Raw genomic sequence first — 56,070 nt, 5'->3', positions numbered from 1 at the left:
CACGTTCAAGCGGTGGTTCGGCCGCACGGGGTGGCGGCACGCGATCGGCATCGTCATGGTCGTCTTCTCCGGCTTTCCGCTGCTGTACGTACTCTCGGCTTCCCTCAACCCACAGGGAACCCTCACCGGGTCGAACGAGCTGTTCTCGCAGGTGGGTTTCGAAGCCTACGCGCGCATTCTCAACTCCCCCGATGCCCCGTTCGCCCAGTGGTTCGGCAACACCATCGTCATCGCCGGCACCACCTCGATTCTCACCGTCTTCCTCGGCGCTCTTGCGGCATATTCCTTTTCGCGCATGCGCTTCACCGGTCGTCGGGTTGGACTGCTGACCCTCGTGCTCGTGCAGATGTTCCCCCAGCTGCTCGCCGTCGTCGCGATCTTCCTCGTGATGAGCACGATCGGTGACCTGTTCCCCGCGATCGGCCTGAACACCCAGGTCGGGCTGATCATGGTCTACCTCGGAGGCGCCCTCGGCGTGAACACCTACCTCATGTACGGCTTCTTCAACACGATCCCGTCGTCAATCGACGAGGCGGCCAAGATCGACGGGGCGAGCCACGCCCGCATCTTCTTCACGATCATTCTGCGGCTGGTCGCCCCGATCCTCGCGGTCGTCGGGCTGCTGTCTTTTATCGCGACGACCAATGATTTCGTAGTCGCCAGCGTGCTGCTGATCGACCCGGAGAAGCAGACCCTCGCCGTGGGCCTGTACAAGCTCGTGTCCAACCCGAACTATGCAGACTGGAGCGCGTTCTCGGCCGGCGCTGTGCTCGCCGCCCTGCCGGTGATGGCGCTGTTCCTCTACCTGCAGAAGTACATCGTGGGCGGGCTGACAGCTGGCTCCGACAAGTAGGTTTTTCAGCCCTCCGACCGGGTGACCGGGGTCGGCTCGACCGGACCCTGGTCTAGCCGGAACGGCGGGTACTCGTCGCGGCGGGGTGATCGGGCCGGTCGCATCCACTCGACCAAATGCGGGCGGCTGCGGCTCCGTGCCCGCGCCCCCGGGCTCACGCGGCTTCGGTGTGAGCTGTCGACCGAGGCCGATGGCGCCGGCCACAACGAGGAGCACACCGATCAGAAAGAGGATGCCGCCCCCGACCAGGAGTCCCACAGCGATCGGTCCGAGCAGATCGGTGTGCACACCAGCGGAGAGGTTGACCGCGACCCCGGGGCTGCCGTCAGCGTTCATCACGACGACGGACCAGTCGCCGGCGGCGGGCTTCCAGATGATTTCCTGGGTGCCGGTGCCCGTGGCCGATTCGGTCCAGAAGCTCTGGTCCGTGGGAGCGGCCGCTGATTGGGTGCCGGGAACGTCGAGGTAGTCGACCCGGAACGGAGACGTCCGTACCTCGCGCAGCTCGCTGTGGTTCACGTCGGCGAGGTAGGTATCAACGTCGGCGCGCGGCGCGATGCCGATGAAGACGTCCTGGCCGGTCGCCACATTGCTCGCCTTAAGGCGCAGCGTGGCAATGTCGAACCCGACGCCGGTCGGTACTCCGAGGTCCTTGCCAACGTCCAGGTTCGGCGAGGTGATCGCCGAGGAATCAACAGTGAAGGTCTCGGCCTGCGTGGTGAAGTAGCCGTCATCCCCCTGCGCGGCGGTGACGACGGCGAGCGCCGTACCCCCGAGAGCATGCCGGCGCCGACCAGACCCAGCACGGTGCCCAGAATGAGCATGATGATCGGTCCGGGCCTGGCCCCTGACCGCGCCCGCAGTCGGGAGGTCGGCGGGGTTGCCGCTGGTGGGGTCTGCGGGGAGGGCGTGAAACTGCTCATCGTCTGGCAGCCTTTCTCGTGCGGTGCATGCCGATGGACCAAAGTTGCGCTGCTAGCCTCCCGCACCTCTGGCGATCGCACTAGTGACGAAAGACCCGTTTCGTCGAGCGGATGCCTCGGCCGATCGCCTGGCCCGACCGTCTGCGCAGGCCGCTGGCGCGGATGCCTGGGCCGTGCGGCCAAGCCGGCGCCACCTCCTGTGCAGGCAAGCGGCGCGGTGCTACCGTGCTGGCATGCAGAGCGATCCGGTCGTCACCAACCCCCAGTTCTACCGGGTGATTTTCGAGAACGAGCGGGTGCGGGTGCTCGAGTACCTCGACCGGCCCGGCGACGAAACCGTGCCGCATCGGCACCCCGACAGTGTCATGTTCACCCTGACCGCCTTCCAGCGGCGTCTGTCAAGCGGCGGCCGTTCCGTCGACGTCGACCTGCCGGAGGGCGTCGCTCGCTGGCTTCCCGCCCAAGAGCATTCCGGGTCCAACATCGGCGATACGGCCACGCACACCATCTTTGTCGAGCTCAAGGAGCCTGTGCCCGCCACGCTCACCCCAGGCACCCCAGGCCGCCCGGAGCCCCTCGGTCCAGACGCCACCGAGCGCCGTGGTCCCCTGCTCGATTAGTATCGGCGGCCTCGCCCGCTCTACACCAGGGAGTCGCGCCAGGCGGCGTGCATCGTCGCGAAGCGGCCGGTTCCCGAGATGAGGTCGTTCGGGGTGCCGTCCTCCACGATGCGCCCGTGTTCCATCACGAGCACCCGGTCGGCGATCGCAACCGTCGACAGGCGGTGCGCGATGATCACGGCAGTGCGATCGGCCAGCAACGTCTGCAGCGCCTCCTGCACCAGCCGTTCACTCGGAATGTCGAGCGACGACGTCGCCTCATCGAGAATGAGCACCGCCGGGTTGGCAAGGAAAGCGCGCGCAAACGAGATCAGCTGACGCTGTCCGGCCGACACCCTCCCGCCGCGCTTGTTGACGTCGGTGTCATACCCGTTCGGCAGGCTCTCGATAAAGTCGTGAGCACCGACGGCGGCCGCGGCGGCGCGGATGTCGTACGCCGAGGCATCCGGTTTGCCGATCGCGATGTTCTCCGCCACCGACCCACTGAACAGGTAGGCCTCCTGGGTGACCATGACGATCGCGCGCCGCAGGTCCTTGGGGTGCAGGTCGCGCAGGTCGACGTCGTCGAGCCGCACCCGGCCATCCGTCGGGTCGTAGAAGCGGCTCATGAGCTTGGCGAGCGTGGACTTGCCCGCACCGGTCGACCCGACCAGGGCGATGGTCTGCCCGGCCGGAATGTCGAGGTCGAAGTGCGGCAGAATCTCCCGATCGGCCTGGTAGGCGAACTGCACGTTCTCGAAGCGCACCCGTCCGCGGGCCTCCCAGAGGTCGACCGGGGCGACCGGATCGGGTACGCCCGGACGTTCCTCGAGCACACCCGAGATCTTCTCGAGCGCCGCGGCGGCCGACTGGTAGGAGTTGTAGAACATCGCCATCTCCTCCATCGGGTCGAAGAACCGGCGGGTGTAGAGCAGTATCGCGAGCAGCGCGCCGATGGCGAGGTCGCCGTCGGCCACCCGAAAGCCGCCCACCAGCAGCACGGCGGCGACCGTCACGTTGCCGATCAGCACCAGTCCGGGGTCGAAAACTCCGAACAGCTGGATCACCCGCGCGTTGACCTGCCGGTAGCTCTCGACGAGTTGTCCGAACACCGACTCGTTGTGCTTCTCGGTGCGAAACGCCTTCACGGCACGAATGCCGGTCATGGTTTCAACGAAACGCACGATCAGGCTCGCCGACGCGACCCGCGACTGCCGGAACAGGCTCTGCGAGCGCACCTGGAACCAGCGGGTGAGAATGACCAGCGGCAGGAGCGCACACAGCAGCACGAGTCCGCTCGTGCCGTCGAACAGCACCAGGGCGATCGCGGTGAACGACATATAGAGGATGCCCTGCACCAGCTGGTTGATCCCCGAGTCGAGCAGCTCCCGAATGGCGTCGAGGTCACTGGTCTGGCGGGAGATGATGCGGCCCGAGGTGTACGACTCGTGAAATTCGAGGCTCAGCTTCTGCGTGTGCACAAACACGCGCTTGCGCAGGTCGATCAGCACGGCCTGGCTCACTCGGGCGCTCAGAACGGTGTACCAGGCGATGAGCAGCGCGCCGAGCACCCCGGCAACCAGGTAGATCCCGCCGGTCGCGGCCAACGGCATCCAGTCCTGCTTCAGTAGCGCCGGTAATCCGCGGTCGATGCCGAACGCGATCAGGGCCGGGCCGGCCACCTGCGCGGCGGTCGAGACGACCACCACGAGCATGGCGAGCACGACCTTGCCGCGCACCGGCAGCAGCAGCGAACCGAGCAGCCGCAGCGAACGAGCCCGAATCTGCTTGCTTTCAGCCTTGGTGAAGTCGTGGCGTTCCTCACCCTGTACTCCGGTGACGCTCACAGTACTTCCTCCGCTCGGATCGATTCTCGGCGTTCTTCGTCTTCCAGACTGGAGATGACGAAGGTGTAGTGCGGGCTGGTGCGCAGCAGTTCGGAGTGCGTACCGACCGCCGTGATGCGGCCGTCTTCGAGCAGCGCCACCCGGTCGGCGAGCATGACCGTCGACGGGCGGTGCGCCACGATGAGCGCCGTCGTGTCGACGAGCACCTCGCGGAGCGCGTTCTCCACGAGCGATTCGGTGTTCACATCGAGCGCCGAGAGGGGGTCATCCAAAATCAAAACGGATGGCCGCGCCGCGACCGCGCGCGCCAGGGCGAGGCGCTGCCGTTGCCCGCCGGACAGACTCATGCCCTCCTCGCCGACGAGGGTGTCGACGCCGAGCGGCAGGTCGTGCACAAAGCCGGCCTGGGCGATCTGCAGGGCCTGCGCGAGCGCGGCATCCGCTTCGGGACTGTTTTCGGCCAGGTCAGCGCGCCCGAGCAGCACGTTGTCGCGAACGGAGGCGGAGAACAGCGTGGCGTCCTCGAAGGCCATCGCCAAGTGGCGGCGCAGCTCCTCACGGCTGAGCGCGCGCACGTCGACACCGTCGAGCGTCACTGAACCGGCCGTCACGTCGTACAGCCGGGTGGTCAGGGCCGTCAGCGTGCTCTTGCCCGAGCCGGTGAGTCCGACCAGCGCCATGGTTTCCCCCGGTTCGAGCACGAGGTCGATGCCGTCGAGCAGGTCGGGAAAACGCTCCGGCGAGTCGGGGTAGCGAAAGTGCACGTTGTCGAACGCGAGCCGGCCGAGCGGCGCGTTCAGGATGACCGGAGCGGCCGGGTCGGTGATGTCGTTCGGGGTGTCGAGAATGTCGAAGAACCGGTCGGTCGCGGTGCGCGCGTCGAAGGTCATCGACAGCAGAAAACCGATCGATTCCACCGGAAACCGCAGCACCGTCGCCGTGGCGAAGAATGCGAGCAGCTCGCCACCGCTCAGGTCGCCCTGACTGGTGAGCCAGACGCCGGCGACGAGGCAGAGCGCGAACGCCACATCGGGAACCAGCAGCAGCCAGAGCCAGATGCCGGCAATGGCGCGGGCTTTCTCGATCTCGGTGCCGCGCAGGCTTTCGGCCTGTGAGGCGAAGTTCTTGAGCGCGAACGAGCCACGACCGAAGGCCTTGAGCACGCGAATGCCGTGCACCGATTCCTCGACCGCGGTGGCGAGGTCGCCGGACTGGTCCTGGCTGCGCCTGGCGATCACCGAGTATTTCTCCTCGAAGACGTAACCGTAGATCCAGATCGGAATCGAGCAGACCACGAAGATCACGCCGAGCAACCAGTGCATCCACAGCAAAATGACGACGCCGACGACGATGGTGAGAAAGTTGACGACGAGCAGCACGAGCCCGAACGACACCCAGCGGCGGATGAGGTTCAAATCGCTCACGGCGCGCGAGAGCAGTTGGCCGCTCGGCCAGCGGTCGTGGAAGCTCACCGGAAGGTCCTGCAGGCGGGCGTAGAGGTGGTTGCGCATGCGCGCCTCGATGTGGGTGCCGGGTGTGAGCACGAACCAGCGGCGCAGGGCGATCATGATCGCCTCGACCACGCCGAGGGCGAGCACGATCCACACGGCCGGCCAGATCTGTGAGGCGCTGTCGCCGGAGCCGACGCTGCTGAGCGGGCCGTCGACCAGCCAGGCCAGCACCTGCGGGATGGCCAGGGCCACGAGACCGGCCAGCAGCGCGGCGACCATGCCGAGATAGATGCGCGGCAGGGCCGGTTTGGCATAGGGGTAGAGCCGTTGCAGGCTGCGAAAGGTGTTGCTGCGCACGGCCGCGTCGTTGGTGGGAGGCGGCGGTGCCGGTGGTGCAGTGGTGGTCATGGTCCAGTCCTGATTGTGGTGCGGGGTGCGCGTGAAGCGGATGTTTGTGGTCACCAGACCGAGTGGTCGCCACCCGAGACGCTCGCGCCATACGGCGCTGGCGGGTCGGCGATGCCCGGTATCGAGCGGTGGGTGCGCGTGTACAGAACGCGCAGGCAGCGAGCTGCCGGGCTGAACGAGCGAATCGCTCGTCGTTGCGGGGTGAGTCGCGGCTAGCCGACGAGACGCACGGCGGCGGCGGGGGACCCAGCGGAGACGCCAAAGTGTGCGCCGTCGGTCGCAATCGCTGCGAGCGTGATCGGTGCTGTCTTTGTCATGTCTGCCTCCTGGGCGCCTCAAGAATATGTGTCAGATGCCCCCCGGATCAGGCAGCCTTTCAGACTATGGCGGAACGGGGGCAGAACGCAAGGTTTTTCTGGGGTGGGGGCATCCGCGGGGCGGAATGGCCACCCGGCATTTCCCAGCCTGAGGTCACGTAGTCTGGGTTCTGCGCCTTTTCTCGGCATGGCCATGCCGCGCGCGCTCGCCCGTTGGAAGGATTCTTCATGCTGCCCACCCTCTTCGGAATCGATTTTCTCGACTCTGAGTGGCTGATCCACTCGTTTGGGTCCTTCGTGCTTCTGGGCGTCGCCGCGGTCGTGTTCATCGAGACCGGTTTCATCGTTTTGTCATTCCTGCCGGGTGATTCCCTGCTGTTCACCGTTGGCTTGCTCACCGCGACCGGCGTTGTTCCGCTGCCGATTTGGGTGACCTGCCTGGTGGTCTTCATGGCCGCCTTCGCCGGTGACCAGCTGGCCTATGTCATCGGCCGAAAAGCCGGCCCCGCGGTGTTCTCGCGGGAGAAGAACCGCTTCTTCAACCCGAAGAACGTGGAGCGCACCAACGCCTTTTTCGCCAAGCACGGCGGCAAGTCCATTATTCTGGCCCGTTTTCTGCCGGTCTTTCGGGCCTTCGTGCCGGTTGCCGCCGGTGTCGGCAAGATGCGCTACGGCAGCTTCGTGACCTACAACGCCATTGGCGCCTTCGCCTGGGGCGTCGGACTCACCCTGGTCGGGTTCTTCCTCGGCCAGATCGCCTTCGTCGAGAAGTATTCCGAGTTCTTCATCATCGGCATCATCCTGCTCTCCGGAATCCCCATTCTCACCGAACTGGGCAAGGCCGCACGCACGACGCTCAAGGAGCGCCGTGCGGCCGCACGCGTCGTTCCGACAATCCCGGCCGACCTCCGCGAGTAGTGCCCCGGGCGCAGACCGCAGACCACGTTGTCGCGCGGCCGAAAGCTGCACCGGTGGCCTCGAGCTGCTGGCGCGACCGACCTGCCAGGCGCGCCAGCAGGTTTACCTAGCGCCAATAGCTCTCGGCGCTCGAAGCGGGCGCGCCAGGGCGAGCGAACGGGCTACCGGGCGGCGCCCAGCCGCGCCGCGGCGAGCATCTCGGCGGCGGCGAGCGTCGTGATCTCGTTGGCGCGGGCATCCGTGAAGATCTGGGTCAGCACGGAGCCGATGCCCGCGACGCGCGCGGTGATCTGCGCGAGGTCGGCGTTCGGTTCGCTCGCCAGGGCGAGGTAGACGACCCCGCCGGCGTTGACGACGAAATCCGGTGCCCAGAGGATGCCTCGCGCATCCAGCTGGGCCGCCCCGGCCGGTATCGCAAGCTGGTTGTTGGCGGCGCCGCAGACGCCGAGCACGTTCAGCTCCGCAATGACGGATGCGCTCAGCACGCCACCGAGGCCGCACGGCACGAACAGGTCAGCGTGTACTCGGTGGGCGTCGGCGACGGACACCCAGCTGGCTCCAAGTTCGTCGGCGAGGGCACGCTTGTCGGGGTTGATGTCGGTGACGGTGAGGGTGGCGCCGGCTGCGGCGAGTGCCCGCGCGAGGCGTCCGCCGACCTGGCCGAGTCCGGAGATGACGAGGTGGCGGCCCGGCACCTCGCGGCTGCCGAACAGGGCCTCCAGGGTGGATTCGATGCTCGAGTAAACTCCGGCCGCTGTGGCATCGGCTGGTTCGCCGACTCCGCCGCTCGCGGCGGGCAGTCCGCAGACGTGGCTCGTGCGTTCGGCGACGATGGCCATGAGTTCGGCGCTCGTGCCCACGTCTTCGGCGGTCATGTAGGCACCGTTCAGGCTTTCGATGGCGTCGCCGAGGTCGAGCATGGCCAGGCGTTTCTGGGCGTCGGTGAGTACGGTGCCAAGCGGCAGGTAGATCACCGATTTGCCGCCGCCAAGGTTCAGACCGGCGGCCGCGTTCTTGAGGGTCATGGCGGCGGAGAGCCGCAGGGCGTCGGCGACCGCGTCGGTCCAGCTCGCGTACTGCCAGAGGCGGGCGCCGCCGAGGGCCTGGCCGAGGCGGGTGGAATGAACGGCCACCGTGATCAGCAGTCCGGAGCGTTCCCCGGTCGTGATCAGCACTTTCTCGTGGGACAGTGTTGTCTGCGCGAGGGAGTCGAGGGCGGCGGCTGGATGCGTGAGGGTCATGGAAACTCCGTTGTCTCGGGCTTTGTGGGCCGAATGCGGCGGAGCCGGTGTGTGGCACCGCCTCGAACAGGATAACCGGCCCAGGCATGCAAAAAGCACCCCCGATTCAATATCGCGCGGTGCTTCTCGCGTTTGTTCTAGTGGAAGAAGTGACGCTCCCCGGTGAAGTACATCGAGACACCGGCCGCGGTGGCCGCGGCGATGACCTCGGGGTCGCGCACCGATCCGCCGGGCTGCACGACCGCCGCGATGCCGGCGTCGAGCAGAACTTCGAGCCCGTCAGCGAAAGGGAAAAACGCGTCCGACGCAGCGACCGATCCCTCGGCGCGTTCGCCAGCCCGGCTCACAGCGAGGTGACAGGAGTCGACCCGGTTGACCTGGCCCATTCCCACACCGACGGATGCCCCGGCGTGCGCCAGCAGAATCGCGTTCGACTTCACGGAACGGCAGGACTTCCACGCGAATTCCAGGTCGGCGCGGGTGGCAGCATCCACTTCGGGGCCGGCCACGAGAGTCCAGCCGGCCGAGCTGAAGCCCTCAAAGCTGTCGGTCTCTTGCACGAGCAGGCCGCCGGAAATCTGGTGCAGTTCGAGCGAGGAACGCTCGTAGTCGGCCGGCAGTTCGAGCAGGCGGATGTTCTTCTTCTTGGTGAGCAGTTCCACCGCGGCGGGTTCGAAACCGGGGGCGACGAGCACCTCGGTGAAGATCTCGCTGATGGTTTCGGCCATGCCGAGGGTGACGACGCGGTTCGCGGCGATCACGCCGCCGAACGCGGAGATCGGGTCGCAGGCGTGCGCGCGCAGGTGCGCGGAGGCGATGGCATCCGGTGCATTGGGCTTGGCAACGGCGATGCCACACGGATTGGCGTGCTTGACGATGGCGACGGCCGGCTCACTGAAGTCGAAGGCGGCGCGCACCGCGGCATCCGCGTCGACATAATTGTTGTACGACATTTCCTTGCCGTGCAGCTGCTTGGCCTGGGCGATGCCCCGGCCGCCTTCGCCCACGTAGAGCGCGGCAGCCTGGTGCGAGTTCTCGCCGTAGCGCAGAATGGCGTCGCGGGTGACCTCGATACCGAGGCCGGCGGGAAAGGTGGATTCCTCTTCGTCGTCGTCGTCGATGGTGGAGAACGTGACGTCTTCGCCCAGCGCCTCGGTGTCGTCCTGCCACTGGTCGTAGACGTTCTCGGTGAACCACGCCGAGACGCTGAGGTCGTAGTCGGCGGTGTGCTCGAAGGCGAGCGAGGCGAGCTTCTGGCGCAGTTTGAGGGTCGAGCCACCATCCGCGACGGCGGCGATGATCTCGCCGTAGTTGGCCGGGTCGACGACGATGGCCACGTTCGCGTGGTTTTTAGCGGATGCCCGCACCAATGCCGGCCCACCGATGTCGACCTGCTCGATCACATCGGCCGGCTCTGCGCCGCTCAGGGCGGTCTCGACGAAGGGGTACAGGTTGACGACGACGAGCTGGAACGCCTTGATGCCGAGCTCTGTGAGCTGAGCTTCGTGCGTTTCGAGCCGCAGGTCGGCGAGGATGCCGGCGTGCACGCCGGGGTGCAGGGTCTTGACCCGGCCGTCGAGGGACTCCGGAAAGCCGGTGACCGCCGCGACATCGGTTACGTCTACGCCGGCGGCGCGAATGGTGGCCGCCGTCGAACCGGTGGAGACGATTTCGACGCCATCCGCTTTCAGGGCTGCGGCGAGCTCGACCAGGCCGGACTTGTCGCTCACGGAGATGAGTGCGCGCTCGATTACGATCTGGTCGCGGTTACGGTACGAGCTGGGCGCGTTGGTGTGTCCACTCATGCGTTGGAGTTCTCCTTGAGGTTCATGTGTCCGTTGGCGATGTCGAGCACGGCCTGGATGAGCAGGCGACGCTCGACGATCTTGATGCGATTCTGCAGGGAAGTTTCGGTATCGCCTGGCAGCACGTCGACGCGTTCCTGCACCAGGATGGGGCCCTCGTCGACACCGTTGTCGACCACGATGATGCTCGCACCGGTCTGCACGGCCCCGGCAGCGAGGGCGTCACGCACCGCGTGTGCGCCCGGAAATTCGGGGAGGTAGGCCGGATGCGTGTTGATCAGGTTCGGCGACAGCGCGGCGACCACGCGCGGCGGCAGCAGGCGCATCATGCCGCTGAGCACGACCAGGTCGGGCTGCCACTGCTGAATTTGCGAAAGTAGTTCGTCGCCCCAGGCGGCGCGGTCGGGAAACGACGAGAAGGGAACGGAGAAGGCCGGGATGCCGAATTCGACGCCGAGTTCGAGGCCGTCGGCGTCACGGTCGGCGCCGATCGCCACGATTCTGGCGGGAAACTCGGCGTCTTCTGACGCCTCCAGCAGGGCTCGCAGATTCGATCCTCCGCCGGAGATCAACACGACAATAGACAGCACGGTCTCGAGCTTACCGTTTGGCGGCACGCACCGAGGGGAGCCGAACGCGGCCGGCCAGCATGCCGAGGGCCGCTGCAACGCCGATTTCGGCTGCCGCGAGGGCGCCGACCAGCAGCGGATTTGGCCCGACCAGGGCGAGGCGACCGGGGCCCATGGCGCCCGCCGACCACCAGGCCAACAAGCCGAGGAGCGCCCCGCCGACGACGCCCATGCCCAGTCCGGTGAGCACGTGCTCGAGGCTGGTGCGCTCTGGCGCTCCCCGACGGTCAAGAAATTGCCGGGTCACGACGGCGAGGATAAAGCCCAAGAGCACGGGCACGAGCAGCCCGAGAAAGCCGTAGGCCGGAGTGCCCTGCGGCAGCGCACCGAACAGCGGCAGACCGGGCAGGGTGCCAACCACGGTGCCGATCGGCGAGACGGTGGTGCCGACGCCGAGCGCGATGCCGGGCCCGACGAACCAGGCGGCGGCCCAGATCACCAGGTTGGGAATGAGTGCGAGCTGCGCCAGGGTGATGGTGGCGCCGCCGAAAACGCCGGCCTGAACCGCCTCGTAGAGCCCGATGATGGTCGCGTAGTTGAGGGCGATGAGCGCGGTCACGGCCACAGCCGAAACGATGAGAACGCCGGCGGCGGCGGCGGTTCCGCCGCGCAGGGCGCCCTCGATGACGGTGCGAGTGGTCTGCGGCATGCGCTGGTACCACGAGCGGATGCCGCGACTCACACGGTCCAGACCCTCCACGGCCCCCGCAGCCTTGCGCCGCCCCAGTTCGGCCCCCACCAGAACTCCGGCAGCGTAGACGAGCGTCGGCAGCAGCAGCCCCTGCAGTTGGTTGGGTGCCACCGTTTTCGACACGGCGGACAGGGTCACGAGCGCGGCCAGAATGGCATACGTGCCCACGGCGACGCCGACGCCGGTCCAGCGGTGCGGGGTCTCGGCCGCGCGACGGCCGGTGTGCACGCCCATGAGCACGCTCAGCATGGCGAAACCGAGCGGCACGACCGAGATGAGGAAGGGAGTGTCGGCGCCGGCCAGGCCGAGGGCTGCGGCGACGTCGGGGCCGAGTTGCACCGTGAGGTCGACGCCGTTGCCGAGCAGCCAGATATCGGCGGCCGCCCGCCAGAACACGAACCATTCCACCGACAAGCCGAAATGGGCGGCCCAGAGTACGGTGAGCGGCACCATGGCAATGCCAATACCAATGGCGACAACAAGTAGAGCCTCGAGAGCGGCGAGCAGGGCGGTCGTTATGCGGTTCATCCGTTGCGAGCCTATATCGCCGGGCCGACAATGCTCACCAGCACGCGCCCACGCTGAGCTTCTACCCCGGCCTCCGTTCATAACTGCGGATATTCTGCCGTCGCGGCTCGGGCGCGCGCGAACCGCCGCGTCGTCGCGCGGCCCGCCTCGGGCATCCGCTGAAATATCCGCAGATTGGAACGCCACGCGCGCAAAAGGGGCCCGCCGACGTTCCGGCGAGCCCCTCATTAAAGCGATCTACAGTGCGGCGAGTGCCTCGCGCAGCAGGGTGGCAGCCTCGCTCGGCGTCTTGCCGACCTTGACTCCGGCGGCCTCGAGGGCCTCCTTCTTGCCTTGGGCGGTTCCGGCTCCGTCGGAGACGATGGCGCCGGCGTGGCCCATGGTCTTACCCTCGGGCGCGGTGAAACCGGCCACGTAGCCGATGACCGGCTTCGTTACGTGCGCCTTGATGTACTCGGCGGCCTTCTCTTCAGCGTCGCCGCCGATTTCGCCGATCATGACGATCGCCTTGGTCTCCGGGTCGTTCTCGAAGGCTTCGAGCGCATCGATGTGCGTGGTGCCGATGATGGGGTCGCCACCGATGCCGATCGCGGTGGAGAAGCCCAGGTCGCGCAGTTCGTACATCATCTGGTAGGTCAGCGTGCCCGACTTGGAGACGAGTCCGACCGGGCCCTTGACGGTGATGTTCGCCGGCGTGATGCCGACGAGTGCCTCACCGGGCGTGATGATGCCGGGGCAGTTCGGGCCGATGATGCGGGTCTTGTTGCCCTTTTTGATGGCGTAGGCCCAGAACTCGGCCGAGTCCTGCACGGGAACACCCTCGGTGATGATGACGAGCAGCGGAATCTCGGCGTCAATCGCTTCGATGACGGCGTCCTTGGTGAACACCGGCGGTACGAAGACGATGGAGACGTCGGCGCCGGTCTTCTCGATGGCTTCTTTGACGGTGCCGAAGACGGGGAGTTCAACGTCGCCGTGCACGACAACGCTGCCGGCCTTGCGAGCGTTGACGCCACCGACGACCTGGGTACCGGCCTTGAGCATGAGGGCGGTGTGCTTGGAGCCCTCACCTCCGGTGATGCCCTGAACGATGACCTTGGAGTCCTTGTTGAGGAAGATTGACATTCTGAGTTGTCCCTTACTTCGCTGCGTGGGCGAGTTCGGCGGCCTTGGCGGCGCCCTCGTCCATGGTGGCGGCCAGTGTTACGAGCGGGTGGTTCGCCTCGGAGAGGATGCGACGACCCTCCTCGACGTTGTTGCCGTCGAGGCGCACCACGAGCGGCTTGTTGGCGCTCGAACCGAGCTCGGCGAGCGCGCCCACGATGCCCTTGGCGACGGCGTCACACGCGGTGATACCGCCGAAGACGTTGACGAACACGCTCTTGACCTGCGGGTCACCGAGAATGACGTCGAGGCCGGCGGCCATGACCTCAGCGGATGCTCCGCCCCCGATGTCGAGGAAGTTGGCCGGCTTGACGCTGCCGAAGTTCTCGCCGGCGTAGGCGACGACGTCGAGGGTACTCATGACCAGTCCAGCGCCGTTGCCGATGATGCCGACTTCACCGTCGAGCTTCACGTAGTTGAGGCCGGCAGCCTTGGCCTTGGCTTCGAGCGGGTCAGCCGCAGCGGCATCCTCGAGGAGGGCATGCTTGGGGTGACGGAAGTCGGCGTTCTCGTCGATCGTGACCTTGCCGTCGAGCGCGATGATGTCGCCCTCTTCGGTGAGGACGAGCGGGTTGACCTCGACCAGGGTCGCGTCTTCACCCTTGAATACGTTGTACAGCTTGACGAAGACCGGAGCGACTTTGTCGACGAGGTCGGCCGGGAACTTGGCGTCGATCGCGATCTGCTTCGCAACGGCGAGGTCGATGCCGACCATCGGGTCGACGGCCGTGTAGGCGAGCGCTTCGGGCTTCTCGACAGCGAGAACTTCGATCTCCACGCCACCCTCGTAGCTGGCGAGCGACAGGTAGGACCGGTTGGACCGGTCCAGCAGCACGGAGAAGTAGAACTCCGCCTTGATGCGGGCGCCGCCGGCCACCATGACGCGGTGAACGGTGTGGCCCTTGATGTCCAGGCCCAGAATGTCGCGACCGGCGGCCTCGGCGTCATCCGGAGTCTTAGCTACCTTGACGCCGCCGGCCTTGCCGCGGCCGCCAACCTTGACCTGTGCCTTGACGACGACAACGCCACCGAGCTTCTCGGCCGCTGCACGTACTTCGGCGGGGGTGTCCGCGATGATGCCCGGCAGAACCGGCACACCATATTCCTCAAAGAGGTCTCTCGCTTGGTACTCGTAAAGATCCACGCTGCTCTTCCAATCCGCGTCTTGGCGATCACACCGCCGGTGAAGATATATGAGGTTGTTGGTAACAGCAGTCCGGCCGTAAATTAGCTCGACATCAAGACATACTGGCCCTTGAAAACTCTATCGCGTGAATTGAACGTCACGGCGCACACCATAGGCGCCCGAAACGGCGCTGTGCCGCCACAAAATGCCAGCGCGAAGGCTAGCCACACCTTGCTGGACGACGCCGCCACCGAGTGCTTATCTAGTGCTATGACTGATCTTGCTCAAGCGGTGGAACCGCACGCCGCCGGGCTCGCCTCCCGGCTGAACTGGTTGCGCGCCGGTGTTCTGGGCGCGAATGACGGCATCGTCTCCGTCGCCGCCCTCGTCGTCGGAGTCGCCGCCGCGACCACCGATTCCAATGTGATTCTCATCGCCGGTGTCGCGAGCCTGCTCGCCGGCGCGATTTCGATGGCCCTCGGCGAGTATGTGTCGGTGAGCAGCCAGCGCGACTCCGAACGCGCCCTCATCGCCAAAGAAACCTGGGAACTCGAGAACGAGCCCGACGAGGAACTCGCCGAACTGGCCGGATTCTACGAGGCCAAGGGGCTCTCCAGCCAGACCGCCCAACAGGTGGCAATCGAGCTCACCGAGCATGACGCCCTCGCCGCGCACCTCGAAGTCGAGCTGCACATCACCGAGCAGGATGTGTCGAATCCCTGGCACGCGGCGTACGCATCCGCTATCGCATTCACCGTCGGCGCTGCACTGCCCCTGCTCGCCGTGCTGCTGCCACCGGCCGAGTGGCGCATCGGAGCCACTTTCTTCGCGGTGCTGGTGGCCCTCGTCATCACCGGCTGGCTCAGCGCCCACCTCGGCAACAGCCCCAAGCCGCGCGCCATCGCCCGCATCGTCATCGGCGGCATTCTCGCCCTCGCGGTGACCTATGTCATCGGTGCGCTGATCGGCGGCGGCATCTAAGACGATGGCTCACAGGCAACTCCGGGTTACGCCCTCATCGCGTGGATAGGCTGAAAATATGGCATCACTGCACATCGGGGCTGGCCCCATTCCTCGATCATCAATCCGCACCGCTGGCGTGCTCGACGCGGTCCTCGTTCTGGCCTTCGCCGCGATCGGCCGTCTCAGCCACGGCGAAAGCCTGGCCGGCATCGGCGTGACCTACTGGCCGTTCCTCGGCGGTCTGATCATCGGCTGGCTGGTGCTGCGTGCCTGGCGTCACCCACGCACGATCGTCTGGACCGGCATCGGCATCTGGATCGCCACCGTGGCCGGCGGCCTGCTGCTGCGCCTGGCCAGCGGCCAGGGCGTGCAGCTCAGTTTCGCGATCGTCACGACTATCGTGCTCGGCGTGTTCCTGCTCGGCTGGCGGGCCATCGCCGCGCTCGTGCAGCACGCCTCTCGCCAGCAGATGCCGACCCCCGCCTAGTCTGTCGGCCGCAACGGTTCTAGCCGGCGGCGATTGCGTCAAAGAGCAGGTAGACGCCGAACAGGCTGGCCGCCATCAGAGCGGCCAGCGCGAGCGCCACTGCCCGGTCTGGCCAGCGGCGACCTCCGCCGAGAGCCAGGAGCAGGCCCAGGGCGCCCTCGCCCCACCACTGCGGGCCGCCGATCAGCAGCGCGCCGTAGAACGCCTCGCCGAGGACGAGCCCGCTCATCACGGCCAAACCCAATCGGTGCGCGAGCGGATGCCGTCGGCCGGCCAGGCCACCCGCCAGCCCACACAGCGCGCCGGCGCCGATGGCGACGATCCCCCACAGCACGAGCACGCGGGGTGGCTGCGACTCCGGGCCGAGCACGGCCCAGGTTGCGACCATCGCCACCAGCGCGGTCACGCCAAGCAGGATCGCGCGCGACCCGCGGGTTCGGGTCAGCGCTGCAACGGTGAACGGAAGCAGGCCCCACAGCGCGCTGGTGTTGGCGAGCGTGGTCCACGGCTCCGGCAGCACTGCATACAGCGCGCGGGCCAGCAGCCCGGTCGCGATCCCGGCGCCGACCGCCACGAGCAGACTGCGGGCGAGCGTCGCTGGCCGACGCATCCGTTCGTCGGTCAGGGTCATGCTGCGAGCCTAGGGTGTTGCACGCCGCCTCCTGGGCGGGCGGGCGGCGCCCAGCCGGATCTGCGCCTAGGCGAGCACCTTGAGGCCGGTGTTCCAGTTGTACGAGGCGTGTGCCGGGTTGACCTGCAGGGTCATGATGAGCAGTTGGAAGCCCTCGAGCTCGCGGGCGCGACGCAGCGGTCCAACATCGATGGGGTTGAGTCCGGCGTCGGTGACGAACGACTCGACGGCGGCTTTGGCCGTGTCGGAGTCACTCGCGACGAACACGTCGAGCGGCTGGCCGGCGACCGACCCGGTGACGAGCGTGCCGGCGAAGGTCGTGTTGAAGGCCTTGACGATGTTGACGCCGTCGGCGGCGAGCTTGGCGAGTTCTTCGGCCGCTGAGGTGCCGGGGGCGACGGTGAGGGAGTCGAAGGTCGTGAAGTCGACCGGGTTGGTGATGTCGATCACGGTCTTGCCGGCGAGTGCGGCGCCGTAGCCGGTCACGAGGGTGCGGGCCGCGTCGTAAGGAACGGCGAGCACGACGATGTTGCCGTCGACGGCAGCGAAGTCGACCGGGCCGTTGGTAACGGATGCCCCGAGTTCGGCAGCGAGCGCCGCCGCCTTGGCCAGGTCCTGGCCGAGAATCTGCACGCTGCGGCCGGCCGCAACTGCACGGGTTCCGATGCCGCGAGCCATGTTGCCGCTGCCGATGATAACGATGTCAGTCATTAGAATTCTCTTTCTATTGGGGGGGGTGAGGCCTGTTGGTCATGTTCACGATGTGGATGTTACTCACTTGAAGCAACAACTAAAACCTAGGGCTTTTTAGTTGAAACGTCAAGTCAACTGGTAGATTGTCTGTTATGACTTCCCCTCCCCAACGCACCCCGGAGCCGCGCTGGCTCACCGAGGACGAGCGCTTCGCCTGGCTGCGCCTGATGGCGGTCACGATGCTGCTCCCGGCCCGCCTGGAGTCCGAGCTGAAACGTGACGCAGGCCTCAGCCACTTCGAGTACTACGTGCTCGCCATGATCTCCGAGAACGACGAACACTCGTTGCCGCTCAGTGAACTCGCCTCACGCACCAACTCCTCCCTCTCCCGGCTCTCGCACGTGCTCACCCGCCTGGAAACGCAGGGCTACATCACCCGCTGTGCCTCGCAAGCGGATGCCCGCGCCTCCCTGGCCCGCCTCACCGAAACGGGCTGGCAGAAGGTCGTCGCCAGCGCTCCCGGCCACGTCGATGAGGTGCGCACCGTGGTGTTCGACCCGCTCACCGCCCGCCAGGTCGGCCAGCTCAGCGAGATCTGCGGTCGACTGCTCGGCACCCTCGACCCCGACCACCGCCTGCTCGATAACGACTGACCAAGCACGACCGGTCAGCCACGACCGAACAGCTGATCAGTACCGGTCGTCGTTGTCGAAGTCGAGATCGGCGTAGGCGTCTGGATCCAGATCGAGGTCGAAGCTGCGGTCGATCAAGCGCCAGGTACAAACTGTCCGGGCAGTCTGAAATGACCTATTCGGCCCGGCGCAGCCCCGGTGTCGCGAGCAACTGGCCGTCACGCAACACGGCGAGAACATCGATGGGAAAGCGCTCGGTCATTTCGTTCAGCGTCGCCTCGCCGCCAGCCACGATCGCCGTCGCGAGCACGTCGGCCGTGACGATATCGGCGGCAAAAACGCTCACCTGGCGAAACGGCGACGGCTCACCGTTCAACGCCGTCCAGATGTGCTCGCCGCGTTCCGCGCTGCCCGAGGTGGCCACGGCTCGAAGCGGATGCCGCAGCGGCACGCTCGCAATCACGTCACCCCGATCGAATGGATTGACGATCGCCACGACCCATTCGAGGTGCTCGGTCACCGCGGCCGGCGCCGCCACTCGATGCCCGGTCGGCATCGCACTGTCGGCGGACTCCCATGCCTCAAATCGTTCGCCCGGCTGACCACTGACCAGCACGTCACCGCCGGCGTTGATCGACCAGTCGGCGAAGCCGCTCGCGATCAGGGCCGCCCCGGCTTCGGCGATGGCGAGCGCCTTGATCACCCCGGACAGGTCGATCACGCCATCCGCACGATGCGGAGTGAATACGCCCCGGGTGCGATCCCGCCAGTCCAGCGTGAGGGCGTAACAGTTGCGCAGGCTCTCACTCGCGTCGGTCAAACGGATGTCCCCGCGCGCGACCCGAGACAGCTCCGAGTCGTCTCGGTAGAGGCTGAATTGCTGATCCCAGCGCCGAAACACTGTCTCGACCAGGTCACCGGCAGCGGTATCGGCAGCGAAATCGCCGAGTCGCAAACTGACGACGCTGCCCATCGTTGCAAAGGTGAGCGCGGGCATCCGCTCAGAGTCGCGGCACACGGCAGGCACCTAGAACCCGGCCGTATCGAGGGCCGACTGCAGCGACCGCAGGTAGCCCTGGGTCGTGTAGGTGGCGCCACTCACGTTTTGCACGCTCGCGGATTGGGCCGCGAGCACCTCGGAGCGCAAGATCGGCGCGGCCTGGTTGCTGATGGCAACCGATCGGCCGCCACGGTTGGTCAGCTGCAGCGGAGTGACCTCGGTGATCGCCCCGTTGGCGATCGTCACGGACACCTGCATGTTGCCGAACTGGGTGGCGACGACCGAGCCGGTGAAGCTTTCCGATTGCGACGATGCGGTCGCCGCGGTGGCTGCAACCGCGTTGGCAGCCGCAGCTGCGTCGGCCGCGGCTGTTGCTACTGCCGCCGCATCCACTGCTGCCTTCGTCGAGGCAGCAGTGTTGGCGGCATCGGCCTGGGCTTGGGCTGTGGCCGCAGCGTCGGCGGCCGCTTTCGCGGTCGCTGCGGCCTGGGCGGCGGCATCCGTTGCGGCCGAGGCGGCGGCGGTGGCTGCGCCGGTACCGGTGGCTGCGGTCAGGCTCTGCGAGGCGTCGATAGCCTGCGAGCCGAGCTGCCAGCCGATGCCGACGATCGAGACGGAGGCCAGTGCGGCCAGTGCTACGGCACGTGCTCTCACCAGTCAAACCTTTCGTAGTGGATCTGCTTCTTGGGGACCCCGCCGGCGCGGGCGTCTCGCACAACGGCGTCGGTCCACGGGCGGGGACCGCAGATGTAGATATCGCAGTGGAGCAGTTCGGGCACGATCTTGCGCAGGGTGATGCCGGCGCGGGCGGCATCCGCTGGCAGCCAGGTACTCACGCCCTTGGGACGTTTTCCGGCGATGACGCGCAGTTCAGCGCCGCGCACCCGGCACAGGTCGGTCAGCTCGTCGACCAGGTAAGTATCGCCGAGGCTGTGCGAGCGCAGCAGCACGGTGGCGTTGCCCGGCGCGAACGATACCGTTTCCAGCAGCGAGCGGATGGGGGCGACGCCGATGCCGGCGGCGATCAAGACGACGCGGGGCGACGTGCGAGCGTTCTCGGTGAAGAGCCCGTACGGGCCTTCGAAGCTCACTCGGGTGCCGCGCTTCAGCTGCGGAAGCTGCTGCGAGGCATCGCCGAGACCGCGCACCGTGATGCGCAGTCCGCGCTCGCTCGGCGCTGACGACAGGGAGAAGGGGTGCGCCTGCCACCAGAGTCCGTGGGACCAGAACCGCCAGACGAAGAACTGCCCGGAGGTCGCCCGGAGTTTGTCCAGCTGCCGGCCGGTCAGTGTGATGGAGACCACGCCCGGAGCGACGGCGTCGATGCGGTCGACGATCAGCTGATGACGCAATGACCGGGAGACCGGAAGCAGAAAGCGAAACACGATGATGGAGCCGGCGACCGCCACGTAGAGGGCGAGCCAGTAGTAGCGGGCAATGGCCCCCTCGCTGAGCAGGTTGCCGACGCTCAGCTGGTGCGGGATGGCGACCAGCACCGAGAGGTAGGCGAGCAGGTGCACGGCGTGCCAGGCCTCGTAGCGAAACTTACGGCGCACGACCACGAGCGAGGTGATCACGACACCGAGCATGAGCGCGAGGCCGAGGAAGGCGAGCGGCATGTCGGGCAGGGTCGTGAACATGTTCCAGACCTCGACGAACACGTTCACGTTTTCGGCGAGGGCATAGCCGGTGATGAGCAGCGCCGCGTGGCCGAGGATGAGATAGAGGGCGGGCTTGCCGAGCGACTGGTGCACGGCCATGGCTTGGTCGTGTCCGAAAGCGCGGTCGATCGGGGGCAGCCGCGCGGCCAGCACGAGCATCACGAGCAGCAGGTCGGTTCCGACCAGTCCGGCGACGATTCCGAGCGAGGTGAAAGCGTCGGCCGGAGCGGAGAACTTGGCTGCTCCCCCGTCGGCGAGAAAGATGGCGATGACGATGGCGACCGACGCCACGCAGAGAATCTGCAGGCTGTCGGCGAGGCGCATCCGCTTCTGGTAGGCGGGATGCTGCAACGCCGTACGGGTGCGGCGTGTGGGCGCCTGGCCGGTTCGGTTGGTGCGCGTGTCGAGGCTCATGAGTAGAGCATCGACCGGGGGGCCATCGAACAGCTATCGATAACCTGTGAACAGTCTGTGTGTCGTCAATGCCTGTTTTTCAGCCGGACTCTCGCCCGCGCGAGCAGCACGATCACCAGGGCGAAGACGCGGCGCAGCACGGTCTCGAGCACGCGATCGACCAGCAGCGCCGGAACCGGTACCGGGCTGGTGAGGTGCAGCACGGTGAGGGCGAGCGGGGTCACGAACAGCAGGGCGGCGCCGTAGTGTCGGCCGATCAGAATCTCGGCGCCGAGCTGGCCTGACGGGCCGGGCAGCAGATGATCGCGAGCATGAGTGTGCCGGCAACGGTGACCGTGCGCAGCCGCACCCGGTAGGGCTCGTTCCGGCCGAACAGCGCTGTCATGGCGCCGAAGGCCGCGTAGGCGGCCCAGTCGAGCTGGCCGGTGAGCACGAGAACGGTGAGTGGCAGCGCGGCGGCGACCGCTGCCCGGGTGGCGACCTCGAACTGGAAGGAGCGCAGGTTGAGCGCCCACTGCCTCAAGGATTCGGGCTGGCGCAAGGAATCGGGCTGGCGCAGGGATTCGGGCTGGCCCGGTTCCGGCCCTGGCGCGGGTTGAACGGGGTGCTCGCTAGATCTTTTCGATCGGGGCGATCTTGATCAACAGCTTTTTGGCGCCCGCAGTGTCGAACTGCACGTGCGCGATGCGCTTGGTACCTTCGCCGGTGACCTGGTTGACCCGGCCCTCGCCGAAGTCGTGGTGGCGAATGCGGTCACCCGCCTGAAGCTCGAGGCCACCGTTGTCGCGCACCGTTCCGGTGATCTTGTTCGCCCACTCCGTCTTCGGCTTGCCGGGCGGCAGACCGACCGGTTGTTTGCTGGTGCCGTAGCTGCTGCGCCCGCCGTAACCATCGTTCGAGCCGGTGCCCAGTGAATTACCGAACCCACCGAAGCCACCGTCGCGTCGCGCATTGAGGGCTCGCGGCTGGGTGCCACCACGGGAATTGGCCATGCCCGGCGACTGCTTCCAGTCGATCAGGTCGGCCGGAATCTCCTGTAGGTATCGACTCGGCATGGCCACGTTGATGTCGCCGAACTGAGCGCGGGTCATGGCGAGGGAGAGGTAAAGCCGTTTGCGGGCGCGGGTGATGCCCACGTAGAACAGGCGGCGTTCCTCGGCCGGGCCGCCGGGCTCGTTCGCCGACATCTGGTGCGGAAGCAGCCCCTCTTCCACTCCGGTGAGGAACACTGCCTCGTATTCGAGGCCCTTCGCGGTGTGCAGGGTCATCAGGGATACGGTTCCCGAGGCATCGTCGAGGTCGTCGGCGGCGGCCACGAGTGACACCTGGGTGAGAAAGTCGACGAGACCGCCGTCGGGGTTCTCCTTGTTGAAGTCCTTGGTCTGGGCCACGAGCTCTTCGATGTTCTCGGCGCGCACCTCGTCTTGCGGATCGCGGCTGTTTCGTAAGCCGGCGAGCAGCCCGCTGCCGTTCAACAGAAATTCGAGCACTTCGGAGACGTTGGCACCGCCGACCGGCACGCCGTCGTCGGTGACCGAGGTCGGTACCAGCATGAGCGCGGCGGCATCGAGCAGTTCGGCGAGTTTGAGGATGGCGCCGGTCACCTTGGGGCCGAGGCCGAGCGCGGCGGAATTGCGCATGGCTTGGCGAAAGGTGAGTTCGTTGTCGTCGGCGAAGCTCGACAGACCGGTTTCGGTGGCCGGGCCGATGCCGCGCTTCGGGGTGTTGAGGATGCGGCGCAGGGCGAGTTCGTCGACCGGGTTGGCGACGGCGATGAGGTAGGCCAGGGCGTCCTTGATCTCGGCCCGCTCGTAGAACTTGGTGCCGCCGACCACCCGGTAGGGGGTCGCGGAGCGCACCAGGATTTCTTCGAGCGCTCGGGTCTGGGCGTTGGTGCGGTAGAACACGGCCATGTCTCGGTAGGCCATGCCGGCCGCGTGCAGCACCTGGATTTCGTCGGAGACGAACTGGGCTTCGTCGTGCCCGGAGTAGGCGGTGAAGCCGACGATCTTCTCGCCGTCGCCGCCGGCGCTCCACAATTTCTTGTCTGTACGGTCGAAGTTGTGGCCGATCACGGCGTTCGCCGCCGAGAGAATATTCTGGGTCGACCGGTAGTTCTGCTCGAGCAGAATCACCCTAGCGCCCGGGTAGTCCCGCTCGAACCCGCTGATGTTGCGGGTGTCGGCGCCACGGAAGGCGTAGATCGATTGGTCGGAATCACCGACCACGGTGAGTGACGCCCCGGGGATGGCGCCGGACGCGTCGCGCAGGTTGCGCACGTGCACGCCGTCGTCTTCCATCTCCTGGGCGAGCTCGGGCGTGACCGGTCGGGTGAGCTCGTGCACGAGGGCGTACTGGGCGTGGTTGGTGTCCTGGTATTCGTCGACCAGCAGGTGCCGAAAGCGGCGCCGGTAGAGCGCGGCGACCTTGGGAAAAGCACGGAACAGGTAGACCGTCTCGCCGATGAGGTCGTCGAAGTCGAGCGCGCTCGCTGCGCGCAGTCGGGCCTGGTACTGCCGAAAAATCTCGACGAACATGACCTCCTGCGGGTCGCTCATGTTGGCGTTGCGCGCATAGGAATCGGCATCGGCGAGCTCGTTCTTGAGCTTGGAGATCTTGGCGCCCGCTGACCCCGGCGTGAATCCGTAGGTATCGGCGTCGAGGCCCTTGATGATGCGCTTGAGCGTGACCTTGGTGTCGGCCGAGTCGTAGATGCTGAACGTGCTGGACAGGCCGATCTTTTCGGCTTCGCGGCGCAGGATGCGCACGCAGGAGGAGTGGAAGGTGCTGATCCACATGCCGTCTGAGCCCTGCCCGAGGATGGCGTGCACCCGCTCGCGCATCTCGGCGGCGGCCTTATTGGTAAAGGTAATCGCGAGAATCTGGCTCGGCCAGGCATCGCGGGTTTCGAGCAGGCTCGCGACGCGACGGGTGAGCACACTGGTCTTGCCCGACCCGGCGCCAGCGATGATGAGCAAGGCCTGGCCGCGGTATTCCACGGCCTCTTTCTGCTGCGGGTTGAGCCCGTCAAGCAAGGGACTCTGCTGCGTACCGCCCGGGCCTGCATACCCATTGGAATCGAGAATGATCGGCGTGGCCGAGCGGCCGGTGGTGACGGGTGCGGATTCCGCGTTCAGAGGTGTGGTCATGTCGGTTTCCAGTGTAGGCGAGGCCCCTGACACGAGGCCGGGATGACGCCCACGGGTCAGCGCCGCTCGTCGCGCACGTGCACGGCCAGATCGGGGTGGTCGGCGAACACCCCGTCGACGCCCGAGTCGAAAATCAGGCGAAACTCGGATTGCCAGTGGCCGAAATCCGCCTTTCGGGTGCCGCTCTGAAAGGTTGTCTCCAGAAACTTGTTCTCCGGGCGCAAAGTCCAGCAGTAGACCTCCAGTCCGGCGGCGTGCGCATCCTCGACCAGAGCGGAGGCCCCGATCACGTCACCCGCGTCATCCGTTTTGAGGATGAGCGACTTGGGAACGCTGATGCCGTCCACCCCGATGTCACTCGTGGCCGTGCTCGAGCCCATGCTGCTGCGGGAGCCGCCGGCCGAGCGGCCCGCCGCCAGGCTCGAGAGCCCGCCAGCGGTGAGGTGGGCGGCGTAGCTGAGCGCACCGGCCCCGTACTCGGCGAGTTGGTCGGCCGGGTGCCCCTGGTCTTCGAGCAGAAAGATGCGTTTGCCACGCACGCCCTGGGCCCGAACCTGCGCGAGCACGCTCGGTTCGAAGCTCTCCACGGTGAGCCGGTCGGTGTTCCAGCCTGCGGCGGAGACCTCGGCGGCGAACAGCTCGGGCAGTGGCAGGTCGAGGCTCGCGAAGTAGTTGCTGTGCTTGATTTCGGCCACGATACCGAGCACCCGGTCGGTGTGTTCGGCTGCGTCATCGACCAGGTCGAACAGGTCGCGCAGGCGCAGGATCGGCTGTTGGTCGTCGAAGGTGGTGTTGCCCTGCCGCAGGGCGGGCAGTCGTTCCCTGGCCCGCAGGGTGCGCAGTTCGTCCCAGGTGAAGTCCTCGGTGAACCAGCCGGTGACGAGCGTTCCGTCGATGTGTTTCTCGGTGCGGCGAGCGGAGAATTCGGCGCGGGTGGCGACATCCGTTGTGCCGGAGATCTCGTTTTCGTGGCGGATCACCAGCACCCCGTCGCGGGTGGCGACGAGGTCGGGTTCGACCGCGTCGGCGCCGAGGCCGAAGGCGAGGTCGAATGCGCTGCGGGTGTGCTCGGGCCGGTGCCCGCTCGCCCCGCGGTGGCCAATCACGATCGGTTGCATGGTTTCAGGCTAACAACGGGGCCAGAACGGATGCTGGGGGCCGGCATCCGCTCACAGCGAAATGGGTGCGAAACACCGCCTGCAATGCTGCAAATCGGCTGATCCCCTGCACATTCGCACGTGCTCTCGGGTACCGTGGAGGAAGTGCCGCACCAGGCGCACCCAAACTCCACCAGCTGATTGTGAGTACAGCAACACATGGCATCCTCCAACCCCGCTTTCTCCCGCAACGAGGCGTTCGGCCCTCGCGGCGCAGTGGCGTCGTCGCAGGCCCTCTCGGACAACGATCTGCAGTCGATGTACAACCGGCCCTCGGCCGGTGCGCAGGACACCGAACGCATGACCTACGAAGACACCATCACCAAGACCGGCCTCGGCTTCGCGCTGCTGCTCGTCGCGGCAATGATCTCCTGGGTTGCTACCCCGGTGCTCCCGTTCCTGTTCATTCTGGGTGCCATCGCCGGTTTCGTGCTCGGTCTGGTCAACACCTTCAAGAAGGAGCCGTCCGCTCCGCTCATTCTCGCCTTCGCCGGGGCCCAGGGCCTGTTCGTCGGCGGCATCTCGCGGTTCTTCGAGGACCTCTACGGGGGCGTCGTGATGCAGGCGGTTCTCGCCACCCTCGTAGTCGTCGGTGTCACGCTCGCCCTGTTCAAGAGCGGCAAGATCCGCGCCTCGAAGAAGGCCACCAAGATCTTCCTGGTCGCCATGATCGGCTACGCCGCGTTCTCGCTGATCAACTTCGGCATGATGCTGTTCGGCGCCACCGACCAGGCCTTCGGCATGCGCAGCCAGAGCATTAGCATTCTCGGCTTCGACATCAAGCTCGGCATCCTCATCGGCCTGCTCGCTGTACTCCTGGCCGCGTACTCGCTCGTGCTCGACTTCGACTTCATCCAGAAGGGCGTCAACAACCGCCTGCCGCGCAAGTACGGCTGGACCGGCGCGTTCGGCATCATCATGACCGTCGTCTGGCTCTACGTCGAAATGCTGCGCATCTTCGTGCTGACCCGCGAGTAGCGGCATCCGCTTGATCAGGCGCCCTCGTTATTTCGGAACGGGGGCGCTTTTTCGTACCCCACGCACGCCACACTGTGGTTGGCTTAAGCAATGAGTTTCACTGACCTGCACGCGCTGGCTCCCCTCGAATCCACCGGCGTGAACGCCACGTTCGGCTACATCGGCAGCGGCATCGTACTCCTCGGGCTCGCCTGGGTGGTCCTGCTCGCCATCCGCCGCTACCTCAAAGCGCCCAAAGACTGACTAAACGGATGCCCGCGCCGGGGTCATCCCATGTGCGCCCCCAATATCGGCAGTCGCTACGCCGGTTACCGTAGCGGTCACCCGTTTCGGGCGCGGCCACGGGCAAACCTGGGTCGATGCAGGGAGAAACCGCGTTTCGGGGTCCTGGCGACGATGACGGCCGCGATCGAGCCGAGCACGATGACGATTCCCGCGATCTGAATCGGGGCAAGGTGCTCTCCGGCGATCGCCCAGCCGAGCACGATGGCCACGACGGGGCTCAGCAGGCCGAGGAATGCGATGGTGCTCGCGGGCAGGCGCGCAATGCCGTGGAACCAGGCGACGTAGGCGAATGCCGTGCCGGCCACAGCGAGGTACGCGTAGCCGGCGAGGTTGGCCACGGTCAACGGCGTGGTCGGAAGGCCTTCGAGCAGGAGCAAAACGGGCAGCAGGCTGAGCCCGCCCGCGATGAGCTGCCACGAGGTCGTCGCCAGCAGCGGCGCCGGCTGCCCCCACTTCTTGGAGAGCACGATGCCCGAGGCCATGCAGACCGTGCCGCCGACAGCGGCCAGGATCCCGATAGCGTCAAGCCTCGCCTGCGATTGGAGCACGATGAGGCTGACGCCGAAGGCACCGGTCGCGCCGCTCGCCAGAACGCGTCCGGTCATCCTCTCGTGCAGCACGCGACTGGCGAGCAATGCGACCACGAGCGGCTGCAGGCCTCCGACGATGGCGGCCACTCCGCCAGGGAGCCGGTAGGCCGCGATGAAGAGCAGCGCGAAGAACGCCCCGATGTTGAGCACGCCGAGCACCCAGGACTTCCACCACCATTCGCCGCGCGGCAATCGGCGGCAGAGCACCAGGAGCAGCAGCCCTGCGGGGAGCGCGCGCAGGAATGCCGCGAGCAGCGGCCGATCCGCGGGCAGCAACGCCGTCGTCGTCAGATAGGTGGTTCCCCAAAGAACGGGAGCCAGGGCGGTGGTCGCCAACAGAAGGAATCGGTTGCTAAGCACTTAGCTATTATAGCTAAGTGCTTAGCAATTGATAGTGTGGAACCATGTCAGACCAGGTCGATCGAATCCTCGAGCAGTGGAGCACCGAGAAGCCCGACCTGGATGTCTCCCCGATGGCCGTCATCGGCCGCTTGAGTCGCACCGCTCTGGCCGTCGAGTCCCGCCTGGCCGCGACCTTTGCGCGGTACGGCCTGGACGCATCCTCTTTCGACGTGCTCGCGACGCTGCTGCGGAGCGGTGCGCCCTACCGGATCTCCCCGGCGGCACTGGCCCGCGATGCGATGATCTCGACGAGCGCGGTGGCCCAGCGCCTGAACAAACTTCAGACGCGAGGTTTGGTCAGCCGGGAGGCGAACCCCGACGATGGCCGCGGTACCCTGGTCGCGCTGACGGATGCCGGTAAGCGGCTCATCGACGCCGCCCTGGCCCCGCACGTCGAGACCGAGCGAACCATCACCCAGATTCTTTCTGACGACGAACAATCGCTTCTGGTGGGGCTGCTGCAGAGGATCAACGCTGCGGCAACCCACGGACTGAACGAATCAGCGCAGCGAACGCAGGTAGCGCCGGCAAACGATGAGTTGAGCGACCCGAAGTAGTGGGTAGAGGGCGCGCCACGGCTGCTGCGGGGCCGCCCGCGTCAGCGATCGCACCGTGAGATGCACTTCGTTGCCGTGGCGGTGCACGATGAACGCCTCCTCGCCACTGACCGGATGCCCGGGCAGCGTTCGATAGGCGAACCCGACCCGGTTCGGCTCGTCGACGACAGAAACGACCTCCACCGGTTCGACGACGGTCAGCGCGATCAGGCGTGCCGTGACGATTACCCGGTCGCCGGGCGACACCGGCGCCGCCGAATCCACGGCAAACCCGCTCGCCGTCTTCACCCGCCAGCGCAGCACATCCCCGGCGGCGCGCTCCCACACCGCGTCACCGCTGCCCACGACCGCTGACACTTCCGAGCGCCGGAATTTCGGATCGCTCGCCGGCCAGTCGTGAAGTTCAGGGCTGGTCATGATTCTCCTTCGCGCCGAGCCTTAGGGTGTGGGTCATCTGCCCAGTCAATCGCAACGGCGACGGTTTCAGTCCGGGGTTCGCCCGCAGCGCACCGCGTGAATCCCTGCGTAGACTCGGGTTATGTCGCTCGGTCGCCCATTTCGAGCGCTGTGGGCATCGAGTGCCTCCTCGAATCTCGCTGACGGAGTCGCGTTCATCTCGATGCCGCTTCTCGCGGTGTCGCTCACCGACGATCCGCGGTTGGTCGCGGGTCTGGCCACGACGTACGCCCTGGTGCGGCTCCTGGTCGCGCTGCCCATCGGGGTATGGGTCGATCGAGTCGATCGGCGCACGCTGCTGATCGGCGCGAACCTCATCCGTGGGTTGGCGGTGCTCGCCCTGGCTGTCTCCGTGCAGTTGGACCTCGCAACGTTGCCGCTGCTCTACGCGGCGTTTGCGGTCGTCGGAACGCTGGAGAGCGCGGCGGACAACGCATCCGTTTCGCTCTTGCCCGGGGTCGTACCGGTCACGCAGCTGGATCGCGCCAATGGTCGCATTTCAGCCGCGCAGCTGATCGCCGATGAGTTCGCCGGACCGCCGCTGGGTGGACTGCTGTTTGCCGCCCTGGCCGCCGCTCCCCTGTATCTCATGGGCGGGCTGTGGGCTGCGGCCGGGATTCTCGCCCTGGCGCTGCCGAGCCGGCGGCTCGGTGGGTCGAGCCCCGACCTCACCCTGCGCCAGCCCATTTTTCGCGAGGCGATCGAGGGTGCGCGATGGCTCGCGGGCAACCGCGCGGTTGGCGGGCTGGCGCTGATCGGCGCGCTTGCCAGTGTGGGCTACATGCTCCCCTTCTCGATCCTCGTGCTGTTCGCCGGGCAACGCCTCGCCCTCGATGCCCTCGGTTACGGGGTGATCCTGGCCGTTTCAGCGCTCGGCGGATTGGTCGGTTCGTTCTCGACAGCACGAGTCGTTGGCACGATGGGCTACCGGCGCACGATTATTGCGAGCCTCGTCACGGGGGCGGCAGCACTGTTCGCGCTGTCGATCGCCACCAACGGAGTTGTTGCCGCTGTGTTTCTCGCGGTCTACATCCTGCACGCCGTGGTCTGGGGAATCTGCGCCACCTCCCTCCGGCAACGACTCGTGCCCGACGCCCTGCGCGGACGGGTGAACGCGGCGTCCCGCGTGCTCAGCCTGCTCGGGCTGGCGCTCGGTTCGGCGCTCGGCGGCCTGCTGGCTGTGGTTGGCCTTGCACTGCCGATCGCCGTCGGTGGCGGAGTCTTCGTGTGTTGTGCGGTGCTGGCTGTCATCGTGCTTCCCCGCGATCCTGCCCCTGATCATCCAATGCCAGTCAGGCCCGGTGACAACACCCCCCGGATCATCAATGACTGGGGGCAATAACCATGCCGGGCCTAACAGGCCAACACCCTTCAGAAGCAAAGCTTCAAGGGCTACCTACAAGGTAACGGGGGCTTGGCGCCCGCAATCGCAAGAGATATTGGCGGCAGACGTACACACGGGAGTAGCGCTGACGAAGCTCATCCTCGAGTTCGAAGCGCGCGTGCATGAAGGCGTGCACGGGTGTGGACAGTCCAGCGGGAGACTCAAATCCGTCGTCCCCGCTCGCTGACTCCTTGTAGACGTGCAGGTAGCGATAGTTCTCCGCGAATCCTGCCGAGGTGTACCAGTCGTTTGCACTCGCGGTTTCTCGCGTCCAGGCATCGAGCGACGTGACTCGCTCCGGCAGCCGCTGTACGGCATGCCGTAGGAGCTTTGAGGCGATTCCGTGGCGTTGAGCATCCGGATGCACGGCTATTGAGTCGATCGTCGCGGTGTCGCCGTCGATCTCGACGTCGATCAGTCCAACGACGACGTCGCCCCTGCAGGCAACTAATTCCACACGAGCACTCGCAAATGTTGTCTTGCAAATTTTGACCTCGTCATAGTAATCGGTGTCAAAAAAACTCAACAAGCGGCAGGTGAGCCAGCTTCGTTCGTCGGAAGTGCGGTAGTCCCGTATCTGTAGCATCGTGTCCCTGATCGTTGAAAAATTCGGTGCTCAATCGCGCGGAATGCACGAGAGCGCGGAACAATCAGGAGCGGAACATGATTCGACTGTACTGCGCGCCGCTCTGCCAAGGCAACCGCATCGCGGTGGAAGGAGTATGAGCGCACCCGTTTCGGGCGCGACCACGAGCGGATGCCGGCGCCGGGCACACAAAAAGGGCCGACTCTCGCGAGCCGACCCTTTTTACTGCGCGATCACTCCCACTCGATGGTTCCCGGCGGCTTGCTCGTCACATCGAGCACGACGCGGTTCACGCCGTCGACCTCGTTGGTGATGCGGTTCGAAATCTTGGCGAGCAGGTCGTAGGGCAGGCGAGTCCAGTCGGCGGTCATGGCATCCTCTGAAGACACCGGGCGCAACACGATCGGGTGACCGTAGGTGCGGCCGTCGCCCTGCACGCCCACCGAGCGCACATCGGCCAGCAGCACGACCGGGCACTGCCAGATCTCGCGGTCGAGGCCGGCGGCGGTCAGTTCGAAGCGAACGATCGCATCCGCTTGACGCAGCAGGTCGAGGCGTTCCTGGGTGATCGAGCCGACGATGCGAATTCCCAGGCCGGGGCCGGGAAACGGCTGGCGCTGCACAATTTCGGCCGGCAGTCCAAGCTCGGCGCCGATCGCGCGCACTTCGTCTTTGAACAGGGTGCGCAGCGGTTCGACCAGTTCGAACTTGAGGTCGTCGGGCAGGCCGCCCACGTTGTGGTGGCTCTTGATGTTGGCGGTGCCACTGCCGCCGCCGGATTCGACGACGTCGGGGTAGAGCGTGCCCTGCACGAGGAAGCGGATCGGGTCGCCGTCGATTTCCTTGGCTTCTTCGATAAGTTCGGCCTGGGCCTGCTCGAAGGTGCGAATGAACTCGCGGCCGATGATCTTGCGCTTGGTCTCAGGGTCGCTCACACCTTCGAGGGCCACGAGGAACTGCTCACGCACGTCCACGGTGACCAGGCGGATGCCCGTGGCCTTGACGTAGTCTTCCTCAACCTGGCGGCGCTCGTCCTGGCGCAGCAGGCCGTGGTCGACGAACACGCAGACCAGCTGGTCGCCGATCGCCTTGTGCACGAGGGCGGCGGCGACGGCGGAGTCGACTCCGCCGGACAGGCCGCAGATGACCTTGCCGGTGCCGACCTGGGCGCGAATCTTCGCGACCTGCTCGGCGATGACGTTGCCGCTGTTCCAGTCGGGGTTGATGCCGGCGGCGCGGTGCAGAAAGTTCTCGAGCACGTGCTGCCCGTTTTCGGAGTGCTTGACCTCGGGGTGCCACTGCACGCCGTAGAGGCGCCTGGCGTCGTTGGCGAACGCGGCGACAGGGGTCGAGACCGACGAGGCGAGCACGGTGAAGCCCGCCGGCGCCGTGGCAACCGAGTCGCCGTGGCTCATCCACACGGTCTGGTTGCCCGGCTGGTTTGCCAGCAGCACGTTGTCGCCGTTGCTCACGGTGACCGGGGTCGAGCCGTATTCGCGGGCGCCGGTGTGGGCGACGGTGCCGCCGAGAGCGGTCGCCATCACCTGGAAGCCGTAGCAGATGCCGAGCACGGGCACGCCGAGCTCGAAGATCGCGGCGTCGAAGGCGGGCGCACCACCGGCGTAGACGCTTGACGGGCCCCCGCTCAGAACGATTCCGCGCGGGTTCTTGGCGAGAACTTCGGCGGCGGTGATCGTGTGCGGCACGATTTCCGAATAAACGGATGCCTCCCGCACGCGCCGCGCGATCAGCTGCGCGTACTGCGCACCGAAATCGACCACGAGAACGGGGCGATCGAGGCCTGAGTCGGCGACCGCAGCTGAATCGGCGCGTGAGGCATCCGCTGATGCTGTGTCGACGACACTCACGAACGCACCTCGGCGGCCTTTTTCGCTTCGAGCTGCTCGAGGGAACGTTTGACGCGGCGGGTCATGGGGCCTTCCAGGAAGAACGAGAGCGTGGGGATGATGCCGCCGAGCGCAATCAGCACGAAGAGCGGGAACGGCCAGCGCATGAGACTCCACAGCCGGAAGTCGGCGAACAGGTAGAGCACGTAGAACCAGCCGTGCACGATCAGGATGATCGTGCTCAGGTTGATTGCGGCGACCGTGTCGCGCGGCACGAAGGCGAGAAAGCCATCGGCGCCGTTCATTTCGAGTTCGTAACCGAGAATGAACTTGGCATAGACCTCGGCGCAGAGCAGCAGCAGAAAGACACCGGTGATGATGGACGACACCTGGTAGAGCCGAAGCGCACCGGGGATTCGGGAAATATCGGCGGGCTTGGGATCAAGTGGCATGGGGTAATTCTATGCGCCAGCGCTGGGAGTGCTTGCAGAGACCAATTCGAGCTCGGCCTCTTCCTGCTCGCGCTCCAGCGCGTCGCGCACCAGACGATACCAGAGGAACACGGCGAATCCGGCGAAGACGACCCACTCGATGGCATAGAAGATGTTCAGCCAGTTGAGCGACTGATCAACTTCGGGCACCGGGGAGTCGATTTTGTCGAGTCCGCCCGGGGCTTCGGCGGCGACGATATACGCGGAATACACGGACTCGTCGGTGAAATCAGCCCACAAATTGATCAAAGCGGATGGCGCCACCTTGGTCAGTTCCATTGAGTCACCCTGCGGGTCGGGCAGCTCGGGTGCCTCGCCGGTGAGGAAGCGCCCGGTCAGGGTAACCGGGGTGTTTTCCGGTTCCGTTTGCAGCGCATCGATGACAGCCTGGGCGCTGACCTTATCGGGGGCCCAGCCGCGCGCGACGGCGATACTGGCGGCAGCATCCGTTTGAAAATGGCTGACCACCCAGAACCCTTCGACGCCGCCGTTGAAGCGTGTCGAGATGAGCGTGTCGTCACCGGGCACCCAGGTGCCTTCGGTGCTGACCATTTGGCCGGTCGCGATCTGCGTCACTCCCCCGTCGGGCTGCGCCACCTCGGCGAGAGGCTTGACCTGTTCGGTGCTGCGCTCCACCACCACGCCGGATTCGATGGCGCGCTCGAGCTGCCAGTGCCCGAGCAGGGCGAACGCCGCGGCAACGCCGAGGGCAAGCAGCAGTGCAGCGACCCAGCGGGGGCGCACCATCATTCTGATCACGAATAGTCACCTGTGTGAGTTTCTCGCCCGGGTTTGCGTGCCGGCCGGTCGGCCGCGTCGTCGGGTTCTGGGGAATGCTGACCGAGCGCGAAATCAGCCATGGAATCTACATCTGAATGCGAGCGTTTCGCTCTGGCAACCGTATCTTCCGCCGGTTGGGAATTAGCCGAGTCGCGTTTGGCCGTACGGCGGGTGAACTCGTCGGCATCGGCCGCCTGGGCGGCGGTCGCCGCCTCGACCAGCGCGATCTCTTCGTCGAGCATGGGGTTGCGCGGTGCGCGCGGCGCAACAGATGCCGGCACCCGACGACGCAGCGCCGATCCGATCTTCTCGGAATTCGCCGCGAACAGCGGGCCGAGTATGGCCATCGATAACACGTAGAGCCCGGCGAACGGTTGCAGCCGCGGATCCAGCCCGGCCGACACCGACAGCGTTGCCAAAATGAGCGTGAACTCGCCGCGGTTGACAAAGATCGCGGCGGTGTTCAGTGCTTCGCGTGGCCCCATCTTGTGCAGCCAGGCCAGCAGTGCCCCAGACAGCAGACTGAGTACGAAGGTCATCACGATGGCGATCAGCACGACTCCGATCACCGACCCGAACTGGGCTACGTCGAGGGCGAGTCCGAAGTTGAGAAAGAAGAATGCCGCGAAGATGTCGCGGAGGGGCACGGCGACGCGTTCGATTCTGGCGCGATAGCTGCTCGCGCCGAGCACGACGCCGATCAGGAACGCGCCGATCGCATCCGTCACGCCGATGATCTCGCCGATGCCGGCGAACAGCACCACGAGCCCGAAGAACAAAATGGTGAACAGTTCGTCGTCTTTGGTGCGCATCAGGCGCGAGACGACGCGGCCGCCCCAGCGGGCGAGCGAGAACATGGCCACCAGAAACAGGAACGCGATGGAGAGCTGCAGCACGATCGGCCAGATCTCGGTTTCACCGCTCAGCACGACCGAGACGATGGAGAGGTAGATGGCGATGAAGATGTCGCCGACGACCGTCACGCCGAGGATCATCGGGGTCTCTTTGTTAGCCAGGCGGCGCAGTTCGATGAGCAGTTTGGTAATGATGGCGCTCGAGGAGGTTCCGGTCATGCCGGCAATGACGAGGGCTTCGCGGGGGCCCCAGCCCACGAGCAGGCCGAAGATGAAGCCGGCGCCCATGTTGATGAGCACCCAGGATCCGCCGGAGATGATCAGAGTCTTGGCGTTGCCGAAGAATTCTTCCTGGTCGAATTCGAGGCCGAGGCTGAAGAGCAGCAGGATCAGGCCGAACACGGCGATGAGTTCAATGTCGCCGGACTGAAAGTCGAGGGGGAAGAAGTCGGTGTTCGGGCTCGCGAGAACGCCCACGATCATATAGATCGGGATGGTGGGGAGCCCGATCATTTTGCCCAGGCGGCCAAGAACGTAGGCGACGACGAGCAGGATGCCGAGAACGAGGAGGTCTTCGCCCAGGTGCATCGGTTATCCCCCGGGTGGAGCGTCGACGGTTTTCGCCTTCACTTCACCGGTGCGGAAGAACGCGAAGGCCTTGACGACCTTTTCCGGCGAGCCAGCGACGACGAGGGTGTCGCCGGGAAAGACCTTGAAGTCGGCGGCCGGTGCCGGGTTGGCGGATTCTCCGCGCACGACGGCCACCACGGTGAGTCCGGCGATACCGCGATCGGCCGGGTTGCCAAGCGCCTGGCCGGCGATGTGGTCTTCGTAGTCGACGGTGAACCAGTCGATGCTGAGGCCGGGAATCTGGTCGAGGGCGCTGAGCGACTCGGTGATCTGGGTGCCGCCGAGCAGCTCGGCGAGGGTGTGCGCCTCGTCTTCGTTGAGCCGAAGCGAGACCTTGCTCGCGTCGGGGCCGCCCTCGTCGTCAGCAAAGGTAATGAGGTCGCTGTGGCCGGAACGGTGGGCGATGACGCCGACCTTGCCACCGTCATCCGTTATGAAGGTGTGCAGCACACCCACGCCGGGAAGTTTGACCCGCCGAACATCAACCATTGTCATGACTCCTGAGGTTTAGGGGCAGTGCGCTCATTCTACCGGAGCTGCTTTTTTCCGCCGCGCGCGGGTTCGTGCCGACGACATGCGTCGCGCGCCCGGTTTCGCCGACTGAAGCGACGAGTTCTCCCGACTGGGTTTTGCGCGGCGCCGTCAGCAATCAGCGCTACACGACCGCCGCAGAACTGACGCGACTGAACGCGCAGTCCCCGGCGCTGGGCCGACCGGACGCCACCGTGGCCTCGCTCATTCCGATCACGAAATCGAACGCGTGGTGGGAACTGGCCCAGGACGAACGACGAGCCATCTTTGAGGAGACGAGTCATCATATCCGCCGCGCCATGGACTATCTGCCGGCCGTGGCCAGGAAGCTGCATCACTGTCGCGACCTGGGCGGACCGTTTGATTTTCTGACCTGGTTCGAGTTCGCCCCATCAACGCGGCCGCATTCGACGATCTACTGGCTGAGCTGCGGGGGACGACGGAATGGACCTTTGTCGAGCGCGAGGTCGAGGTGCGCGTGACCCGAGGACCCCGGTAGCGCACCCGGTCGGCGGCGCCTGCGGCGCGCGCTAGTTCGTGACCACGATGTCGGGGGCCTCGAGGCGCACCCGGTCGGCGGATTCGTCGTTCGGCTCCTCCTGCGAGGCCCGCTCGGCGGCGACCCGGGTGAGATAGAAGCCGACCTCCCGGTCGATGCGCCCCTGGTCCCAGCCGAGCACGTCAGCCATGAGAGCTGCGGCGACCGGCGCGGCCGACACCCCGCGGTCCCAGGCCTCGATCGAGATGCGGGTGCGGCGCGCCAGCACGTCCTCGAGGTGCAGGGCACCCTCGTGCGACGCCGCGTAGACGACCTCGGCACCGATGTAGTCATCGGCGCCGGGCAGCGGCTCGGCGAGCGCCGGGTTCGCCTTGATCAGGTCGAGCAACTCGTCGGTGAGGGTGCCGTACCGGTTGAGCAGGTGTTCGACCCGCACGGTGTGCAGTCCGAACGCCCTGGCGATCTTGCCGCGCTTGTTCCAGGCGGCCTGATAACCCTCGGCGCCCAGCAAGGGGATGTCCTGGGTCGCCGACGCGGGAATGCGACCGTCGAGAGCCGACGCCGCGGCATCCACTGCGTCCTTGGCCATGATGCGGTAGGTGGTCCACTTGCCGCCGGCGATGACGACGAGGCCGGGAACGGAGTGCCCGACGAGGTGCTCACGGGACAGCTTGGAGGTCTGGTCGCTCTCGCCGGCCAGCAGCGGACGCAGCCCGGCGTAGACGCCCTCAACGTCTTCGCGGGTGAGCGGAACGCTCAGCACCTCGTTGATGTGCTCGAGAATGTAGTCGATATCCGCCGCCGTAGCAGCGGGGTGCGCCTTGTCGAGGTGCCAATCGGTGTCGGTCGTTCCGATGAGCCAGTGCCGGCCCCACGGGATGACGAAAAGTACGCTCTTCTCGGTGCGCAGCAGCAGTCCCATGGCGCTCTGGAACCGGTCGCGCGGCACGACGAGGTGCACGCCCTTCGAGGCCCGCACCTTGAAGGTGCCGCGTTCGCCGACCATGCGCTGGGTGTCGTCGGTCCAGACGCCGGTCGCGTTCACGACCTGCTTGGCCCGCACGTCGAAGTGTTCGTCGGTCTGCAGGTCGTGGGCGCGCACGCCGACGACGCGCTCCCCCACCTTGATGAAGCCCTCGACCCGCACCCGGCTGGCCGCGTGGGCTCCGTAGAACGAGGCGGTGCGCACGAGCGAAGACACGTAGCGGGCGTCATCGACCTGGGCGTCGTAGTACGTGATGCCGCCGACCAGGGCGTCATTGGCGAGGCTCGGAATGAGCTTCTGCACCTGGCTCTTGGACAGGTGGCGGTGGTGCGGCACTCCGGGCGGACGACCGCCGGTGTAGGAGAAGATGTCGTAGAGCAGCATGCCGGCCCCGATGTAGAAACGTTCGGTGAAGCGTTTCTTGAGCGGGTACAGAAACCGCACCGGCTTCACGAGGTGTGGTGCGATGCGCTGCAGCAGCAGCCCTCGTTCGGTGAGCGCTTCGCGAACGAGACGAAAGTCGAGCTGCTCCAGATAGCGAATACCGCCGTGCACGAGCTTCGAAGACCGGCTCGACGTGCCCGACGCCCAGTCCCGGGCTTCCAGAATGCCCACGCTCAAACCACGCGTGACGGCATCAAGGGCTGCGCCGGCACCGACGATGCCGCCGCCGACAACGAGAATGTCGAGTTCCTTGTCTTTGAGCTTGGCGAGAGCGGCGATCCGCTCCTCAGGCCCCATTTTTGTGGATCGGGTGACCGAATTGTGGGACGTCATTGCTACTCCTGTTCAGACTCAATGTTCAAGACGAGAGGTCAGGGCGTGCTGCGACAACAGTATTGAGGGTTATTTACGAAAAGTTCCGCTATCTTCGACGCTAGTTCACTCGGTACGGCGCGACAACCACTTCAACCCGTTGAAATTCTTTGAGATCGGAGTAGCCGGTGGTCGCCATCGACCGACGCAGCGCGCCGATGAGGTTGGCGGTGCCGTCGGCCACCGGTGCCGGGCCGTAGAGAATCTCCTCGAGCGGGGCCACTGTGCCCACCTGCACGCGCTTGCCGCGCGGCAGTTGCGGGTGGTGAGCCTCGGCGCCCCAGTGGAATCCGCCGCCGGGAGCATCCGTTGCCCGGGCCAGTGCGGTGCCGAGCATGACAGCGTCGGCGCCACAGGCGACGGCCTTGACGATGTCGCCCGAGGTCCCGAGGCCGCCGTCGGCGATGACGTGCACGTAGCGCCCGCCGGACTCGTCCATGTAGTCGCGACGCGCGCCGGCGACATCCGCTACCGCGGTCGCCATCGGGGCGTGGATACCGAGGGTCGTGCGGGTGGTCGACGCGGCTCCCCCACCGAAACCGACCAGAACACCCGCGGCGCCGGTGCGCATGAGGTGCAGGGCAGCCGTGTAGGTGGCCGCGCCGCCGACGATGACGGGAACGTCGAGTTCGTAGATGAACTTCTTGAGGTTGAGCGGTTCCTGGTTCTGCGACACGTGCTCGGCCGACACTGTCGTGCCGCGAATCACGAACAGGTCAACACCGGCGGCGACGACGGTTTCGTAGAGTTCCTGGGTGCGCTGGGGCGAAAGGGCACCGGCCACGGTGACGCCGCCCGTCCGAATCTCAGCGAGACGTGCGGTGACGAGCTCGGGCTGGATCGGAGCGGAGTACATCTCCTGCATGCGCGCGGTCGCCTTATCGGCGGGCAGGCTGCGAATTTCGGCGAGTAGCGGCTCCGGGTTTTCGTGCCGGGTCCACAGGCCTTCGAGGTCGAGCACGCCGACGCCGCCGAGCTGGCCCATCATGATAGCTGTGGTCGGCGAGACGACGGAGTCCATCGGGGCGGCGAGCACGGGAATGGCGAACTGGTAGGCGTCGATGGTCCAGCCGACCGACACGTCCTCCGGGTCGCGGGTGCGCCGGCTCGGCACCACCGCGATGTCGTCGAAGGCATATACGCGGCGAGCGCGCTTGGAACGGCCAATCTCGATTTCCATGGTTCCAGTTTAGAGGGAACCCCCGACATCCTCTTTTCAAGCGGATGCCGGACCCTCCCTACCGACGGTAGTTCGGGGCCTCGACCACGATTTGCACGTCGTGCGGATGCGACTCCTTGAGCCCGGCGGGCGTAATGCGCACGAACTTGCCCTTTTGTTTGAGCTCGGCGATGGTGCGGGCGCCCACATAGAACATGGACTGACGCAGGCCACCGACGAGCTGATAGGCCACAGCGGCGAGGGGACCGCGGAACGGAACTTGGCCCTCGATACCCTCTGGGATGAGCTTCTCGTCACTGGGAACGTCGTTCTGAAAGTAGCGGTCCTTCGAGTACGACGTCTTGGTGCCGCGGGTCTGCAGAGCGCCGAGCGAACCCATGCCGCGATACGTTTTGAACTGTTTGCCGTTGACGAACACGAGTTCGCCTGGACTTTCGGTGCAACCCGCGAGCAGGGAGCCGAGCATGACGGTGTCGGCACCGGCCACGAGGGCCTTGGCGATGTCACCGGAATACTGCAGTCCGCCATCGGCGATGACCGGAATGCCGGTTTCGCGAGCGGCGAGGGACGCCTGGTAGACCGCGGTGATCTGGGGAACTCCCACACCGGCCACGATGCGCGTGGTGCAGATGGAGCCGGGGCCCACGCCCACCTTGATGGCGTCGGCGCCCGCGTCGATGAGAGCCTGGGCGCCGGAGCGGGTGGCCACGTTTCCACCGATCACGTCGACGTCGGCGAAGGCCTTATCGGCCTTCAGCCGACGAATGATGTCGAGCACCCCGGCGCTGTCGCCATTGGCGGTGTCGACCACGAGCACGTCAACGCCCGATTCGAGCAGGGCGGTCGCGCGCTGCCAGGCGTCGCCGAAGAAGCCGATGGCCGCGCCGACGCGCAGGCGTCCGGCGTCGTCCTTGGTGGCGAGGGGATATTCCTCGCTCTTGTCGAAGTCCTTCACGGTGATCAGGCCGGTGAGCTTGCCGTTGGCGTCGATCAGCGGGAGCTTCTCAATCTTGTGCTTGGCGAAGATGGCGAGGGCGTCTTCGGGCGCCATGCCGACCTTGCCGGTGATCAGCGGCGAGGTCGTCATGACCTCGCGCACCCGGGTGAGGGCCTTCTTGGCGTACGGCACGAAGCGCATGTCACGGTTGGTGATGATGCCCACCAGAATGCCGTCACCGTCGATGACGGGCAGCCCGCTGACGCGGAACTGGCCGCACAGGGCGTCGACTTCGGCCACGGTGGCGTCGGGCGAGGTGGTGACCGGATTGGTGATCATCCCAGATTCGCTGCGCTTGACCAGGTCGACCTGCTCGGCCTGGTCGCCGATCGAGAGGTTGCGGTGCAGAATGCCGAGGCCCCCCTCGCGGGCCATGGCGATCGCCATGCGCGTCTCTGTGACGGTGTCCATGGCGCTGGAGAGCAGCGGCAGCGACACGTCGATTCGCCGGGTCAGGCGGGATTTGGTGACCGCCTCGCTCGGAATGACATCGGTGTGCCCCGGCAGGAGCAGCACGTCGTCGTAGGTGAGCCCGGTGAATCCGAACGGATCTGGCTGATCCATGAAACCCCTTACCTGTAGCTGAAAAACAGAAAATTAACCGGAAAGTCACGAAAATTAACCGGTCCTCCAATGTTAAGCGTGTTTGGGTTCATCACATTCCGCACACCATTGTCAACACGGTGCGGTGTTTCGAAACTTATAGGACATAATCGGCAAATACTCTCAACAGAGAAGTTGGCAGTAGTCACCCGGCGCCCGCCCGGTTACCCGTCGGTCGGCACCAACATGGAGGTCCCGTGCACCCCACACATACGGCTCAAAGATACATACCCAGGATGCTCGCCATCCTGTTTGTGACGCTGCTAGCAGCCTTCACCATGGCCACATTCTCGGCAGGCAGCGCGCAGGCCGATGCGGTCGGTACGGAATACAACTTCACTATCTCCGGCAACGTGCAGTTCAACGGCAAGGCCCTCGACAAGGTGGCCATCGCCGTTGACGGCAACGGCTACCAGGCCAATACCGTGACGGACGCCGAGGGTAAGTGGGCCATCGGAGTTCCCGAAAAGGGAACCTACAAGGTAACTCTCGATGAGGGAACCCTGCCCAAGGGCGTTATCGTCGCCAAGGGTGGCAATGTCATCGACGCGGAGTTCGGACTCACCGACCGCCGCTCGGTGAACTTTTTCCTCGGTGAGGGCACCCGCAACACTGTCAGCTTCTTCGACCAGTTCGTCAACCGGTTTGTCAACGGCCTCAACTTTGGCCTACTGCTGGCCCTCGCGGCGATCGGAGTGTCGCTGATCTTCGGAACCACCGGGCTGAGCAACTTCGCCCACGCGGAGATGATCACGTTTGGCGCGTTGATGACCTTGGTCTTCTCGGTGCAGTTGGGCCTGCCGATCTGGCTCGCCATTCTGATTGCCATTCTGCTCAGCGGCGCTCTCGGGTTCGGCCTCGATGCGGTGATCTGGAAACCGTTGCGCCGCAAGGGCGTGGCGGTAATTCCGCTCATGATCGTGAGCATCGGGCTCTCCCTCGCACTGCGCTATCTCTACCAGTACTTCTTCGGCGGCAGCACCAGCCAGCTGCCGGGTGCCGGCATGGCCGACCTCAAGTTCGGCGCGATCTCACTCTCCCCGATCGACCTCGCCAGCATGAGTATCAGCATCGTCGTGCTGCTGGCCGTGGCCTACTTTCTGCTGCGAACCCGCATCGGCAAGGCCACCCGCGCCGTCTCCGACAACCCCAGCTTGGCGTCGGCGAGCGGCATCGACGTCGACCATGTCATCCGCATCGTCTGGGTGGTCGGGGCCGCACTCGCCGGACTTAGCGGCGTTCTCTGGGCCTACTTCCGCCCCGGCGTCAGCTGGGACATGGGCTTTCAGATGTTGTTGCTGGTCTTTGCCGCTGTGACCCTCGGCGGTCTCGGCACGGCGTTCGGAGCCCTCGTCGGCTCCCTCATCGTCGGCCTCTTCGTTGAACTGTCAACGCTGTGGCTCCCGTCCGACCTGAAAGTGGTCGGCGCCCTTGTTGTTTTGATCTTGGTGCTGCTGTTTCGACCGCAAGGCATTTTGGGTCGCAAAGAGAGAATTGGTTAGGGGTTCACGATGGACTGGGGAGCAATCTTCAATAACGCCGCCGTCGAGCTGATCAGCCCGACCACGGCCGCCTACGCACTCGCCGCCCTCGGGCTCGCCGTGCACTTCGGCTACACCGGCCTGCTGAACTTCGGACAGGCCGGGTTCATGGCCCTCGGAGCCTACGGCTACGCCATCTCCATTTTGACCTTCGGGTTTCCCGTCTGGGGAGCCTTTCTGGTCGGCGTGGGGGCATCCGTGCTGTTTGCCTTGATTTTGGGTATTCCCACGCTTCGGCTGCGCGCCGACTACCTCGCCATCGTCACGATCGCTGCCGCCGAGATTGTGCGGCTGTTGTTCACGACGAACACTTTCGCCTCCGTCACCGGATCGGCCAACGGCCTGAGTGGGTACAAGAACGAGTTCGCGGCGCTCAACCCGCTAGCTGATGGCAGCTATGGGTTCGGGCCGTTCGAGAACAACGCCTACGACACCTGGCTGCGCATCGTGGCCTGGTCGATCGTGATTATCGCGGCCCTGCTGGTCTGGCAGATCATGCGCAGCCCCTGGGGCCGCGTCATCAAGGGCATTCGCGAAGACGAAGACGCCGTGCGTGCCCTCGGCAAGAACGTCTATGCCTACAAAATGCAGTCGCTCATTCTCGGTGGTGTGTTCGGTACCATCGCGGGAATGATTTTCGCGCTGCCGCGAGCGGTCGTGCCGTCGAATTATCAGACGACTCTGACGTTCTTCATCTACGCGATTCTGCTGCTCGGCGGGGCCGCCACGGTGCTCGGCCCGATCATCGGTTCAATGATCTTCTGGGTGCTGCTGTCGTTCTTCTCGGGTTTCATGGCTCGGGCCGTCGAAGCAGGCTGGTTGCCGTTCATGACGTCCATTCAGGCCGGCCAGCTGCGCTTCGTACTGGTGGGAGTGGCGATCATGTTAATAGTCATCTTCAGACCGCAAGGTATCTTCGGCAATAAGAAGGAGTTGGCTTTTGTCCGATAACGCTGTTCCGGCCGCTCCCCTCGAGCCGCCCGTTCCCATCACAAAGCCGGTCAAAGCGACCGGCCTGCACATCGGAGAGCCCGCGCCCGGCTGTGCGAAGGTCGACCCGATTCTGGTCGTCGACAACGTGCGGCGCACCTTCGGGGGGCTCACCGCGGTCGACGTCGATCACGTCGAGGTTCCGCGCGGCGCGATCACAGCACTGATCGGCCCGAACGGCGCCGGTAAGACGACCCTGTTCAACCTGTTGACCGGTTTCGACAAGCCCGACGACGGAAAATGGACCTTCAACGGTCGGTCCCTCGCTGGTGTTCCGGCGTACCGAGTGGCCCGCATGGGCCAGATTCGAACCTTCCAGTTGACCAAGGCGCTCGGTCTGCTCACCGTTATGGACAATATGCTGCTCGGTGCCAAGGGCCAGACCGGCGAGAACATATTCCGCGCATTGATGCCGTTTCTCTGGCGCAATGAAGAGGAGGAGAACCGCGCCAAAGCACTCGATCTGCTCACCCGGTTCAAGCTCGATACCAAGAAAGACGACTACGCGGCGAGCCTCTCCGGCGGGCAGCGCAAGCTGCTCGAAATGGCCAGAGCGCTCATGAGCGATCCGACCCTGGTAATGCTCGACGAACCCATGGCCGGGGTCAACCCGGCACTGACCCAGTCGCTGCTCGACCACATTCTCAACCTCAAGGCGCAGGGCATGTCCGTTCTCTTTGTGGAGCACGACATGCACATGGTGCGCCACATCGCCGACTGGGTGATCGTAATGGCCGAGGGCAAGGTGGTCGCCGAGGGCGACCCGCACGAGGTCATGAAGAACCCGGCCGTGATCGACGCATATCTCGGTCAGCACCATGACGAAGACATTGGGGAAGACCCCGATGCCGAGATCGTGCACGTTTCAGCCATTAAGGAGTTGCTCGATGACGAACGCTAATCCGCAAATCGTGCCGGCACCGACCGAAACCCGGGACGCCGTCGTCGAGGTCAAGAGCGTCACCGCCGGCTACGTCACCGGAGTGAGTATTCTCAATGCCTGCTCCCTCACCGCCTACGACGGCGAGCTGATCGGCATTATCGGCCCGAACGGCGCAGGCAAGTCGACGCTACTCAAAGCCATATTCGGCTTGGTGAAAGTGCGCGACGGCGAGATCCTCCTGCGCGGCAACAACATCACCAATCTCAAGGCCAACAAGCTCGTCGCCCAGGGCGTCGGCTTCGTGCCGCAGAACAACAACGTCTTTCCGACCTTGACCATTCGCGAGAACCTCGAGATGGGCATCTTTCAGAAGCCCAAGGGTCTGATCGAGCGGCTCGAGTTCGTCACCGAGATCTTCCCGGAGCTCAGTAAACGGATGTCGCAGCGCGCCGGTTCGCTGTCGGGCGGCGAACGACAGATGGTCGCCATGAGCCGCGCGCTCATGATGGGTCCACACGTGCTGCTGCTCGACGAGCCGAGCGCCGGCCTCTCCCCCGTGCGCCAGGACGAAGCCTTCCTCCGCGTGAAGGAGATCAATAAGGCCGGCGTGACCACGATCATGGTGGAGCAGAACGCTCGTCGCTGCCTGCAGATCTGCGACCGCGGCTACGTGCTCGATCAGGGTCGCGATGCCTACACCGGCACCGGACGTGAGCTTTTGAACGACCCCAAGGTGATCGGCCTGTACCTGGGTACCCTCGGGCAGGATTAGCGCTCTCACCCCCTGCACGAGCCTCCAGCGGCGTCCGAGATCACCTCGGGCGCCGCTTCTGTATGTATGCCGGCAAACGGATGCCACGGCTCGCGCTTCAGGATCGGCTCACGTGTACGCAGAAGGGCCCCGGCCGAAGCCGGGGCCCTTCAGATCGCTCAGTAGAGCGGGAGCGGTGGAGCTAGTTGATGCGCTTGTACATGTTGTCGGCACCGAACTGGTAAATGCCGATGGTCGCGCCGGTCGGGTCGCCGTTCTCATCGAACGTGATCGGACCAGAGAAGCCGTCATAGTTGACCTGCTTGCCGGCCTTCAGATCCGCAGCAGCGGACTTGAAATCGGTGGCCTTGGTGCCGTCGCCGGTGCCGCCGGAGACCTGACGCAGGTAGCTCGCGATCGAGGTACCCGAAACGTCGTTGCCCGCATAGGCGGCCAAGGCGATCAGGACGACGGCGTCATAAGACTCGGCTGCGTAGCTGTAGTCGGTCAGCGTCGGGTCGACCGTCAGCAGGCGGTCGGTGAAGTCGCCGAGCGATGCCGTGTCGAGGCCTGGCAGCGTGCCCTTGGCGCCCTCGACGAGACCGGGAGCGAAGGTTGTGCTGTAGTCGGAAAGGTTGCCGTCAACGAAGTACAACTGCTTTCCCGGGAAACCGGTGGCCACGAGGTCCGGAACGATGACCTTGGCCTGGTCGAACGTGATCAGAGCGATCGCGTCGGGGGCCGCAGCGGTGACTTCGGCGATCTGCGCGGAGAACGACGGGTCGCCCTCGTTGAACAGTGCGGTTGCGACGACCTTGCCGCCAGACTTGGTGAACGCGTCGCCAACGTACTTGGCGAGTCCGGTCCCGTAGGCGTCGTTGAGCACGATCAGGCCGAGGGTGGCGTTGCCGTCGTCAGCGATCTGGGTGCCGAGTACTTCACCCTGGAGCACGTCGGAGGGTGCGGTACGCCAATACAGACCCTGGTCGGCATAGGTCGTGAACGCGTCAGAGGTGTTGGCCGGGGAAAACTGCACAACGCCAGCACCGGTGATCTGGTCGATCACGGTCTTGGAGACGCCAGATGAGGCCGCTCCGACGATGGCTGTCACGTTCTGCGAGAGCAGGTCGGTGACCGAAGTTGTCGCGGTGTCGGTCGTCGTGTCGCCAGAGTCGCGATAAATCGCTTCAACCTTGATACCGAGACCGGCCGCGTTGACGTCCTGCACGGCGAGCTTCACTCCGGCTTCTTCGGGCGGGCCGAGGAAGGCCAGTCCACCACTCTGCGGAAGAATAGTGCCGATCTTCAGGGACAGGTCGCGCGCTCCGGAAGCGACCGGCTTGAAGTCGGATGCCGCTGTGGTTGTGGCCGCGTCGGTGGGTGTGGTCGCAGCGCCATTGCTGCAGCCGGTGAGCAAAAGGGCGCTCACGCCGATGAGGGCGACACCGGTAACGAGGGTACGAACTGAGCGGGAAGCCGAGGCCTTCGCGAAAACGCTCATGTTGCTCCTTGATTTATAAAGAGGGGTAAGACTGGTCAGCCGGTTGACTGCCGTGGTGTCAGAGTAGGCAATCAAGGGCCCAGAAACATACCCCCTGATGAGAGAACTTTGTAATGCGACCAAATCGTTACGAACGACGGCCGGTAATCCCCTGATAATCAATGTTCTGTTTCTCCGTCATGGCGAAGACGCACTCTGCCCAGGAAGCGCACACGGCGCTTCCTGAAATCACCTGGGGCCAGCCAGCCTCGAGCGAGGAACCGCCGTCGTCGCCGGTGATGACGGCGGCCAGGGCGGCCGTCATCACTCCGTCGTAGGCCTCTGCACCGCCAGCGGTGGCCGTCAGCGTCGGATCGGCGGTCTTGAGTCGCGCGGTGAACTCGTCCGTGGCGGCGAGCGGAGTTCCACCATTGGCAAAGTCGATCAGGGGAACGATGGCCGCGCTGCCAATCAGTCCATCAGCATCCGCTGGCAATGCCGTCGTCGCGTCCCACAGCACCAGATCGACGCCGCGCGTCGCGAGGTCGGCGTAGGCGGCGGCGAGGTCGCCGGCCACGTTGCGGTGGATGAGCTGCACGGGCTGGGTGGGCGTTGTCTGGTCGGCGAGAATGTCACGCACGGCGAGTTCGGTGCCGGCTACCTGAGCGGCACCGCTCGCGGCATTATCGCCGGTCATGGGAAACAGCGTGCCGATGAGAAGCGTGCCGTCGCCGGTGGGCGCCGTGCTGGCGACGAGTGTTGGGGTCATGCTCGGCTTGGCGGCCGACGCACCGGTGCAGCCGGTCAGAGCCAGGGCAAGCAGCAAGACGGCGGCGATCATGGGGCGAACGGGCATGTGGATCCTCTGGTGCTGGGCTGAGCTGGTGCTGTTTGGTCTGGGCTGGCGCGTGCTGTTGGTTCAGCGTATCGGCTGGCCGGGCCGGGCCGGGCCAGCTAGGCGGGTTCGAGGGTACTGCGGCGGGGAGTGCGGCCGGAGGCCACCATGTCGACCGTCAAAATGATCAGGGCAACCCAGACCAGCCCGAAACCGAGCCAGCGTTCGAGGGGCATCGCCTCGTTCAGGATGAACACGCCCACCAGAAACTGCAGCACCGGGGCCACGAACTGAATGAGCCCGAGCACGGTCAACGGCAGGCGCCGCGCGGCGGCAGCGAACAGCAGCAGTGGTACCGCGGTGATGATGCCGGCCGCGAGCAGGCCAGCTGTATGCCAGGGCGACACCGTGCCGAAGGTGAGCCCGGAAATGCCGGAGACCACGACCAGTTGGATGACGGCGACCGGTGCGAGCCAGGCGGTCTCCAAGGTGAGGCCGGTGACGGCATCGACGCTCGGGCCCACGCGCTTCTTGATCAGACCGTAGAGTCCGAAGGAGAAAGCGAGGATGAGCGAGATCCACGGCAGTGAGCCGTACCCGACGGCGAGCACGACCACGGCGAGAAAGCTGATGGTGATGGCCACCCACTGCAAGCGGCGCAGGTGTTCCCGCAGCACGAAGACGCCGAGCAGCACGGTGACGATCGGGTTGATGAAGTAGCCGAGGGCCGCTTCGACCACGTGACCGGTGGTCGCGGCAATCACGTAGGTCTGCCAGTTGATGAAGATGAAGACCCCGGCCAGGCCCATGGTCAATACCAGGCGCCGCTGCCTGAGGGCCCGCCCGAGAACCGTCCAGGTGCGGGTCACCGTGATGATCAGTACGCAGAAGACCAGGGAGAACAGCACCCGCCAGGCCACGATCTCAAAGGCACCCGACGGTGCGAGCAGCAGAAAGTAGAGCGGCAGCACACCCCAGAGGGCGTAGGAGAGGCCGCCGAAGATGAGTCCGGAGCGATGCGTGCCGGCGGCGGTACCGGTCGTCGCGACTGGGCTTACGGCATCCGACATGAGGGTCCTTGACTCGGCAGAGGTGAAGAAAGCAGAAAACTCCCGGATAGCGAGGCTATCCGGGAGTTTTCAGTCTAGAACGACCGACTGCTTGGTGTTAGCGTACGACCACGGCGAGCACGTCGCGAGCGGAGAGAACCAGAAGGTCATCGCCACCGAACTTGACCTCGGTTCCGCCGTACTTGGAGTAAATCACCTTGTCGCCGACGGCGATGTCGAGGGGGATGCGGTTGCCGTTGTCGTCAATGCGGCCGGGGCCGACTGCAACAACTTCGCCCTCCTGGGGCTTTTCCTTCGCGGTGTCAGGAATGACCAGACCTGATGCGGTGGTCTGCTCGGCATCGACCTGCTTGATGACGATGCGATCCTCGAGCGGCTTGATGGAGACCGACACGGTTGACCTCTTTCTAAGATTTGGGTTAGCAGACTCACAGCGAGAGTGCCAAGTGAAGTTTAGGGGGGTTCTGGCACTCACGCAACGTGAGTGCCAGATGGGGGTCATTTTGGTAGCGTTGCAGCATGGATCGAACCGAACTCGTTGAGCTGCTTTCCCCCGCGAGTTTGCGGCTGCTGGACTCCCTGCCGCCTTACGACACCCACGGCGACGTGCTGAAGCTCGTGAGCGATCTGCGCAAGGCCGGGCACGCGCCCGGACTCGTGTCGGCCGTGCTCAGCCAATCGCGGCTGCGGGCAAAAGCCGTCCTCAAGTTCGGTGAATTCGCCGAGCGGATGCTCTTCACAGAGGCCGGCCTGGAACAGGCCACCCGGCTGCGTGTCGCCGCCCTGCACGCGGGCCGTTTCAATGGTCTCGGCGCTGCGCTCGGCCGCACGCCGCGGGTCGCCGACCTCGGCTGCGGTATCGGCGGCGACGCCATGGCCCTCGCCGCGCTGGATCTGTCGGTCGTGGCCGTTGATGCCGACGAGGTCACGGCGACCGTAGCAAGCTTCAACCTCGCGCCGTTTCCGAACGCCTCGGCGCTGCAGGCCGATGCCGAGACGGTCGACCTCGAAGATTTCGACGCGGTCTGGCTCGATCCTGCCCGCCGCACGAGCGGGCACAGCAACACGACGCGACTGACCCGCTCCGAGGATTACTCCCCCTCGCTTGACTTCGCCTATCTGCTCGCGACGAAGCTGCCGCTCGGTATGAAGCTCGGGCCCGGCCACGACCGCGACCAGATTCCGGTCGACGCCGAAGCACAGTGGGTGTCGGTGGACGGCCAGCTGGTGGAGATGGGGCTGTGGTTCGGCGCTCTCGCCCGCCCCGGCATCCGTCGGTCAGCCCTGCTCCTGACAGCAGACGGCAGGCACGAACTGACTGCATCGGACGACAGTGCAGACGTCGATGCTAGCAGCCTCGGAAACTACCTCTACGAGCCGGACGGCGCGGTGATTCGGGCACGCCTGATTGGCGATCTGGCCCGCTCGCTGGATGCCCGCATGCTGAGTGAGGGCATCGCCTACCTGACCAACGACACGCTCACGCCGACGCCGTTCGCGAGCGCTTTTCGGGTGCTCGAAACGCTCCCCTTCGATGAGAAGAAGCTGCGGCTGGCGCTGCTGGAACGGCGTATCGGCACCCTCGAGATCAAGAAGCGTGGCGTAGACGTGGATCCGGCGACACTGCGCACCCGGCTGAAGCTCAAGGGGCCTGAAGCCGCAACGTTGATTCTGACCAGGGCGGCCGGGCATCGCGTGGCGCTGCTCGTGGAGCGCGTGCGGTAGCGGATTACAGCAGCGGCAGCACGATCTGGCTGATGTAGACGATCCAGCCGGCCGCCAGCAGAACCCCGACGAGACCGCTCACGAGGCCACTCCGCCAGAGCGTGCGCGCCCGATTCTCGGTGGTGCGCGCGATCAGCGCGAGAGTGATCGCAATGAGAGCGATCGGCAGACCAAACACCCCGACCACGCCGAGTGCGAGACCGAGAAGGCCACAGACGACGGAGGAGACCGCGAGCCGACGGCGGCCGGTGATGCGCTGCACCTCGGCCTCGGTGTAGCTGTACGGCACGAACTCGGTAGGAGCGGTGACCGTCGAGGCCCAGTCCAACTGGCTGCCGGGTGGCCCGGGAGGGCGCGTATATTGCAGCTGCGCCGAAGCCTCGTCGTGCGGATGGGGTGTAGTCATGGCTGTCCTCTGGCCGCGCATACGGTCAGCTTGTGGGGGTGGCCCCTGTCGATCGAAACGTGCCGCGTGGCCCCGAAGGGGCCACCTGCGTGGCTAGTAGTTGTAGCTCGTGCCGGTGGAGGCCGCCGCGAGTAGCAAAATGATCGTGAAAGCGGCGAAGATAGCACCGCCGAGAAGGCCGACGTAGCCGAGGATGGTTCCCCAGAGGGCGAGCCCGTGTCCCTTTTCGCCGGTCTTCTTGATCTGGCTCAGGGCGATGTGGCCGGTGATGATGCCGACCACCGAGATGAGAAGGATCGAGGTGACGAGCGAGATGATCGAGAGAACGTTGTACTTGTCCTGCGGGTTCTGCTGGCCGTAGGGGTTCTGGCCGTAGGCCGGCTGCTGGCCATACGCGGCGGGCTGCCCGTAGGCGGGAGCCTGGCCAGATCCGGAAGCGGCCGGAGCGCCGGGTGCCGGGTAGCTCGGAGCGGCCGGGTAGGCCGGCGGCAGGCTGGAGTCGGCCGGAGTCGAACCCGTCGGGTCGCTGCTCGCCGGGCCGCTGCTGGTCGGTTCGCTGCTGGTCGGATCGACGGGGGGCTGGGTGGGATCAGACATCTGCGGTCTCCTTCGTGCGGAATGTTCGGGGTCGCAGAGCCAGAATATCCCGTGTGCCCGCGCGTGGGCGAATTCTGTGGCAGATCAGACCTGAATCTGGCCGACCGGCAGGGTGGAATCGGCGCCGAATTGCAGCGTTGAGGGCTCATGCCCGGCCGTGATGAGCTGCGCACCGAGGGCTGCGATCATGGCACCGTTGTCGGTGCACAGGGAGAGGGGCGGGATGCGCAGAACGATGCCGGCAGCATCCGTTCTCTGGGTGGCGACCTCGCGCAGACGCTTGTTGGCGATGACACCGCCGCCGAGCAGCAGCCGCGGTACGCCGTAGTCGGCGCAGGCGGCGAGGGCCTTGGTGAGCAGAATATCGACGACCGCCTCCCGAAAACTGGCCGCGACATCGCCGATCGGCACGGGTTCGCCAGCGTCCTGGCGCTGTTCGACGAAGCGAGCGACCGAGGTTTTCAGGCCGGAGAAGGAGAAGTCGTAACGGTGCACGGCCATGTCCTTGGGCTGGCTGAGTCCGCGTGGAAACCGAATGGCCTTCGGGTTGCCGCCGAGCGCGACCCGGTCGATCTGCGGTCCACCGGGGTAGGGCAGGGAGAGTAGGCGCGCCACCTTGTCGAAGGCCTCGCCGGCGGCATCGTCGATGGTCTCGCCGAGCAACTCGACGTCGCTGACCAGGTCGCGCACGAGCAGCAGCGAGGTGTGGCCCCCGGAGACCAGCAGGGCGATCGTCGGGTACTCGAGCGGAGCGGTGTCGCCGGTGTTGGTGTCGCCGGTTTTGGTGTCGCCGTGCCGAAGCTCTCCCTGAAGCAGGTCGGCTCCGACGTGGCCGACCAGGTGGTTGACCGCGTAGATCGGTTTGTCGAGCGCCACGGCAAGCGCCTTGGCGGCCCCGACGCCGACCATGAGCGCGCCGGAGAGTCCGGGCCCACAGGTGACCGCGATGGCGTCCAGATCACTCAAGCGGATGCCCGCCTCGGCAACGGCCGCGTTGATGGCCGGCACGAGCTCGTCAAGGTGCGCCCTGGCCGCGATCTCGGGCACGACACCGCCGTAACGGGCATGTTCGTCCATTGAGCTCGCAATGGTGTTGGAGAGCAAGGTGGTTCCGCGCACGATGCCGATGCCGGTTTCGTCGCAGGACGTTTCAATGCCGAGCACGAGCGGATCAGCGCGGTTTATGGTCATCACGAGGTCTCCACAAGCATAGATTCCAATTCTGGAATATCGAGACGCATGACGATGGCATCTACGTTGTCCGGCTGGTAGTAGCCGCGGCGCACGCCAACCTCGATGAATCCGAGGCGTTCGTACAGGCGCTGGGCACCGGGATTATCGGCCCGCACCTCGAGAAAGATCAGCCGGGCGCCGCGCTTCCGGGCCTCATTGATGAGCGCCTGCATGAGTGTGCGGCCCAGGCCGCGTCCGCGTGCGGATTCGGCGACCGCGATGGTCTGAATGTCGCCCTCGACGGCTCCCCGCGGGGCGAGCAGGCCGGCGTAGCCCTCGACCGCGCTTGGTTCGTCGGGCGGAAACGCCACGAGGTAGAAGCAGGCGGGGTCGCCGAGGTCGCGCGCCATCATGGTCGGCGACCAGGCGTCATGGACGAAAGTGGTCGTCTCGAGGTGCATGATGGCTTCAAGATCGGCCTCGTGCGCGCGGCGCAGCTGCCAGGTCATCGGCTGACTCGCTTCGGACCGTTTGAGAGGGTGACGTCGGGCGAGCGCAGGTAGAGCGGCTCATTGGCCGCGAACGGGCGTCCGTGGGCGTAGCTCAACTCAGCGACCAGACCGAGTTCACCGGCCGACACTGTGGCGGCGTCCAGGCGCGGCCACCCGGCGTGCAGCCAGCCCTCGTCGTCGAGGTCGGCCGGTTTGGCAAGGCCGGGCTGGCCGACGCGCACGGGCAGACCAACGGCATCCGCTTGGGAATAGGCGCTCCAGTAGATTTCACGGCGGCGAGCGTCGGTGACGACGACGAGCGGGCCGGAGTGGCCGCGGCGGTAGTGGCCGTAGGCGATGGCGTCGTGGCTGATCACCGGTACGAGCGGAGTGCCAGCCCCGAGGGCGAAGACGCGGGCCGAGGCGATACCGACTCGCAGGCCGGTGAACGGGCCTGGACCCATGCCGCCGACGACGCCGGAGAGGTCAGCCGGGGCGACATGCGCTTCCTGCAGGCATTCCAGAATGAACGGGCCGACGATTTCGGCGTGACGCATCGTGTCGGCTTCACCGCGTTCCGCGATGACTCCGCGGGCAAGGTCGACGACGGCGACGCTCGTGCCGGCGGAGGTGTCGATGGCAAGTAGCACCCGTTCAGCCTAGCTTTCATAGGCCAGCGCTTCGCGCGGCTGGCTTTCATAGGCCAGCGCTTCGCGCGGCTGGCTTTCATGGGGCCGCGATCAGGTCAGAAAGAGCACGACGGCGGCTGTCAGAGCAACGATCACCAGGATCGCACGCAACACCGGAGCCGAGAGCCTTCGCCCGATGCGGGCACCGAGCCAGCCACCGAAGGCGGAACCAACGCCGATCAGCAGAGCGATCACCCAGTCGACCGTGCCGCTGGAGATGAAAATAATCGCAGAGACGAGGTTGGCCATGCCGGCCAGCACATTCTTGGCACCGTTGGCCCGGTGTATGTCGGTGGACCACAGAATACCCAGCAGTGCCAACAGCACCACTCCCTGCGCTGCGCCGAAGTATCCCCCATAGACCCCCGTGCCGAGAATGCCGAGCACGAGGCCGAACGTGATCGGCCGAGTGTCGGTCGTGGTGCCTTCGGGAGACTTGCGCCGCACGTAACGGGCCACGCGGGGCTGGATCGCGGAGAGCAGCGCGGCGAGCAGCAGCAGGAACGGAACGACCGCCGAGAAGGCCTCCTCGGGCAGGACCAGCAGCAGCAACCCGCCGATCACACCGCCCACGGCCGAGAACACCGCCATCCAGGCCACGGGCCGCCACTGCGATCGCAGTTCCCGGCGATAACCGTAAGCTCCGGCAATCGACCCGGGAACCAGACCAACCGTGTTGGATACGTTCGCCGTGATCGGAGGGATACCGAGGGCGAGCAGGGTGGGAAAGGTGATCAGGGTTCCAGCGCCGGCCACCACATTGATGATGCCCGCGGCAATTCCGGCGACCAGGATGATCGCGCCTTCAAGAAGTGTCATTTAGTGAGAGTTTCCCGTGTTCGAATTCTCGGCGGCCGCGTCGCCAACGGCGAGCACAATCTTGCCGAGGGAGGAGTTGGTGCGCATCAGAGTCTGGGCCGCATCGGCCTCGGTCCACGGCATGATCCGGTCGATGAGCGGTCGAAGAACCGGCGAGCCAAGGTCGACGTCGGCACGCAGCGCGGCGACGAGGTCGATCTTGTCCTGGGTGGAGCGGGTGCGAAAGGTGACCCCGTGCAGGGCGAGTCGCTTGTAGGCGAGCATTTCCAGGTCGAGCGTGCCCTCGCTGCCGCCGAGTCGCCCCACCCCGATGATGCGGCCGGCGATGGCGGCCGAGCGGATATTGTCGGCCAGGTAGGGTCCACCGACGTGGTCGACGATGACGTCGGCACCGTGGCCATCGGTCAACGCCAGCACCTGCTCGGCGAAGCCGTCATCGTCGACGACGAGCACCTGGTCGGCACCGACCGATCGGATCAGCGTGGTCATGCCCTCCGAGCGGGTGGTACCGATCACGAGCCCGGCACCGAGGTATTTCGCGAGCTGAACACACTGCAACCCGACAGAGGACGCTGCGGCGTGCACCAGCACGGTCTCACCGGGCTGCAACCGACCGTGGGTGCGGAGCGCGTTGTGTTCGGTCAGGAGTCCGAGAACGGCCGCCGCCCCCTCGGCGTAACTCCACCCGTCGGGAATCGGAATCGGCAGGCCCGCATCGACGACGATGTGCTCGCTGAGTCCCCCGCCGACGATGGTCATGACGCGATCGCCGACCCGCAGTGAGGTGACGTCCGAACCGATCTCGACGACTTCACCGGCCGCGTCGAGCCCGACCACCGGCGGAGGGCTTCCCGGAACCGCCGGCTCAGGGGTTCCGGAGCGTTGGGCCAGATCCGCCCGATTCACCGATGCCGCGTGCACGAGAATGCGCACGTCGCGCGATCCTGGAACCGGTACCGCGCGTTCACGCAGCATCAGTTGCGGTCCGTCAGTCCCCGGTTCGACCAGAATCGCTTGCATCATGGACGTGTCCTTTCGTGGCCAACATCGGGCAGTCTGAGGGCCCCTGCTCGTCTCGTTCGATTATCGCCTAGGCAAGCCTTGACAAGAATTCGGCCCGGCGGTGTGGTCGACGGTTTACTGCTGCTCATTGTGCCCGAGGAAGCCTTTTGCTCGATGGTGCCGTTTTTACTGTTGCTGGCCGCGGTGCTCTTGGCAGTCCAGCCTCGCGTGGCGCGTTACGGCACCGGGGTCTACGGCGGATACTTCAGCTCCGCTCAGGGCGTGGTCCTGCTTGCGCTGCTGGGCATACTCTGGTCCACCGACATGCACCGAGCCAACGGGGTGAAAAACGTTCTGGCCGGCATGGCAAACCTGGACCGCGGGGTAATCGCCGAACGGGGCGCAACCGACACCATGCGCCACACCGAAATGACGAGGGGTCAGCGACCGAGGGAGTGGTACCGGGCCAGGCGGCGCGGAAGTAGCTCATCAACGGGCACCGTGGAGAGCGCGGACAGCTCGTATTCGATGGCCGACGCCAAGCGCTGGCAGAACGCCCGTCCCTCGTCTGCGGCGTCGGGGCGCTCGTCCACGATGTGGTCGACGATCCGATTGGCGTACAGCGAGGCCACGTTCACGCCCTGCGCCTCCGACATGGCCGGCGCGAAATCAGTGTTGTGGTGCACGATGGCACTGGCCCCTTCGGGAGGAAGCGGCGACAGCCAGGAGTGCTGGGCGGCGATCGTACGATCGGCGGGCAGCAGCGCGAGCGCCCCACCGCCGGCACCCTGTCCAAGCAGCACGGACACGGTTGCCGACCGCAGGCCGATCAGCTCGTGCAAAGATCGGGCAATTTCCCCGGCCATGCCGCCCTCCTCGG

At 65.7% G+C, this 56,070-nt stretch carries 56 protein-coding genes (2 of these 56 running past the window's edge); 16 read left to right on the top strand and 40 right to left on the bottom strand.

The window, feature by feature from the left end:
- Together CXY78_RS12190 and CXY78_RS12180 are read left to right on the top strand one after the other, a co-directional pair.
- Positions 1-853, top strand: the 3' portion of a protein-coding gene (locus CXY78_RS12190; protein WP_092339305.1) for a sugar ABC transporter permease. It extends 50 nt beyond the left edge of the window; 853 of the gene's 903 nt are visible here — the last part of the coding sequence; its start codon lies off the left edge, out of view; it ends in the stop codon at positions 851-853.
- 1,156 nt (positions 854-2,009) lie between these two features.
- Positions 2,010-2,396 carry a cupin domain-containing protein gene (locus CXY78_RS12180; RefSeq protein WP_233206176.1) on the top strand — a complete coding sequence of 129 codons (387 nt, stop codon included), beginning with the start codon at positions 2,010-2,012 and terminating at the stop codon, positions 2,394-2,396.
- 20 nt (positions 2,397-2,416) lie between these two features.
- Here the strand turns inward: CXY78_RS12180 and CXY78_RS12175 are convergent, their stop codons facing one another.
- Both CXY78_RS12175 and CXY78_RS12170 read right to left on the bottom strand, forming a co-directional pair.
- On the bottom strand, positions 2,417-4,222 hold the full coding sequence (locus CXY78_RS12175) for an ABC transporter ATP-binding protein (RefSeq protein ID WP_104089537.1): 1,806 nt from the start codon (positions 4,220-4,222) through the stop codon (positions 2,417-2,419).
- On the bottom strand, positions 4,219-6,081 hold the full coding sequence (locus CXY78_RS12170; RefSeq protein ID WP_092339311.1) for an ABC transporter ATP-binding protein: 1,863 nt from the start codon (positions 6,079-6,081) through the stop codon (positions 4,219-4,221). The genes CXY78_RS12175 and CXY78_RS12170 overlap by 4 nt, the downstream gene beginning before the upstream one ends.
- A gap of 545 nt (positions 6,082-6,626) precedes the next feature.
- Here CXY78_RS12170 and CXY78_RS12165 point away from each other — a divergent pair.
- The gene (locus CXY78_RS12165) at positions 6,627-7,316 is read left to right on the top strand and encodes a DedA family protein (RefSeq protein ID WP_092339313.1); all 690 of its coding nucleotides are present in this window, start codon (positions 6,627-6,629) and stop codon (positions 7,314-7,316) included.
- A gap of 161 nt (positions 7,317-7,477) precedes the next feature.
- Here CXY78_RS12165 and CXY78_RS12160 read toward each other — a convergent pair whose 3' ends face one another.
- The 6 genes from CXY78_RS12160 to sucC all read right to left on the bottom strand — a co-directional run bounded on the left by CXY78_RS12160 (position 7,478) and on the right by sucC (position 14,518).
- Entirely contained in the window at positions 7,478-8,557 is a 1,080-nt protein-coding gene (locus tag CXY78_RS12160; RefSeq protein ID WP_104089536.1) for a Glu/Leu/Phe/Val dehydrogenase dimerization domain-containing protein, read from the bottom strand.
- Between the two features lie 137 nt (positions 8,558-8,694).
- Entirely contained in the window at positions 8,695-10,362 is a 1,668-nt protein-coding gene (purH, locus tag CXY78_RS12155) for a bifunctional phosphoribosylaminoimidazolecarboxamide formyltransferase/IMP cyclohydrolase (protein ID WP_104089534.1), read from the bottom strand.
- Entirely contained in the window at positions 10,359-10,952 is a 594-nt protein-coding gene (gene purN / locus CXY78_RS12150; RefSeq protein ID WP_104089806.1) for a phosphoribosylglycinamide formyltransferase, read from the bottom strand. Before purN ends, purH begins: the two co-directional genes overlap by 4 nt.
- Positions 10,953-10,962: 10 nt before the next feature.
- A complete protein-coding gene (locus CXY78_RS12145) occupies positions 10,963-12,210 on the bottom strand; it encodes a DUF6350 family protein (protein WP_092339321.1) in 1,248 nt (415 codons plus the stop codon).
- 237 nt (positions 12,211-12,447) lie between these two features.
- Complete coding sequence (sucD, locus tag CXY78_RS12140) at positions 12,448-13,335, bottom strand: succinate--CoA ligase subunit alpha (RefSeq protein ID WP_092339322.1); 888 nt, start codon at positions 13,333-13,335, stop codon at positions 12,448-12,450.
- A 13-nt stretch (positions 13,336-13,348) separates the two neighbouring features.
- Positions 13,349-14,518 carry an ADP-forming succinate--CoA ligase subunit beta gene (sucC, locus tag CXY78_RS12135; protein WP_092339324.1) on the bottom strand — a complete coding sequence of 390 codons (1,170 nt, stop codon included), beginning with the start codon at positions 14,516-14,518 and terminating at the stop codon, positions 13,349-13,351.
- A gap of 252 nt (positions 14,519-14,770) precedes the next feature.
- On the opposite strand from sucC, the gene CXY78_RS12130 reads away from it, so the two are divergent.
- Together CXY78_RS12130 and CXY78_RS12125 are read left to right on the top strand one after the other, a co-directional pair.
- Complete coding sequence (locus CXY78_RS12130; protein ID WP_092339326.1) at positions 14,771-15,481, top strand: VIT family protein; 711 nt, start codon at positions 14,771-14,773, stop codon at positions 15,479-15,481.
- Positions 15,482-15,539: 58 nt separating this feature from the next.
- The gene (locus tag CXY78_RS12125; protein ID WP_104089533.1) at positions 15,540-15,950 is read left to right on the top strand and encodes a DUF3054 domain-containing protein; all 411 of its coding nucleotides are present in this window, start codon (positions 15,540-15,542) and stop codon (positions 15,948-15,950) included.
- 19 nt (positions 15,951-15,969) lie between these two features.
- Here the strand turns inward: CXY78_RS12125 and CXY78_RS12120 are convergent, their stop codons facing one another.
- Both CXY78_RS12120 and CXY78_RS12115 read right to left on the bottom strand, forming a co-directional pair.
- Positions 15,970-16,581: a DUF6518 family protein gene (locus CXY78_RS12120; RefSeq protein WP_104089531.1), complete on the bottom strand. Its 612-nt coding sequence runs from the start codon at positions 16,579-16,581 to the stop codon at positions 15,970-15,972.
- 66 nt (positions 16,582-16,647) lie between these two features.
- Positions 16,648-17,292, bottom strand: a complete 645-nt coding sequence (locus CXY78_RS12115; protein WP_104089530.1) for an NADPH-dependent F420 reductase — start codon at positions 17,290-17,292, stop codon at positions 16,648-16,650.
- 134 nt (positions 17,293-17,426) lie between these two features.
- Here CXY78_RS12115 and CXY78_RS12110 point away from each other — a divergent pair, with 134 nt between their 5' ends.
- Positions 17,427-17,927: a MarR family winged helix-turn-helix transcriptional regulator gene (locus CXY78_RS12110; RefSeq protein ID WP_104089528.1), complete on the top strand. Its 501-nt coding sequence runs from the start codon at positions 17,427-17,429 to the stop codon at positions 17,925-17,927.
- Positions 17,928-18,081: 154 nt separating this feature from the next.
- Here the strand turns inward: CXY78_RS12110 and CXY78_RS12105 are convergent, their stop codons facing one another.
- The 7 genes from CXY78_RS12105 to CXY78_RS12080 all read right to left on the bottom strand — a co-directional run bounded on the left by CXY78_RS12105 (position 18,082) and on the right by CXY78_RS12080 (position 25,248).
- Entirely contained in the window at positions 18,082-18,924 is an 843-nt protein-coding gene (locus CXY78_RS12105; protein ID WP_233206175.1) for an FAD:protein FMN transferase, read from the bottom strand.
- A 9-nt stretch (positions 18,925-18,933) separates the two neighbouring features.
- Positions 18,934-19,560: an FMN-binding protein gene (locus CXY78_RS21705; RefSeq protein ID WP_233206174.1), complete on the bottom strand. Its 627-nt coding sequence runs from the start codon at positions 19,558-19,560 to the stop codon at positions 18,934-18,936.
- Positions 19,557-20,981: a ferric reductase-like transmembrane domain-containing protein gene (locus tag CXY78_RS12095; protein ID WP_233206173.1), complete on the bottom strand. Its 1,425-nt coding sequence runs from the start codon at positions 20,979-20,981 to the stop codon at positions 19,557-19,559. Before CXY78_RS12095 ends, CXY78_RS21705 begins: the two co-directional genes overlap by 4 nt.
- Before the next feature lie 65 nt (positions 20,982-21,046).
- Entirely contained in the window at positions 21,047-21,205 is a 159-nt protein-coding gene (locus CXY78_RS21060) for a hypothetical protein (protein ID WP_158252816.1), read from the bottom strand.
- Positions 21,206-21,237: 32 nt separating this feature from the next.
- On the bottom strand, positions 21,238-21,504 hold the full coding sequence (locus CXY78_RS12090; protein ID WP_092339336.1) for a hypothetical protein: 267 nt from the start codon (positions 21,502-21,504) through the stop codon (positions 21,238-21,240).
- A gap of 88 nt (positions 21,505-21,592) precedes the next feature.
- On the bottom strand, positions 21,593-24,130 hold the full coding sequence (locus CXY78_RS12085; RefSeq protein ID WP_104089527.1) for an ATP-dependent helicase: 2,538 nt from the start codon (positions 24,128-24,130) through the stop codon (positions 21,593-21,595).
- Between the two features lie 56 nt (positions 24,131-24,186).
- Positions 24,187-25,248, bottom strand: coding sequence for a glycerophosphodiester phosphodiesterase family protein (locus tag CXY78_RS12080; protein WP_092339340.1), 1,062 nt, complete (start codon positions 25,246-25,248; stop codon positions 24,187-24,189).
- A gap of 198 nt (positions 25,249-25,446) precedes the next feature.
- Between CXY78_RS12080 and CXY78_RS12075 the strand changes: the two genes are divergently transcribed.
- On the top strand, positions 25,447-26,265 hold the full coding sequence (locus tag CXY78_RS12075) for a Bax inhibitor-1/YccA family protein (RefSeq protein WP_092339342.1): 819 nt from the start codon (positions 25,447-25,449) through the stop codon (positions 26,263-26,265).
- Positions 26,266-26,355: 90 nt separating this feature from the next.
- The gene (locus CXY78_RS21055; protein WP_158253314.1) at positions 26,356-26,508 is read left to right on the top strand and encodes a hypothetical protein; all 153 of its coding nucleotides are present in this window, start codon (positions 26,356-26,358) and stop codon (positions 26,506-26,508) included.
- A 77-nt stretch (positions 26,509-26,585) separates the two neighbouring features.
- On the opposite strand, the gene CXY78_RS12070 is transcribed toward CXY78_RS21055, so the two are convergent.
- Positions 26,586-27,500 (bottom strand): DMT family transporter, encoded by a 915-nt coding sequence (locus CXY78_RS12070; protein ID WP_104089525.1) that lies wholly within the window; start codon positions 27,498-27,500, stop codon positions 26,586-26,588.
- Positions 27,501-27,544: 44 nt separating this feature from the next.
- On the opposite strand from CXY78_RS12070, the gene CXY78_RS12065 reads away from it, so the two are divergent.
- Positions 27,545-28,099, top strand: coding sequence for a MarR family winged helix-turn-helix transcriptional regulator (locus CXY78_RS12065; RefSeq protein WP_104089524.1), 555 nt, complete (start codon positions 27,545-27,547; stop codon positions 28,097-28,099).
- On the opposite strand, the gene CXY78_RS12060 is transcribed toward CXY78_RS12065, so the two are convergent.
- A complete protein-coding gene (locus tag CXY78_RS12060) occupies positions 28,043-28,516 on the bottom strand; it encodes a DUF1990 family protein (protein ID WP_104089522.1) in 474 nt (157 codons plus the stop codon). The genes CXY78_RS12065 and CXY78_RS12060 overlap by 57 nt on opposite strands.
- 121 nt (positions 28,517-28,637) lie before the next feature.
- Between CXY78_RS12060 and CXY78_RS12055 the strand changes: the two genes are divergently transcribed.
- On the top strand, positions 28,638-29,897 hold the full coding sequence (locus tag CXY78_RS12055; RefSeq protein WP_104089521.1) for an MFS transporter: 1,260 nt from the start codon (positions 28,638-28,640) through the stop codon (positions 29,895-29,897).
- 43 nt (positions 29,898-29,940) lie between these two features.
- Here the strand turns inward: CXY78_RS12055 and CXY78_RS12050 are convergent, their stop codons facing one another.
- The 6 genes from CXY78_RS12050 to CXY78_RS12025 all read right to left on the bottom strand — a co-directional run bounded on the left by CXY78_RS12050 (position 29,941) and on the right by CXY78_RS12025 (position 35,622).
- The gene (locus CXY78_RS12050) at positions 29,941-30,525 is read right to left on the bottom strand and encodes a GNAT family N-acetyltransferase (protein ID WP_104089519.1); all 585 of its coding nucleotides are present in this window, start codon (positions 30,523-30,525) and stop codon (positions 29,941-29,943) included.
- Positions 30,526-30,758: 233 nt separating this feature from the next.
- On the bottom strand, positions 30,759-32,306 hold the full coding sequence (gene guaA, locus CXY78_RS12045) for a glutamine-hydrolyzing GMP synthase (RefSeq protein ID WP_233206191.1): 1,548 nt from the start codon (positions 32,304-32,306) through the stop codon (positions 30,759-30,761).
- An 83-nt stretch (positions 32,307-32,389) separates the two neighbouring features.
- Positions 32,390-32,824: a DUF3817 domain-containing protein gene (locus tag CXY78_RS12040; RefSeq protein WP_092339358.1), complete on the bottom strand. Its 435-nt coding sequence runs from the start codon at positions 32,822-32,824 to the stop codon at positions 32,390-32,392.
- Positions 32,825-32,833: 9 nt separating this feature from the next.
- The gene (locus CXY78_RS12035) at positions 32,834-33,613 is read right to left on the bottom strand and encodes an SURF1 family protein (protein ID WP_092339360.1); all 780 of its coding nucleotides are present in this window, start codon (positions 33,611-33,613) and stop codon (positions 32,834-32,836) included.
- A 5-nt stretch (positions 33,614-33,618) separates the two neighbouring features.
- A complete protein-coding gene (locus tag CXY78_RS12030; RefSeq protein WP_092339362.1) occupies positions 33,619-35,085 on the bottom strand; it encodes a cation:proton antiporter in 1,467 nt (488 codons plus the stop codon).
- A 3-nt stretch (positions 35,086-35,088) separates the two neighbouring features.
- Positions 35,089-35,622: a cation:proton antiporter regulatory subunit gene (locus CXY78_RS12025; protein WP_233193339.1), complete on the bottom strand. Its 534-nt coding sequence runs from the start codon at positions 35,620-35,622 to the stop codon at positions 35,089-35,091.
- Positions 35,623-35,756: 134 nt separating this feature from the next.
- Between CXY78_RS12025 and CXY78_RS20775 the strand changes: the two genes are divergently transcribed.
- Positions 35,757-36,140, top strand: a complete 384-nt coding sequence (locus CXY78_RS20775; protein ID WP_233197344.1) for a chlorite dismutase family protein — start codon at positions 35,757-35,759, stop codon at positions 36,138-36,140.
- 48 nt (positions 36,141-36,188) lie between these two features.
- On the opposite strand, the gene CXY78_RS12015 is transcribed toward CXY78_RS20775, so the two are convergent.
- The 3 genes from CXY78_RS12015 to guaB form a co-directional block, all read right to left on the bottom strand.
- Entirely contained in the window at positions 36,189-37,919 is a 1,731-nt protein-coding gene (locus CXY78_RS12015) for a glycerol-3-phosphate dehydrogenase/oxidase (protein WP_104089516.1), read from the bottom strand.
- Positions 37,920-38,019: 100 nt separating this feature from the next.
- Positions 38,020-39,138 carry a GuaB3 family IMP dehydrogenase-related protein gene (locus CXY78_RS12010; RefSeq protein ID WP_092339366.1) on the bottom strand — a complete coding sequence of 373 codons (1,119 nt, stop codon included), beginning with the start codon at positions 39,136-39,138 and terminating at the stop codon, positions 38,020-38,022.
- 58 nt (positions 39,139-39,196) lie between these two features.
- Positions 39,197-40,699, bottom strand: a complete 1,503-nt coding sequence (gene guaB / locus CXY78_RS12005; protein WP_092339368.1) for an IMP dehydrogenase — start codon at positions 40,697-40,699, stop codon at positions 39,197-39,199.
- Positions 40,700-40,974: 275 nt separating this feature from the next.
- Between guaB and CXY78_RS12000 the strand changes: the two genes are divergently transcribed.
- Genes CXY78_RS12000 through CXY78_RS11985 form a run of 4 tightly spaced genes read left to right on the top strand, consistent with a single transcriptional unit; the run spans position 40,975 to position 44,924 of the window.
- Positions 40,975-42,240 (top strand): branched-chain amino acid ABC transporter permease, encoded by a 1,266-nt coding sequence (locus CXY78_RS12000; protein WP_092339370.1) that lies wholly within the window; start codon positions 40,975-40,977, stop codon positions 42,238-42,240.
- A gap of 9 nt (positions 42,241-42,249) precedes the next feature.
- Positions 42,250-43,230, top strand: a complete 981-nt coding sequence (locus CXY78_RS11995) for a branched-chain amino acid ABC transporter permease (protein WP_104089515.1) — start codon at positions 42,250-42,252, stop codon at positions 43,228-43,230.
- A 37-nt stretch (positions 43,231-43,267) separates the two neighbouring features.
- On the top strand, positions 43,268-44,170 hold the full coding sequence (locus CXY78_RS11990; RefSeq protein ID WP_233197371.1) for an ABC transporter ATP-binding protein: 903 nt from the start codon (positions 43,268-43,270) through the stop codon (positions 44,168-44,170).
- Positions 44,157-44,924 carry an ABC transporter ATP-binding protein gene (locus CXY78_RS11985; protein WP_199181915.1) on the top strand — a complete coding sequence of 256 codons (768 nt, stop codon included), beginning with the start codon at positions 44,157-44,159 and terminating at the stop codon, positions 44,922-44,924. Before CXY78_RS11990 ends, CXY78_RS11985 begins: the two co-directional genes overlap by 14 nt.
- Positions 44,925-45,105: 181 nt before the next feature.
- On the opposite strand, the gene CXY78_RS11980 is transcribed toward CXY78_RS11985, so the two are convergent.
- The 4 genes from CXY78_RS11980 to groES form a co-directional block, all read right to left on the bottom strand.
- A complete protein-coding gene (locus CXY78_RS11980) occupies positions 45,106-46,404 on the bottom strand; it encodes an ABC transporter substrate-binding protein (RefSeq protein ID WP_092339376.1) in 1,299 nt (432 codons plus the stop codon).
- A gap of 127 nt (positions 46,405-46,531) precedes the next feature.
- On the bottom strand, positions 46,532-47,239 hold the full coding sequence (locus tag CXY78_RS11975; RefSeq protein WP_140425512.1) for an ABC transporter substrate-binding protein: 708 nt from the start codon (positions 47,237-47,239) through the stop codon (positions 46,532-46,534).
- Between the two features lie 98 nt (positions 47,240-47,337).
- Positions 47,338-48,288, bottom strand: a complete 951-nt coding sequence (gene rarD / locus CXY78_RS11970; protein ID WP_092339380.1) for an EamA family transporter RarD — start codon at positions 48,286-48,288, stop codon at positions 47,338-47,340.
- A gap of 97 nt (positions 48,289-48,385) precedes the next feature.
- On the bottom strand, positions 48,386-48,682 hold the full coding sequence (groES, locus tag CXY78_RS11965; RefSeq protein ID WP_092339382.1) for a co-chaperone GroES: 297 nt from the start codon (positions 48,680-48,682) through the stop codon (positions 48,386-48,388).
- Between the two features lie 125 nt (positions 48,683-48,807).
- Between groES and CXY78_RS11960 the strand changes: the two genes are divergently transcribed.
- Complete coding sequence (locus CXY78_RS11960) at positions 48,808-50,013, top strand: class I SAM-dependent methyltransferase (protein ID WP_104089510.1); 1,206 nt, start codon at positions 48,808-48,810, stop codon at positions 50,011-50,013.
- A 4-nt stretch (positions 50,014-50,017) separates the two neighbouring features.
- Here CXY78_RS11960 and CXY78_RS11955 read toward each other — a convergent pair whose 3' ends face one another.
- The 8 genes from CXY78_RS11955 to CXY78_RS11920 form a co-directional block, all read right to left on the bottom strand.
- Positions 50,018-50,419, bottom strand: a complete 402-nt coding sequence (locus CXY78_RS11955; protein WP_140425511.1) for a hypothetical protein — start codon at positions 50,417-50,419, stop codon at positions 50,018-50,020.
- A gap of 93 nt (positions 50,420-50,512) precedes the next feature.
- Complete coding sequence (locus CXY78_RS11950) at positions 50,513-51,016, bottom strand: DUF4190 domain-containing protein (RefSeq protein ID WP_092339388.1); 504 nt, start codon at positions 51,014-51,016, stop codon at positions 50,513-50,515.
- A gap of 84 nt (positions 51,017-51,100) precedes the next feature.
- A complete protein-coding gene (gene tsaD / locus CXY78_RS11945; RefSeq protein ID WP_104089509.1) occupies positions 51,101-52,207 on the bottom strand; it encodes a tRNA (adenosine(37)-N6)-threonylcarbamoyltransferase complex transferase subunit TsaD in 1,107 nt (368 codons plus the stop codon).
- A complete protein-coding gene (gene rimI, locus CXY78_RS11940; RefSeq protein WP_104089507.1) occupies positions 52,207-52,698 on the bottom strand; it encodes a ribosomal protein S18-alanine N-acetyltransferase in 492 nt (163 codons plus the stop codon). Before rimI ends, tsaD begins: the two co-directional genes overlap by 1 nt.
- Positions 52,695-53,330 (bottom strand): tRNA (adenosine(37)-N6)-threonylcarbamoyltransferase complex dimerization subunit type 1 TsaB, encoded by a 636-nt coding sequence (gene tsaB, locus CXY78_RS11935; RefSeq protein ID WP_092339394.1) that lies wholly within the window; start codon positions 53,328-53,330, stop codon positions 52,695-52,697. The genes rimI and tsaB overlap by 4 nt, the downstream gene beginning before the upstream one ends.
- Positions 53,331-53,420: 90 nt before the next feature.
- A complete protein-coding gene (locus tag CXY78_RS11930; RefSeq protein WP_104089505.1) occupies positions 53,421-54,188 on the bottom strand; it encodes a sulfite exporter TauE/SafE family protein in 768 nt (255 codons plus the stop codon).
- A complete protein-coding gene (locus CXY78_RS11925; RefSeq protein ID WP_199181914.1) occupies positions 54,189-55,211 on the bottom strand; it encodes a zinc-binding dehydrogenase in 1,023 nt (340 codons plus the stop codon).
- Between the two features lie 419 nt (positions 55,212-55,630).
- On the bottom strand, positions 55,631-56,070 hold the final stretch of the coding sequence (locus CXY78_RS11920; RefSeq protein WP_092339398.1) for a carboxyl transferase domain-containing protein. 1,072 nt of this gene lie beyond the right edge of the window; the window shows 440 of its 1,512 coding nt (coding positions 1,073-1,512); its start codon lies beyond the right edge, outside the window; it ends in the stop codon at positions 55,631-55,633.

The sequence above is a fragment of the Cryobacterium sp. N19 genome (assembly GCF_002929595.1).
Classification (GTDB): domain Bacteria; phylum Actinomycetota; class Actinomycetes; order Actinomycetales; family Microbacteriaceae; genus Cryobacterium; species Cryobacterium flavum.
Note: the sequence above shows the minus strand (reverse complement) of the source record. Positions and strands in the feature narration are given on the sequence as shown.

Bases quoted from the DNA above. Each gene is read 5' to 3' on its own strand.
- CXY78_RS12180 (WP_233206176.1), top strand. From the start codon at position 2,010: ATGCAGAGCGATCCGGTCGTCACCAACCCCCAGTTCTACCGGGTGATT.
- CXY78_RS12170 (WP_092339311.1), bottom strand. From the start codon at position 6,081: ATGACCACCACTGCACCACCGGCACCGCCGCCTCCCACCAACGACGCG.
- CXY78_RS12165 (WP_092339313.1), top strand. From the start codon at position 6,627: ATGCTGCCCACCCTCTTCGGAATCGATTTTCTCGACTCTGAGTGGCTG.
- CXY78_RS12160 (WP_104089536.1), bottom strand. From the start codon at position 8,557: ATGACCCTCACGCATCCAGCCGCCGCCCTCGACTCCCTCGCGCAGACA.
- purH (WP_104089534.1), bottom strand. From the start codon at position 10,362: ATGAGTGGACACACCAACGCGCCCAGCTCGTACCGTAACCGCGACCAG.
- CXY78_RS12145 (WP_092339321.1), bottom strand. From the start codon at position 12,210: ATGAACCGCATAACGACCGCCCTGCTCGCCGCTCTCGAGGCTCTACTT.
- sucD (WP_092339322.1), bottom strand. From the start codon at position 13,335: ATGTCAATCTTCCTCAACAAGGACTCCAAGGTCATCGTTCAGGGCATC.
- CXY78_RS12130 (WP_092339326.1), top strand. From the start codon at position 14,771: ATGACTGATCTTGCTCAAGCGGTGGAACCGCACGCCGCCGGGCTCGCC.
- CXY78_RS12125 (WP_104089533.1), top strand. From the start codon at position 15,540: ATGGCATCACTGCACATCGGGGCTGGCCCCATTCCTCGATCATCAATC.
- CXY78_RS12120 (WP_104089531.1), bottom strand. From the start codon at position 16,581: ATGACCCTGACCGACGAACGGATGCGTCGGCCAGCGACGCTCGCCCGC.
- CXY78_RS12115 (WP_104089530.1), bottom strand. From the start codon at position 17,292: ATGACTGACATCGTTATCATCGGCAGCGGCAACATGGCTCGCGGCATC.
- CXY78_RS12110 (WP_104089528.1), top strand. From the start codon at position 17,427: ATGACTTCCCCTCCCCAACGCACCCCGGAGCCGCGCTGGCTCACCGAG.
- CXY78_RS12095 (WP_233206173.1), bottom strand. From the start codon at position 20,981: ATGAGCCTCGACACGCGCACCAACCGAACCGGCCAGGCGCCCACACGC.
- CXY78_RS12085 (WP_104089527.1), bottom strand. From the start codon at position 24,130: ATGACCACACCTCTGAACGCGGAATCCGCACCCGTCACCACCGGCCGC.
- CXY78_RS12080 (WP_092339340.1), bottom strand. From the start codon at position 25,248: ATGCAACCGATCGTGATTGGCCACCGCGGGGCGAGCGGGCACCGGCCC.
- CXY78_RS12075 (WP_092339342.1), top strand. From the start codon at position 25,447: ATGGCATCCTCCAACCCCGCTTTCTCCCGCAACGAGGCGTTCGGCCCT.
- CXY78_RS21055 (WP_158253314.1), top strand. From the start codon at position 26,356: ATGAGTTTCACTGACCTGCACGCGCTGGCTCCCCTCGAATCCACCGGC.
- CXY78_RS12065 (WP_104089524.1), top strand. From the start codon at position 27,545: ATGTCAGACCAGGTCGATCGAATCCTCGAGCAGTGGAGCACCGAGAAG.
- CXY78_RS12060 (WP_104089522.1), bottom strand. From the start codon at position 28,516: ATGACCAGCCCTGAACTTCACGACTGGCCGGCGAGCGATCCGAAATTC.
- CXY78_RS12055 (WP_104089521.1), top strand. From the start codon at position 28,638: ATGTCGCTCGGTCGCCCATTTCGAGCGCTGTGGGCATCGAGTGCCTCC.
- CXY78_RS12050 (WP_104089519.1), bottom strand. From the start codon at position 30,525: ATGCTACAGATACGGGACTACCGCACTTCCGACGAACGAAGCTGGCTC.
- CXY78_RS12040 (WP_092339358.1), bottom strand. From the start codon at position 32,824: ATGCCACTTGATCCCAAGCCCGCCGATATTTCCCGAATCCCCGGTGCG.
- CXY78_RS12035 (WP_092339360.1), bottom strand. From the start codon at position 33,613: ATGATGGTGCGCCCCCGCTGGGTCGCTGCACTGCTGCTTGCCCTCGGC.
- CXY78_RS12030 (WP_092339362.1), bottom strand. From the start codon at position 35,085: ATGCACCTGGGCGAAGACCTCCTCGTTCTCGGCATCCTGCTCGTCGTC.
- CXY78_RS12025 (WP_233193339.1), bottom strand. From the start codon at position 35,622: ATGACAATGGTTGATGTTCGGCGGGTCAAACTTCCCGGCGTGGGTGTG.
- CXY78_RS12015 (WP_104089516.1), bottom strand. From the start codon at position 37,919: ATGACGTCCCACAATTCGGTCACCCGATCCACAAAAATGGGGCCTGAG.
- CXY78_RS12010 (WP_092339366.1), bottom strand. From the start codon at position 39,138: ATGGAAATCGAGATTGGCCGTTCCAAGCGCGCTCGCCGCGTATATGCC.
- guaB (WP_092339368.1), bottom strand. From the start codon at position 40,699: ATGGATCAGCCAGATCCGTTCGGATTCACCGGGCTCACCTACGACGAC.
- CXY78_RS12000 (WP_092339370.1), top strand. From the start codon at position 40,975: ATGCTCGCCATCCTGTTTGTGACGCTGCTAGCAGCCTTCACCATGGCC.
- CXY78_RS11995 (WP_104089515.1), top strand. From the start codon at position 42,250: ATGGACTGGGGAGCAATCTTCAATAACGCCGCCGTCGAGCTGATCAGC.
- CXY78_RS11985 (WP_199181915.1), top strand. From the start codon at position 44,157: ATGACGAACGCTAATCCGCAAATCGTGCCGGCACCGACCGAAACCCGG.
- CXY78_RS11980 (WP_092339376.1), bottom strand. From the start codon at position 46,404: ATGAGCGTTTTCGCGAAGGCCTCGGCTTCCCGCTCAGTTCGTACCCTC.
- CXY78_RS11975 (WP_140425512.1), bottom strand. From the start codon at position 47,239: ATGCCCGTTCGCCCCATGATCGCCGCCGTCTTGCTGCTTGCCCTGGCT.
- rarD (WP_092339380.1), bottom strand. From the start codon at position 48,288: ATGTCGGATGCCGTAAGCCCAGTCGCGACGACCGGTACCGCCGCCGGC.
- CXY78_RS11960 (WP_104089510.1), top strand. From the start codon at position 48,808: ATGGATCGAACCGAACTCGTTGAGCTGCTTTCCCCCGCGAGTTTGCGG.
- CXY78_RS11955 (WP_140425511.1), bottom strand. From the start codon at position 50,419: ATGACTACACCCCATCCGCACGACGAGGCTTCGGCGCAGCTGCAATAT.
- CXY78_RS11950 (WP_092339388.1), bottom strand. From the start codon at position 51,016: ATGTCTGATCCCACCCAGCCCCCCGTCGATCCGACCAGCAGCGAACCG.
- tsaD (WP_104089509.1), bottom strand. From the start codon at position 52,207: ATGACCATAAACCGCGCTGATCCGCTCGTGCTCGGCATTGAAACGTCC.
- rimI (WP_104089507.1), bottom strand. From the start codon at position 52,698: ATGACCTGGCAGCTGCGCCGCGCGCACGAGGCCGATCTTGAAGCCATC.
- CXY78_RS11930 (WP_104089505.1), bottom strand. From the start codon at position 54,188: ATGACACTTCTTGAAGGCGCGATCATCCTGGTCGCCGGAATTGCCGCG.
- CXY78_RS11925 (WP_199181914.1), bottom strand. From the start codon at position 55,211: ATGATGCAAGCGATTCTGGTCGAACCGGGGACTGACGGACCGCAACTG.